The sequence below is a fragment of the Sessilibacter sp. MAH1 genome (genome assembly GCF_054658315.1).
On sequence record NZ_BAAGIC010000020.1, the window covers coordinates 1 to 57671 of the forward strand.

Annotated in this window: 52 protein-coding genes and 1 tRNA gene (1 of these 53 running past the window's edge); 15 read left to right on the forward strand and 38 right to left on the reverse strand. The window is 40.9% G+C overall.

Annotation, left to right across the window (positions count from 1 at the left end):
- The 7 genes from ACYQ28_RS16725 to ACYQ28_RS16755 all read right to left on the reverse strand — a co-directional run.
- Window positions 1-3893 (reverse strand): beta strand repeat-containing protein (locus ACYQ28_RS16725; RefSeq protein ID WP_460052041.1); only part of this gene is annotated, 3893 nt, incomplete at its 3' end.
- Window positions 3894-4098: 205 nt separating this feature from the next.
- Window positions 4099-6039 (reverse strand): ShlB/FhaC/HecB family hemolysin secretion/activation protein, encoded by a 1941-nt coding sequence (locus ACYQ28_RS16730; RefSeq protein WP_460052043.1) that lies wholly within the window; start codon window positions 6037-6039, stop codon window positions 4099-4101.
- Window positions 6040-6062: 23 nt separating this feature from the next.
- The gene (locus ACYQ28_RS16735) at window positions 6063-8684 is read right to left on the reverse strand and encodes a protein kinase domain-containing protein (RefSeq protein WP_460052044.1); all 2622 of its coding nucleotides are present in this window, start codon (window positions 8682-8684) and stop codon (window positions 6063-6065) included.
- Window positions 8685-9206: 522 nt separating this feature from the next.
- Window positions 9207-9782: a DUF6931 family protein gene (locus ACYQ28_RS16740; protein WP_460052045.1), complete on the reverse strand. Its 576-nt coding sequence runs from the start codon at window positions 9780-9782 to the stop codon at window positions 9207-9209.
- Between the two features lie 57 nt (window positions 9783-9839).
- A complete protein-coding gene (locus ACYQ28_RS16745) occupies window positions 9840-11720 on the reverse strand; it encodes a type VI secretion system Vgr family protein (protein WP_460052047.1) in 1881 nt (626 codons plus the stop codon).
- A 316-nt stretch (window positions 11721-12036) separates the two neighbouring features.
- Window positions 12037-12525, reverse strand: coding sequence for an Hcp family type VI secretion system effector (locus tag ACYQ28_RS16750; protein WP_460052048.1), 489 nt, complete (start codon window positions 12523-12525; stop codon window positions 12037-12039).
- A 512-nt stretch (window positions 12526-13037) separates the two neighbouring features.
- Window positions 13038-13727, reverse strand: a complete 690-nt coding sequence (locus ACYQ28_RS16755; RefSeq protein WP_460052050.1) for a transposase — start codon at window positions 13725-13727, stop codon at window positions 13038-13040.
- Between the two features lie 936 nt (window positions 13728-14663).
- Between ACYQ28_RS16755 and tagH the strand changes: the two genes are divergently transcribed.
- The 9 genes from tagH to tssC (ACYQ28_RS16800) all read left to right on the forward strand — a co-directional run bounded on the left by tagH (window position 14664) and on the right by tssC (ACYQ28_RS16800) (window position 27194).
- On the forward strand, window positions 14664-16667 hold the full coding sequence (tagH, locus tag ACYQ28_RS16760) for a type VI secretion system-associated FHA domain protein TagH (RefSeq protein WP_460052052.1): 2004 nt from the start codon (window positions 14664-14666) through the stop codon (window positions 16665-16667).
- Window positions 16668-16675: 8 nt separating this feature from the next.
- Entirely contained in the window at window positions 16676-17140 is a 465-nt protein-coding gene (gene tssJ, locus ACYQ28_RS16765) for a type VI secretion system lipoprotein TssJ (protein WP_460052053.1), read from the forward strand.
- Between the two features lie 39 nt (window positions 17141-17179).
- Window positions 17180-18517 carry a type VI secretion system baseplate subunit TssK gene (gene tssK / locus ACYQ28_RS16770; protein ID WP_460052054.1) on the forward strand — a complete coding sequence of 446 codons (1338 nt, stop codon included), beginning with the start codon at window positions 17180-17182 and terminating at the stop codon, window positions 18515-18517.
- Window positions 18518-19354, forward strand: a complete 837-nt coding sequence (icmH, locus tag ACYQ28_RS16775; protein ID WP_460052056.1) for a type IVB secretion system protein IcmH/DotU — start codon at window positions 18518-18520, stop codon at window positions 19352-19354.
- A gap of 47 nt (window positions 19355-19401) precedes the next feature.
- Entirely contained in the window at window positions 19402-22944 is a 3543-nt protein-coding gene (tssM, locus tag ACYQ28_RS16780; protein WP_460052057.1) for a type VI secretion system membrane subunit TssM, read from the forward strand.
- A gap of 24 nt (window positions 22945-22968) precedes the next feature.
- Window positions 22969-23643 (forward strand): type VI secretion system-associated protein TagF, encoded by a 675-nt coding sequence (gene tagF / locus ACYQ28_RS16785; RefSeq protein WP_460052059.1) that lies wholly within the window; start codon window positions 22969-22971, stop codon window positions 23641-23643.
- A gap of 202 nt (window positions 23644-23845) precedes the next feature.
- Window positions 23846-25138: a type VI secretion system protein TssA gene (gene tssA, locus ACYQ28_RS16790; RefSeq protein ID WP_460052061.1), complete on the forward strand. Its 1293-nt coding sequence runs from the start codon at window positions 23846-23848 to the stop codon at window positions 25136-25138.
- Between the two features lie 53 nt (window positions 25139-25191).
- Window positions 25192-25704 (forward strand): type VI secretion system contractile sheath small subunit, encoded by a 513-nt coding sequence (gene tssB, locus ACYQ28_RS16795; protein WP_460052062.1) that lies wholly within the window; start codon window positions 25192-25194, stop codon window positions 25702-25704.
- A 2-nt stretch (window positions 25705-25706) separates the two neighbouring features.
- Entirely contained in the window at window positions 25707-27194 is a 1488-nt protein-coding gene (gene tssC, locus ACYQ28_RS16800; protein ID WP_460052064.1) for a type VI secretion system contractile sheath large subunit, read from the forward strand.
- A 300-nt stretch (window positions 27195-27494) separates the two neighbouring features.
- On the opposite strand, the gene ACYQ28_RS16805 is transcribed toward tssC (ACYQ28_RS16800), so the two are convergent.
- The 9 genes from ACYQ28_RS16805 to tssC (ACYQ28_RS16845) all read right to left on the reverse strand — a co-directional run bounded on the left by ACYQ28_RS16805 (window position 27495) and on the right by tssC (ACYQ28_RS16845) (window position 38662).
- The gene (locus tag ACYQ28_RS16805; protein ID WP_460052065.1) at window positions 27495-27791 is read right to left on the reverse strand and encodes a PAAR domain-containing protein; all 297 of its coding nucleotides are present in this window, start codon (window positions 27789-27791) and stop codon (window positions 27495-27497) included.
- A 186-nt stretch (window positions 27792-27977) separates the two neighbouring features.
- Complete coding sequence (locus ACYQ28_RS16810; RefSeq protein WP_460052066.1) at window positions 27978-28721, reverse strand: PepSY domain-containing protein; 744 nt, start codon at window positions 28719-28721, stop codon at window positions 27978-27980.
- A 40-nt stretch (window positions 28722-28761) separates the two neighbouring features.
- On the reverse strand, window positions 28762-29319 hold the full coding sequence (locus tag ACYQ28_RS16815) for an FMN-binding protein (protein WP_460052068.1): 558 nt from the start codon (window positions 29317-29319) through the stop codon (window positions 28762-28764).
- Between the two features lie 93 nt (window positions 29320-29412).
- Window positions 29413-30624 carry a porin gene (locus ACYQ28_RS16820; protein WP_460052069.1) on the reverse strand — a complete coding sequence of 404 codons (1212 nt, stop codon included), beginning with the start codon at window positions 30622-30624 and terminating at the stop codon, window positions 29413-29415.
- 341 nt (window positions 30625-30965) lie between these two features.
- A complete protein-coding gene (tssH, locus tag ACYQ28_RS16825; RefSeq protein ID WP_460052070.1) occupies window positions 30966-33674 on the reverse strand; it encodes a type VI secretion system ATPase TssH in 2709 nt (902 codons plus the stop codon).
- Between the two features lie 37 nt (window positions 33675-33711).
- Complete coding sequence (tssG, locus tag ACYQ28_RS16830) at window positions 33712-34815, reverse strand: type VI secretion system baseplate subunit TssG (RefSeq protein ID WP_460052071.1); 1104 nt, start codon at window positions 34813-34815, stop codon at window positions 33712-33714.
- Entirely contained in the window at window positions 34812-36683 is a 1872-nt protein-coding gene (tssF, locus tag ACYQ28_RS16835; RefSeq protein ID WP_460052073.1) for a type VI secretion system baseplate subunit TssF, read from the reverse strand. Before tssF ends, tssG begins: the two co-directional genes overlap by 4 nt.
- Window positions 36683-37147 carry a type VI secretion system baseplate subunit TssE gene (gene tssE, locus ACYQ28_RS16840; protein WP_460052074.1) on the reverse strand — a complete coding sequence of 155 codons (465 nt, stop codon included), beginning with the start codon at window positions 37145-37147 and terminating at the stop codon, window positions 36683-36685. Before tssE ends, tssF begins: the two co-directional genes overlap by 1 nt.
- Before the next feature lie 30 nt (window positions 37148-37177).
- Window positions 37178-38662 carry a type VI secretion system contractile sheath large subunit gene (tssC, locus tag ACYQ28_RS16845; RefSeq protein ID WP_460052076.1) on the reverse strand — a complete coding sequence of 495 codons (1485 nt, stop codon included), beginning with the start codon at window positions 38660-38662 and terminating at the stop codon, window positions 37178-37180.
- A gap of 547 nt (window positions 38663-39209) precedes the next feature.
- On the opposite strand from tssC (ACYQ28_RS16845), the gene ACYQ28_RS16850 reads away from it, so the two are divergent.
- Window positions 39210-40094 (forward strand): Stp1/IreP family PP2C-type Ser/Thr phosphatase, encoded by an 885-nt coding sequence (locus ACYQ28_RS16850; RefSeq protein ID WP_460052078.1) that lies wholly within the window; start codon window positions 39210-39212, stop codon window positions 40092-40094.
- Between the two features lie 387 nt (window positions 40095-40481).
- Here ACYQ28_RS16850 and ACYQ28_RS16855 read toward each other — a convergent pair whose 3' ends face one another.
- From ACYQ28_RS16855 to ACYQ28_RS16905, 11 genes are all read right to left on the reverse strand, one after another.
- The gene (locus ACYQ28_RS16855; protein ID WP_460052079.1) at window positions 40482-41993 is read right to left on the reverse strand and encodes an HNH endonuclease; all 1512 of its coding nucleotides are present in this window, start codon (window positions 41991-41993) and stop codon (window positions 40482-40484) included.
- Window positions 41994-42499: 506 nt separating this feature from the next.
- Complete coding sequence (locus ACYQ28_RS16860; protein ID WP_460052081.1) at window positions 42500-43150, reverse strand: hypothetical protein; 651 nt, start codon at window positions 43148-43150, stop codon at window positions 42500-42502.
- 127 nt (window positions 43151-43277) lie between these two features.
- Window positions 43278-44363, reverse strand: coding sequence for a hypothetical protein (locus tag ACYQ28_RS16865; RefSeq protein WP_460052083.1), 1086 nt, complete (start codon window positions 44361-44363; stop codon window positions 43278-43280).
- Window positions 44364-44387: 24 nt separating this feature from the next.
- Entirely contained in the window at window positions 44388-44735 is a 348-nt protein-coding gene (locus tag ACYQ28_RS16870; RefSeq protein ID WP_460052084.1) for a hypothetical protein, read from the reverse strand.
- Window positions 44736-45006: 271 nt separating this feature from the next.
- The gene (locus ACYQ28_RS16875; protein ID WP_460052085.1) at window positions 45007-45561 is read right to left on the reverse strand and encodes a RebB family R body protein; all 555 of its coding nucleotides are present in this window, start codon (window positions 45559-45561) and stop codon (window positions 45007-45009) included.
- 40 nt (window positions 45562-45601) lie between these two features.
- Window positions 45602-45811, reverse strand: coding sequence for a RebB family R body protein (locus ACYQ28_RS16880; protein WP_460052087.1), 210 nt, complete (start codon window positions 45809-45811; stop codon window positions 45602-45604).
- Window positions 45812-45864: 53 nt separating this feature from the next.
- Complete coding sequence (locus ACYQ28_RS16885) at window positions 45865-46134, reverse strand: RebB family R body protein (RefSeq protein ID WP_460052088.1); 270 nt, start codon at window positions 46132-46134, stop codon at window positions 45865-45867.
- Between the two features lie 59 nt (window positions 46135-46193).
- Complete coding sequence (locus tag ACYQ28_RS16890) at window positions 46194-46460, reverse strand: RebB family R body protein (RefSeq protein ID WP_460052089.1); 267 nt, start codon at window positions 46458-46460, stop codon at window positions 46194-46196.
- A 25-nt stretch (window positions 46461-46485) separates the two neighbouring features.
- Window positions 46486-46752, reverse strand: coding sequence for a RebB family R body protein (locus ACYQ28_RS16895; protein ID WP_460052091.1), 267 nt, complete (start codon window positions 46750-46752; stop codon window positions 46486-46488).
- A gap of 20 nt (window positions 46753-46772) precedes the next feature.
- Window positions 46773-47060: a RebB family R body protein gene (locus ACYQ28_RS16900; RefSeq protein ID WP_460052092.1), complete on the reverse strand. Its 288-nt coding sequence runs from the start codon at window positions 47058-47060 to the stop codon at window positions 46773-46775.
- Window positions 47061-47201: 141 nt separating this feature from the next.
- On the reverse strand, window positions 47202-48851 hold the full coding sequence (locus tag ACYQ28_RS16905) for a helix-turn-helix domain-containing protein (RefSeq protein ID WP_460052093.1): 1650 nt from the start codon (window positions 48849-48851) through the stop codon (window positions 47202-47204).
- Window positions 48852-48945: 94 nt separating this feature from the next.
- Between ACYQ28_RS16905 and ACYQ28_RS16910 the strand changes: the two genes are divergently transcribed.
- The 3 genes from ACYQ28_RS16910 (at window position 48946) to ACYQ28_RS16920 (ending at window position 51019) form a co-directional block, all read left to right on the forward strand.
- Window positions 48946-49734 (forward strand): glycoside hydrolase family 25 protein, encoded by a 789-nt coding sequence (locus ACYQ28_RS16910; RefSeq protein ID WP_460052095.1) that lies wholly within the window; start codon window positions 48946-48948, stop codon window positions 49732-49734.
- A gap of 13 nt (window positions 49735-49747) precedes the next feature.
- Window positions 49748-50752, forward strand: coding sequence for a hypothetical protein (locus tag ACYQ28_RS16915; protein ID WP_460052096.1), 1005 nt, complete (start codon window positions 49748-49750; stop codon window positions 50750-50752).
- A gap of 191 nt (window positions 50753-50943) precedes the next feature.
- A tRNA-Ala gene (locus ACYQ28_RS16920) sits at window positions 50944-51019 on the forward strand.
- Window positions 51020-51041: 22 nt separating this feature from the next.
- Here ACYQ28_RS16920 and ACYQ28_RS16925 read toward each other — a convergent pair.
- From ACYQ28_RS16925 to ACYQ28_RS16975, 11 genes are all read right to left on the reverse strand, one after another.
- The gene (locus ACYQ28_RS16925) at window positions 51042-51920 is read right to left on the reverse strand and encodes a tyrosine-type recombinase/integrase (RefSeq protein ID WP_460052097.1); all 879 of its coding nucleotides are present in this window, start codon (window positions 51918-51920) and stop codon (window positions 51042-51044) included.
- 131 nt (window positions 51921-52051) lie between these two features.
- Entirely contained in the window at window positions 52052-52396 is a 345-nt protein-coding gene (locus ACYQ28_RS16930) for a hypothetical protein (RefSeq protein WP_460052099.1), read from the reverse strand.
- Between the two features lie 89 nt (window positions 52397-52485).
- Entirely contained in the window at window positions 52486-52950 is a 465-nt protein-coding gene (locus tag ACYQ28_RS16935) for a hypothetical protein (protein ID WP_460052100.1), read from the reverse strand.
- Window positions 52951-52952: 2 nt separating this feature from the next.
- Complete coding sequence (locus tag ACYQ28_RS16940) at window positions 52953-53513, reverse strand: deoxynucleotide monophosphate kinase family protein (protein ID WP_460052101.1); 561 nt, start codon at window positions 53511-53513, stop codon at window positions 52953-52955.
- Window positions 53510-53785: a hypothetical protein gene (locus ACYQ28_RS16945; protein ID WP_460052103.1), complete on the reverse strand. Its 276-nt coding sequence runs from the start codon at window positions 53783-53785 to the stop codon at window positions 53510-53512. The genes ACYQ28_RS16940 and ACYQ28_RS16945 overlap by 4 nt, the downstream gene beginning before the upstream one ends.
- Window positions 53782-54165, reverse strand: a complete 384-nt coding sequence (locus tag ACYQ28_RS16950) for a helix-turn-helix transcriptional regulator (RefSeq protein ID WP_460052104.1) — start codon at window positions 54163-54165, stop codon at window positions 53782-53784. The genes ACYQ28_RS16945 and ACYQ28_RS16950 overlap by 4 nt, the downstream gene beginning before the upstream one ends.
- A complete protein-coding gene (locus ACYQ28_RS16955; protein ID WP_460052105.1) occupies window positions 54137-54439 on the reverse strand; it encodes a helix-turn-helix transcriptional regulator in 303 nt (100 codons plus the stop codon). The genes ACYQ28_RS16950 and ACYQ28_RS16955 overlap by 29 nt, the downstream gene beginning before the upstream one ends.
- Window positions 54440-54448: 9 nt before the next feature.
- Window positions 54449-54769 (reverse strand): hypothetical protein, encoded by a 321-nt coding sequence (locus ACYQ28_RS16960; RefSeq protein WP_460052107.1) that lies wholly within the window; start codon window positions 54767-54769, stop codon window positions 54449-54451.
- A gap of 18 nt (window positions 54770-54787) precedes the next feature.
- Window positions 54788-55171 carry a helix-turn-helix domain-containing protein gene (locus ACYQ28_RS16965; protein ID WP_460052108.1) on the reverse strand — a complete coding sequence of 128 codons (384 nt, stop codon included), beginning with the start codon at window positions 55169-55171 and terminating at the stop codon, window positions 54788-54790.
- Between the two features lie 263 nt (window positions 55172-55434).
- On the reverse strand, window positions 55435-55560 hold the full coding sequence (locus ACYQ28_RS16970) for a hypothetical protein (RefSeq protein ID WP_460052109.1): 126 nt from the start codon (window positions 55558-55560) through the stop codon (window positions 55435-55437).
- 525 nt (window positions 55561-56085) lie between these two features.
- Entirely contained in the window at window positions 56086-56742 is a 657-nt protein-coding gene (locus tag ACYQ28_RS16975) for a helix-turn-helix domain-containing protein (RefSeq protein WP_460052111.1), read from the reverse strand.
- Between the two features lie 119 nt (window positions 56743-56861).
- On the opposite strand from ACYQ28_RS16975, the gene ACYQ28_RS16980 reads away from it, so the two are divergent.
- Together ACYQ28_RS16980 and ACYQ28_RS16985 are read left to right on the forward strand one after the other, a co-directional pair.
- Window positions 56862-57149, forward strand: coding sequence for a YdaS family helix-turn-helix protein (locus ACYQ28_RS16980; RefSeq protein WP_460052112.1), 288 nt, complete (start codon window positions 56862-56864; stop codon window positions 57147-57149).
- 320 nt (window positions 57150-57469) lie between these two features.
- Window positions 57470-57671, forward strand: the 5' portion of a protein-coding gene (locus ACYQ28_RS16985; protein ID WP_460052113.1) for a hypothetical protein. Its footprint extends 2 nt past the window's final position; only the first 202 of its 204 coding nucleotides appear in the window; the start codon lies at window positions 57470-57472; its stop codon straddles the right edge of the window (only 1 of its three bases is visible, at window position 57671).

Consider the following 57671-nt stretch of genomic DNA (forward strand, 5'->3'; position numbering starts at 1 on the left):
ACGCCAGAATCGGTTGTAAAACCGGAAACGCCCAAAGAAGCATTATCGGTATTAATATCAACGGTATCGGTGCCATTGCCAGCATCTATAACAGAAACGTTGGTAAAGCTAGTATCGAGAACGGTATCTACCGTAACCGTTGTGCCCGTTAACACAAAACTCTCATCGGTATCGCTGCCCAAAAGGGTTCCGATATTGTCAAAGGCCTCTACACCCAGAAGGGTTACAGTTCCAGAGCCCGTAGACACTAAAGAAACCTCCCCAACCGCGCTTATATTTAGATCATTACTGGAAGCATCTAAAGCATCATCACCAACACCTAAGTCGATGGTGGTAGTAGCACCCGAGAAACTAAATAAGTCTCCGCCTACTGTTACCAAATCATCCAACGAGCTAGTTTCAATAGATATTAAATCGCCCGTTCTCTCATTGAGAATTACGCCAAAGGCAACTACAGATGCAATGTCATCCATCGTTGACATAAGGTCGTCACCACGGCCCACACTGGCATTAATGATGTCGGAGTCTAGGGTAACCGAAGAGTCAATATCCAGACCGGAAGAAACAAGATCTCCGGTAACATTAAAATTAATGTCATTGTTACTTGCCAGCGGAGTAGAGTCTGTACCAACGGCATCAGAACGCGAGGTAATTCTTGAGTTACGTACAACGATACTATTGCGAGAATTAAAGGTAATGGAGCCACCGCTACCTGAGCCACCAAAGGCGGAGGAGGTAATATCAAGAGGTACCAACTCCGTACCTAAGGTTATCGAAGAGGTACCAGATGTGATGCTGACATCACCACCATTCACATTATTTACAAGAGCACTGGAATTAATATTACCCTGAATATCAACAGCACCTACCGCGGTAATATTGACATTACCACTTTCTGTTACAATCGACCCGCTGCTTGTAAAACTGGAATTAGAATTGATTGTGAAGGCGCCACCGCCAGTTTCTAAAGAGAAAGACCCACCGTTAGATGCCCCCCTTAGCTCCACCGTATCGGCAATATTAAAAGTAACACCACCGCCAACTGAGTTAATACCACCTGCGGCTATTAAAGAATTCGTAGTGTCATTTAATGAGTTTATGGTGAAAGTACCGCCGCCGGTATTTACCATAGAGCCGTCTTCAAGAGTAATTACTCCGTCAGATGAAATCTGTATATTACCACCTGAGCCGAAATCACCTAAAACTCCCACCTCAACACCATCATCATTTCCAACATCTGCATCCCTATCACCAGGAGTGCCAGGAGTTCCAAAACTGGTGTTGAGCTCTTGAGATATAGAAAGTTCTCCAGAAGCAATAATACTTATAGCACCACCATTACCACCATTACCGGAGGCACCGGCTACAGCTCCACTCCCCGCACCCACAGTGGCATTCCCACCATCTCCGCCACGACCACCTGCTGCCACTATATTCACGTTAACAACTAGGCCACCTGAGGCTTGTATATCAACAACACCTCCGTCGCCACCGACACCTCCCGACGCCCCATCATCAACCGCACCATTGCTATCACGTGCGTCGCCACCGTTGCCACCGCTACCACCTGTAGCGCTAATAAGAGCTGTAGAATCAACAAAGATATTGTTGCCTAACAAAGTGATATTGCCACCAGTTCCGCCCACCCCACCAGCAGTTGGAGGCCTCCGGTTTGAGCCATTACCAATTACTCCGTTGGCTCCTAGACCTCCAGCGCCACCATTAGCCATGAGACTACCTGTAACATTGACATCACCGGTATTGGAGGTTAGTGATATATCGCCAGCATTCTGGCCAACGCCACCAGTTATCCGAGCCTCAGCATTACCGACATCACCAACTACACCTGATGTATTGATGGTTCCAATGATACCAATATCACCACTAGCAATAATCTCTACAGATCCTGCCACTGGAACAAATTCGCCATTTATATCTACGACATTATCCCCGCCTTCTGTAATGATTTCAGAGCCCGCAAATAGAGTTACGCTTCCGTCGGTAAACCCACCCATGCCGTCATCGGAGCCAGCATTAACGGTAACATTACCGCCTCGAGTTACGATGGACGTTGTAGTTGAGTCACTGCCTAAGTTTACGACACCACTGTTTACCTCACTGAGCCCTGCTGTTAGCGTGACATTAAGCGAGCCGGTGTTACTGCCTGTAGCTTGAATGTCTGCATTAACATTAATGTTGTTATCAGCAGTTAAGGTAAGGGTCACATCATTTGTGGGATCTACGAGTAGATCAGTAGAAACCGTAATATCACCATTATCTGGCCCATTACTACTATTATTCGTAGTTATCTCAACAGAGGATCCGCCATTTAAGGCATCGGTAATATTAGAAGCCACAACAATGGAATTCGAGTCCGTAACGCCGGGGGTAAAAACTACGCTCCCCATACCATCGTCAGTAGATGGAACTGGATCTCTGCCATCATCAAACGCAACAATTTCGATATTAGTCGGATCAATTAACCATTGACCTGCTGTACCATTTTCAGCTCGTGCGGAAACCTGCCCTCTCAGATCCACATAACGCTTACCCGAAGTTTCTACAAAGCCACCGTCGCCAATTTCATTACCACCTTCGGCTTTAATATCGCCATAAAATCTTGTGGTATCGTTGGCCCAGACAATTACACGGCCACCGTCACCGCTTTCAATAGCGCTCGCATTGATTTCGGTATCGCTACCAATGTAGGTAACCTCCGCATTTCTAATATTAGGATTAGCACCTTGGTAATCCCCACCAACTAATACTTCTCCGCCGCCAGTTGCGCCGCTGGCATTGATATTTGCGTTCCCAACAAGACCAACAGCATCACCCAAAATTCGAACTTGGCCACCAGATGCCTCTACCGAGCTAACATCAATAATGCCATCTACAATTGCTCGATTACCTTCGACATGAATCGAACCGCCTTCATGAGCCAAAGAAGAAGCATCTAGTGTTCCGGTATTAATAACATCGCTACCAATACCGGTTAAACGAATTTTTCCGCCACTGGTGTCGATACCACCGGCTTTAATAATTCCTTCGTTATTTACTGCTCTTGCAAAAAGATCAGCACTGACTCGTCCATCTAAAACAACAGAGCCCGCTTCAATTTTACCGGTGTTAAGAACAGCCGCATCTACGCCTAAATCGTTGGTTAAAAGCTCTTCTTTAACCTTTAAACCGATAACACCTCCCTCGTCAAAGGTAAGAAGAACCTCATCTGCAGCAGTGAGATTTACAACACCGGCACTGATTAATGTACCGGTATTTTCTACAGATTCGCCCAGTAAAACGATGCCACTAGCGGCATTAATTACCCCACTGGTAACAACAAATCCATCACCATTTTCGACCGCTTTAAAATCAAACTCACCATTAAGAAAAGCATCGGTATTTATTGCTAAACCACTGACAACTAACCCACCGACATCAACGGTCGATGATTCCGTAAAAATAACACCCGATGAATTGACTAAAACAACATAACCATTTGCTTGAATGGATCCAGAAATAGTACTGGCTTGATTGTTAAGTACGTTATTTACTGCAATAGATTGGGAGGTAGGCTGATTGAAGATTACGCTTTCGTTGGTATTTACATCGAAACTGGTCCAATCGATTACCAAATTATTACTATTTTGATTAATTTGTGTGGTGTTAACACCATAATTAATATTACCTTGACCACCAACGACAGTCCCGCCAGTGGGCCCAGCCATTGCGATAGGAACAATTGAATTCGCAAGAAAAATTCCGGCAGCTAGACGGGAGGGAAAGCGCTTACGCCATACCCCGTTTGCTAACTTCAACGTTAAGGAACCTTTAGGGCCTTTTATAAAGCTTTTTTTATTTACAGAATTTTTTATTAACGAATCCATTTGTTTCATCAGTTCAAATCTCTAAATTTGAATTTCTCACAGTAATAAACTTGATATAAGGGGAGTTTTTACTATGCTAAAAATACTTACTTAATTAACTATTTAATGACTCAATGCCGCTACTGAATATCGAGAGACTTTTTGAATCGATCCAATGATTTCAAAGCTCGCTCAGTAATTTAAATTCACTGAGCAAACAAAAATTGCGTCTTAATTATTTAAAGAAATAAGTAAAGTCGGCAAAAATCTGAATATCATCTGGGTTTTCTAAAGTATCGTTTATCTTTTCTGACTGCCCAACGGGCTTAGCAATACTTAATTGCGAACTAAATTGATTGAGATAATTAAATTTAAATAAAAGGCCAGCCGAGGTTAACGTTACGCTACTTTCTGTATCTTCTTCACGAGCATTTTCTGGCAGCTCCTGTAGACCATATGCATAATCGTAGAATAAAGCCGTTTGCAGATAGTCGCCTAACCGACCACCGGCAGGAAACTTAAAATTAATGGCTTTGGGTAAGTTTAAATACCATTCGGATCCAAGATAGAAAGCAGTATCAGCGGTAAAATCTCGAACAGTGTAGCCCCTAACCCCTTGGGCACCACCAAGAGTTTGTTGATCAAATGATGGCAACGGCCGGTCGGAGTATTGCCAATTACTTTTAACTAAAAGACGAGTATTTCCTTGAGAAAAAGGAATTGGTAAGAAGAAGAAGTTAGTCGTGGTCCCCTCAAACTTATAATAGTCATTAGGTTCTCCCTCTTCTACGTCACTAATCAGATTTCCGTACGACAAATTAACATTAAAAGCATTTAACGCACGGATTTTTGAAGAAAGCCGATCACCAACCAACCCAAGGGTTAAACCAATAGCGTGATCATTGGCCAGTGGTACACTGGTATTTGCAGTAAACTCTGTCTCTTTACTGGTGATGGATACAGAACCCAGTAAATTTGTAGTACGGCTACGGATAAATTTGTGATCTAAACCGGTAGAAATAATCGTGTTTTTACCTGAAAGACCAAGATTGTTAAGCCCTTCGTCATCACTCACAACGCTAAAGTCAGTGTAATCAAGTCCAAAGCGAGCCCGTGTTCTTACTCCCCAGACTGGGAGGTCATAGGCAAATTGCAATAACTCTGATTCATCCGGCTCAAATGATTTTTGCACACCAAGACTAATATGATCGCCTAAACCAAAAGGGTTGTTCCAATCTGCAAAACCAAAGAGTCTATTCTCGCCCGTAAAAGTCGAGCCATGGTTATCGACTCGTACCGCATAGCTCGCGCTTTTTTCGTCAAGAACATCAATATTTAACGTGGTTTCACCAACATTTTTACCGCTTGAAAAAGAGCCTGCTACACGCAAACCTGGAAGGTCATTTAATAAATAAATTCCTTCTTCGATAAATTTTTCATCGACTTTTTGACCGTTATTTTTCTCAAACGGTTTTTCTAAAAGAGCAGTAGAATATTTTTTCGCTCCTTCAGTAACAATATCACCCTGTACACCTTCTAAAATCGCAAGCTTTACCACACCGTTATTGACATCTTGAGCAGGTAAATATACCTGCGCTAAAAATAAGCCGTGAGATTGATAATAGTTTTGTAATCTACGAGCAATTTCATTTAAGCCTGTTAAGCTAATTCCACGGTTAGAACGCTGCTCCCTAAGCAATTCAATCAAGCCATCTAAATTCTCTCCACGCAGATTTCCGGGACGAGATAGGGCTTCTACAGACGCTAAATAATTACCCAGGCTATTTAATTCATCGGCCGTAAATCCATGATCGCCTTGCTGCTCTTCACGCATCAACTCAGATCGCCATTCCTCCACCTTAGATAGAATTTCTTCTTCGGTAATACCGAGTTCTGGAAAAGATGGGATTCGATCAAACTGAATTTGTTTTACATTAATACGCAACTCTTCATCGCGCTCGCGCACACTCGCAATATTAGTGTCGTTCTTAGGTCCGGCAGTTTCTAGTGCCCTATTTCGATATTCTTCTTCTAAATCACGGTCGTTAATAATATGAAGTCGACCGTCACTGGTGGTACCAAAATTAGGGCCGAAATCAGGCTGCGCTAACACCGAGCCTGATACAGTTGTAATAAAAGCACACGAAAGATGAATAAAAGATTTCATCGGTTTCATGAAAAGTCCTTTTCAAAAATCTATTAATTTACGTTTCTAACAACGCGAAAACCAGTAATGGCATCTGCTGAACCATCATGATCATGAACTGTTTCTACAGTGCAGCGCGACATTGGATCTTCGATACTGCCGCCAACTGCGGAATAACCTGAGCCATTTTTGACCAATTCTTGAGCGTTACCAGAGTAATTAATCAAGCCATAATCATTCTCTAAACCAGAGTCAGCAGTCACCAAAGAATCGCCTTTGGTTATGCCGTTAAATCTAAGGAAACAATTACGGTTGGGATCTTCTCGACGGCTTCTACCATTAGCTGCTGCTGACCATTCACTGAGAGTTGGCAGACGGTAGGTATTACCTGTTAACTCCGAAAGCCATTTCGCATAACCCTCCATTTGCGCAGCTGTCAAATTCGTGGCAGGTAACTCATCAGAAGGCACAGAGCACTTGCCAGTCGATTTACAATAGGAAATCACATCGCTGTTGCTGATTTCAGAGCGTGAAATGGCTAGTTTGATATCGATATTCTCAGCAGAAGGCACCACCACCATAACCGGAGGCCTTTTACCATCAACAATAGGATCACGGCACAATCGACCAGAACCGGTTCGAATATGCCCGCAATAGTCAATGCTGACATCAGCAAATGCAGCTGCACTCCCAGAAAACAATGCTAAAGAAGACTGCAAAATACGATTCGCTTTCACTGGATTTCTTTTTGCTACTTGTGTAACACAGTTAGCCATTTCTTTTGCGAGACCAGACTCTAAAGCCGCAGATTCTTTAGGATAGCGTGACCGAAAATTTAATACCGCGTCACCAGGTACACCGGCGACATCTAAATCTTGACTGCACTGAAAATGACTTTTGACATTGCTTTCTGCAGCTTGCAATTCACGCTGATATTTTTGCTTTTGAGACGCTTGCAAAGCTGCTTGTTCACGTCTTTGTTGAGCAATTAAACGAGCCTGCTCCGCATCCGCAAGCGCTTGGATTTGTGTATCTAAAGTTAATTGCGCGAGCGCTTTCTCACCGACAACTTCATCAATATGAGGGTTTGTAATTGTCCAATACCGAGCTTCAGAGATATAGGCATCAGCAACCGTAATATTTGCAGCTACCTGTTCCAAATCCGCCGATGAAATATCATCAATGACAAGCTTTTCTCTCGCTAAATCCAAAAATTTATTTGATGCAGAATAACGGTAATCACTAATAAGTTGTTCGCTAGATTCAGGAAAATTTTTATAAGCTTCCAGATAAGCCTCAGTTTCTTGCTTCCAATCTTCCCTCAAAATATTTCGATCCAGCTCAACATCTGAGAAATGTCTCTCCAATTGCGATTTAATATTATCGAAGCGCTGTTCTTGTTTAGCTGCTTCCTCTCGAGCAGCAGCCTCCTGCTCTGCGACCGCTAAAAGTTCGGCCTCTCGCTTTTGCACTTGAAAATAAACACCTCCGCCAATAGCAAGTGCCAGCACAGCTGCAACAACATATATAAGTGGATTAGTTCTCTTCTTAAAGAACTGATGCACAAACTCTTCAACAGATGGTGTGCGTTCCTCGCGCCGTATTTTTAAGGCTTTTTCTAGAGCCTGCCATTGCCATCGGGTAAGAAATTGAATTCTCTGAAGTTCAGGTAAATCTTTACTGTTGGCTGGTTTTCTGTCGTAGGGATGACGCCCACTTAGCATTTCATAAGCCACGCAGGCTAGCGCATAAACATCATCACTTGGATCAGGGTCGCGACGCTCAAACATCTCAAAGCTTGCGTACGCGGGAGTCAGCGCAGAAAAAATGCCAGCGTCAAAAGTATCTTGCTTTTTACTGGAGCTACTTTCAGAACTTTCAGCTGCAACCCTTGCGATACCAAAGTCGAGAACTTTTGCAGTTCCGGACTCAGTGACAAAAATATTCCCCGGTTTAAAGTCCGAGTGGATAATGCCATGTGAATGCGCGTAGATCAGAGCACTGGATATATCACGAATAATACTCATCGCCTGATCTTGATCTAAACCATGTCCAGACGCATCTTTTAGGATTTTATCGAGCGGATGCCCTTTGAGATATTCCATCGTCATGAAGACCGTGTTGTCTCCATCACGGTCAAAATCATAAACAGTAACAATATTAGGATGCGCTAGAGTCTGAGACTTTTGAGTCTCGCGCTGCAAAGAGACGAACGCCTCTTTATGTGATTTAAAATCCTCGTTTAGTAACTTAACAGCCACATAAGGATATGGATCCTTGGCCTCTATTTTTCGCTGATCAAGCGCGAGCCATACTGAACCCATACCGCCAGAGCCGAGTAGAGAGTCTAGCTGAAAACGATTTCTAATAACCCGTGACTGTGACGCTCCAACCTGCTGAGGACTGGCAGCCCCACCTATTGGTTTTCTCTCGTAGGGCTTTGATGAAATGTGGGTTTTATCCGAAGACGCAGAAGATTCAACTATAACGGTCCGATCGTCAGGAGTTGAAGATGATGAACTGCGAGATTGAGCATTTACCGATTCTTGTGCAACAAAAACAGTTTTATCGTCCGGGATCGAATCAGATTTAGAGTTTTGATTAGGTACGATGACTGTCTTGTCATTTGCCGCCGTATTATCAGCACTGGCACCTTGCTCGGGCTTTTTCAACATCCTATATTACCTAGCCGTAAATTCATTGTTTTTACGTGATCAAATCCTATAAACATGATGAAGCACGTAAAGATTTACACAGTGTCCCTTTTAAAAAGTGACCTTAAACCACAAAAATGAAATTAATAAAAAATATTAAAATTGCATTTAAATTTCATCTTTACACGAGTAATTAACAATCTAGTTTTGCTAAAAACTACAGGTTAATTGTGGCCGAAAGACTCGAATAATCTCGGGAAACTGTCAGTAATACTAACATGAGCGACTAATTACAGAAAAGTTATAACAATTAATATTTATGGGAAGTGATAACTTGAACTTTATACTTAAATTTAGTAACAACTAATGCATAACAAAGGTGGTTAGCGAGGTTACAATGTTTCCATCTAGTAGGATCAACCAGTAATTAGCAGAATCAACCGGTAAAAATTCGGACAAGGAACAGAAGAGTTTTGTACGTAAGTTTTGTTCATATAAAACTCTCCTATCCTAATTAAGACGTTCAAAAGAAGAGGGTATCGTCTAGTTGATAATACCATTACCTCCAGATGCAAGATTTGCCCCTTGAAGCAAGGAATACTTCATATGCTCATTTGGATTATCAGGATTAATAAACGACGCAGCTAAGGTAACAGAACCAGCAACCGCATGAGCATACAAATATGCAGGTGGAGCAACCTCTGGCTCACCAGGGTTTGCAATACTACCGGCACACCAACTTGCAGCAGTTGCAGCCCAGCTAGCCGGTGTTTTCGATTTAGTAAGCTGGCCTAGAGCTTTACAACGCTGCCTATTTTCTTCCGTTGGTTTATGTGCCCACGCCTCGGCGGCAACAAGAGCATCAATATTGTGTTGGTCGGTATCTGGTGTCTGCGCCTGCCGCGAAGCAAGACACGCCCACCAAACAGCCTCCCGCTTAGGCAAGGCGTGCGCCAGTAATTTAATAGCATCAAAGTAGAATCCCGCATCAGCTAGAGCTTCAACATTCGCACGCGTGGTAGCGTTTGGTGACAGCAGGGACTCGGCATCTTCACTAACTTCAAACTGACTCAATAACGGAGCAGCTACAATTTCGTTAATACGAACCCATTCAGACATATAACACTCTTTTCTAAACTTTATCTTGTCAAACCCAACAAACAGGTGTTTTAAGCATTAGTTAATTAAGGTGACTCCGCCTTTCAACGTTAGAGTACCACCACCTTTCACGGTAGCCGTTGCACTGCCTTCGGCTTTCAAGGTTGTACCCTTAATTTCGATACCCGCTGGGGTCAACTTAATGGTACTACCACCTACTTTCAACTCGATGGATGTTTTCGATTCAATTTTAATGGCACCTTTAACCGTGGTCGTTTGAGTACCCTTGTCCACCGTGAGAGTGTAGTTACCTGATTTGACGGCGTATGACTGATTGCCCTTGTTAATGGATGTCGCCTCGTTACCTTCAGTCACAATGATTGTACGGTTGTTTTTAACAGTTAATTCTTGATCATGATCTACTTTGGATTTCTCATCGTTATGAACCCAAACCGTGTGATCTTTACCTGCCTCGAAATAAACTTCTTCTTCGCCTGGCTTATCGTCAAAGCGGAGCTCATTGAAAGCACTACCTTCATATTGAGACTTCCAGCCGCTCTGTGTTGCTGTGTAATTCGGCCCCAGATTGGTACCGTTGTATAGCGCGCCAGTAACAATAGGCCTGTCGATATCTCCATTTAGATAACTAATAATGACCTCTTGACCAATCCGAGGAACGAAATTTGCGCCCCAATTTTTCCCGGCATAAGCCTGGGCCACCCTTACCCAACAGGAGTTTTGCTCAGAATTCCAAGGGAATTTGACTTTGACCTGCGTGTACTCATCTTTAGAGGAATCAGCAGTAGTAGCACGCACCTCAAGTACAGTTGCCGTCTGAATATGATAAACCTTAGATTTATACGCAGGAGCCATTGGCCGAGGCATGACTTTTTCTGGAACACAAATAAACTCATTTGTGTAGGTAGAATCAGCTTTATTGGAATCAGAAATTGATAACGTGATCGCGACTAACAAATACTTACCGTTCTCAGAAGACAAGGTATGCTCAAAAGGAAATTTACCGCCCGTTGAAAAAACCGCACAATCACTGGTTCCGTTAGCCGTGTCAAAGACTTGCTGATTTGCTTCTAACAAGTTTTTTACTAAATTTTTGTTGTACGCATCGTCCAACTTATGTTCGGTGTCTTTCGACTTCTGAAATTTGTATAAGCCATGATGCTTCATAACAAACTTACTGACATCATTAAGTTTTGAAGACGTTTTTTCTGAAACCTTGTTAATGGATGTGGTTGTGTATTCGTTGTAGTCAGTAAAATCAACGCCACCAATATGATATTCAGTGTTTCTGCGCCACGTAACGATACTATTTTGCTCTGGATCAGAGCCACCACCACTGTAGCTTACCTTTTTAGTTTCACAATCGTAAAAACCACTAACGTCATCCACTAGAACCAGCTCATGAGCACCACTGGAGTGCTTAAAGTAATAAGCAATGCCTTCTTCTGCCAGTAAACGCGAAATAAAGGCAAAATCGGTTTCCTCGTACTGCACGCAATATTCTTTCGTCAAATAGGTACTGGTTAATTTTTTTGTTAACTTGACAAACCCAGAGTAACTCTGCAAAACCTCTTCAATAATTTTAATAGAGTCTTTTTCGTGAAAAACTCGATTATTGGACGCCAGCGAGGTAAACCAAAGTCCCGGCACCATGGTCAAGCTGTATGCACGCATACCAGAAGGGTCAACATCCGACTGACTAAACGTGTTTACATATCCGTGAACGTATCGATCACCGGAGGCACCTTCGTAGGTAATTTTTAGCGTGATAGCCTTCCCTACAAGATCACTTTGCTGAATTTCGTGATTATCAGAAAGAATTGATAAAGAAAATTGGAAAAGATCAGAAATTCGCTCGCTACCGGATAGATGAGTAACTATAAATGCATCTGCACCAAGAGGACTGTCTGCATGAATTAAACGACGTTCCTGACTTAACATTTTTTATCCCTATTAACTTGTGGAGTTACGATTTCACGTAACTGTTTAAAACACAGATTTAAACACTAAATTATTCTCAGCTGATTGTAACGTGGGAAAAAATCATTAAAAAGCCGCCAATACGTTACATACTAGACAAAATTTACATTTCTAAGAAAATCACAAACCAAATTTATGATATCTCAATCTCATCGAAACCATAGGTTTAACCTTTAGCTTGCTTGTCTAGACTAACCCAGAAAAAAATGTGACTTTAAAATCAACAAAAAAGGCGGCATAAAGCCGCCTTTTCAACGCATACCAGCTGCAGAGTTCCTTATAAAGGAGTTGCAGTAGTAAGATCGTAACCAACGCGCATGTTGGTAGTATTTTTGTGAGTTTTATCTGCGTGAGTAAGGTCAGCTTCAACACGAGAGAACGCAAGTTCAATAGTTTCTGCTGGAGCACCACCAGCCGCAGCTGAGATGTTGTATGAAGAAATAATTACGTCTTGCAAAGTGTAAACAGCGTATTTTTCTACAGAATTCGCACCAGTTTGCACAACATGAATCTCAACAGTAACGCCTTCGTCACCAGTTACTGATTGCTTGAAAAGGCCACCTGATGCAGCGTCTAAAGATTTGGTTACAACAACTTCACTGATGCTCGGACGAGTTGCTTCACGGTTAGACATAGCGCCTGGCTCCATGTTGATACCACGACCAACGCCAAAGCTAAAGCTATCAACTTCGATCCAATCCTCATAACCTTTTGCAGTTACGTTACCTTTAGGAGAGTTAGAGTTGAAGTTCATGTAAATAGCCATAAAAAAATCCTTTAAATTATATGAATTAACTGATCTGAGAATAATTCAGAATCAGAATAAAAACCTAAAAACTCACACCAATTACCGTGCAATAACTGTTGTAAATCTCTCAGCTCTTACTTTGAAAATCGACTAGAAGAGCCGTATGAGCGATTGCTTTCTCGCTGCGACAACTAAATTAAATCACTCAAAGATGAGAAAGAAAACCTTGAAAGAGTATTTTTAAATCCACTCTGACACTATTTTTAAACATCTCAATAAACGTATTTTCGGTAGATTAGAACGTTATCAAGCATGAAAATAAAAAGGCTAGTTAATTAGAAATTTCTTTCTAATAAAAAATCCCACACTTTTCATACGAAAGTCTTTTACAGGGGAGCTTTACAACCCATGAGCGGACAAAAATTGCTCACCACAAAGAAATATTTTAAATGCTTAAACTCAAGAACTGATAAATATTTTTATTTGACTCTGACACTTTTTTTACGTCTAAAAACTAAAAAAATTTGAACTTAGTCACCTTTTTTAGGGCGCCCTCTTCGTAGTGGACGAACTCGCTGATTAGTAATACGCTCGATTCTGTCTTTAAATTGATCACCACCAAGAACTTGCCCTAGCTTGATAGTCTCGGCGATGTATTCAAAAAGCTTTTTGTCAAATTCATACTTAAATAGTGCTCGATAATTGTCCGCCCTATCCGACTTGTTATCGCCCAATTCCTGATACAAACGATGATCGACGATAAGATGGCTTTCAGTTTCATTAATATGAAAACCAAAGCTCGACCAAATGTATTCTTCAGGAGAATGAACCAGTCCAGCAAACATGGGCTTAAGCTCCACATACTGATAACAACTCAGTAAATATGCTTGCGAGTCAATCAGGCTCGATTTGTACCGCCCGCCCCACAAAGTCCCAGATCGTTTGTAGCGGTGATTCGCGTACTGAACATAGCGACGCCCTAAGGACTGCATCATTGCAGATATGCCGTTAGCGCTTTTGGGCGTAGCAATAATCTGAATCATGTTCGGCAGCAACACATAAGCGTGCACCATAACCTGATATTGGTCGGCAGAAATTTTTAAGCTTTGTAGATAAAATTCATAATCTTCGTCGTCGAAAAAACAAGGGAGATTATTGTGCCCAACTTGAACAACATGTTGAGGAATATCGGGGAGATTTAACCGTTGTGGTCTCGGCATATTTTTATTTAACAATCCATATCAATTAAAAAATTCGACTTCATATCGAATTGAAATAGATCAAATAGCTAACACAATAAAACAACCAAATAAAATACGTATTTTGGTAAAAGCAAAACAATAAAGAACGATACCTGCTTAGATTAAATACTTTTGTATTAAAGATGACCGTCTTACAGTATAAACCACTCAAATGGGCGGCGATTATCAGACTCGTACGCGAGCAGTTTGCCAACATAGTTCGAAATACTATTGAAAAACAACCGCAAAGGCAAAAAATAGCGTGAGTATCACAATTTGTATCTTTCAGGTACACAACCTAATTTTTAGTAAACTTAAGTAAAAACTCTAGGTATACAAACCGGCTACCGAAATTTGCGATTGAATAAAGATACCTATCAATTTAGAACAAAATACATCGAAACCAACTTCAAGCAGTGAAATATTTCTCAATACTAGAACCAACCCACTGCTGCTTATTTCAACGCGCGATAAAGCAACTCTAAGTAAAGTAGAATTTCAAATATATTAAATCAACAATTACTCGAACTTATAACGGAATCATGTCATTTTAAGAGCTTGTATTCTTGAAGTAGAACATTTAGATCCTCACAACTGAAAACAAAAATTAATTTGGTTTAAGTCCTTGGTATCTATATACGAAAACACCCCTCATCAGCGCCCTGCAAATATATCCAGAAAGCTGTTGTTACTTTCTTGATTTTCATTGAATTTATTTGTTTCAATAAGCTTCGGTAACAAAAAAGAGAGTTTTGCTCAAAAAACTTTCACTCGGCAATTGCTGTTAACACAAAAGTTTTAGAATAGCGCCACATACTTTTCAAATACATCACGTGTTACTTTTTCAGCAACACGTCTGGAGAACCGGGATAAGTTACGACTTCGTCGCTTCCCGACTAAATAGGCTCATCAGAAATGAAGCTAACGTTGATAGTTGTTGAAGCACCAGAACAATCGAACATGCTGCAACAAACCAAGATTTTTGACAGCACCGGCAGTGTTGGACGGTCAGATAAAAGCGACTGGGTTCTACCAGACCCTAAAAGAGTCCTGTCTTCAAGTCATTTCACGATCAAGATTGAAGGCAATCAGTGCCGTATCATTGATACCAGTACCAATGGCACCTCAATAAATGAACCCTCAAACCTGCTAGCCAAGCAGAATCCGCAAGCGATTCAAAACGGTGATGTCATTATTTTGGGAGAATATAAGCTAAAAGCTGTTATCGAGAGCAGCCAACCCAGCCCCACAGCGTCGCCCAACGAATCATTTTTAGACAGCTCCGACAAAACAACCTTTGCCACTACGGACTCTGCAAACCGTTCTCAGACAGAAAAAAGTGCAGAAGAATTAGACCGCTTTTTAAACACTCCCAGTTCGCCACCGAGCGGTTTCGATATGGGTGGAGATGACTGGTCCAATCAAGGCTTCAAGGACGATTTTGGCTTTGGCTCTAACGCGGGCGCAATGTCCCCTGAATTCGGTAAAGATCCGTTTACAAACTCCAATTCTGGCGGATTTTCTTCCTCCAACCAAGATTTTGGATTTGGAAATCAAAAATCACCCAATTTGCCGCCGCAGCACCAGTGGGAAAATAACAGTGATTGGTGGAGAGAAGATGAGGATGGAGCTCATCATCATTCGTCAACTCTGAACGATGCAGCACCTAAATTTACCGTCCAACAAGATCATCAAAGTACTGCCAACAAAAATTTTTCCATAGACGATTTTGATGCATTCCTAAATCCACAAAGTGAACGTCCATCACAAGACTTCCCAACAGGCATAGATGACAAGGCTCCGAATTTTGGGGACTCCTTTTCAGGGTTTGACGAGCAGACAAGTGATCGTTTCGATTCTCCACCGGCTTTCACCGGAGGAGCACTAGCTAATGATTCATGGGCAACACCGAACACCGATCAATCGGCGCATTCGGATGCCCCATCAAACCTTGCGCCGCCTATACCTCAATCCAAAGTTAATCAACCGCCAAATCCGCCCAGAGATCCTTGGGACGATTTTAACCAGCAACAGCCACAACAGCAGTCGAATTGGTCTAACCCCAACGGCGGTTGGGAACCTATAAATAACCCAGCCCAACCTAGTTCAGAACCCTCAAGCGGCTGGGGACAACCAATCAATCCACACGAAATGGTTAAAAACGCTTCGTGGCAACAGCCTGTGCAAACCCCACGTGCCGAGGAAGAGTGGAATACCGGAGCTGGTCGAATTTCGAATAGCTCAGGCCGTGGTAATGAAGCTAATCAACACCATCCTCAACCAACACATTCGAACGCTTCTAATACCACCTCGGTTAACACGGGCACAGCGCAAGAACTCGCGAAGCTATTATCTTTGAATTGGAACAACGTTTCTCGCAAAGAAGAATTTGTAGAAGATAACGCGGAAATGATAAAAGAAACGATCCAAAATTTAATGGATCTTTTGCACGCGCGCGATAAGGTTAAGAACGAATTAAGAGTCCAGAGAACAATACTAGAAACGGTAAATAACAACCCACTTAAGTTTACCACTGATCCAAATATGGCATTGAGCATATTGTTTGAAAAGCAGAGCGGTTCCTATCTTTCTCCTCGCGAAACGGTAGAAGATAGCTTTAGTGACCTGGCTGACCATCAAGTTGCCGTGCTCGCAGGTGTAAGAAGTGCTTGCGATGCCATGCTAAAGTACTTTCAACCCGAAAATTTAGAACGAATATTTAAAAACAAGGGTGGTATTTTTGCCAAGAAAAGTTCACAAAACTGGGAATCGTTCGAAGCTCATTACAGCGACCTCATGCAAGATACCGAAAGAACCAAAAACAACTTGTTCTACAACCACTTTGCTGATGCATATGAACAGCAGCTTTCAGAACTAAAAAACGCTAGAACTTTCAACAACAAAAACAGAAATTCCTGAGGTTAAAAATGCAATTCTTGCGAACACTATTCGTTGTTATCACCATTGCTGTTTTGGCAGGCTGTCAAACCACTCGTGAAGTGTTGAATTTGGATACAGAGGCGAAACTAAAATTCTCGGCTGCGCCCAACATAAACCCGGACAGAGACGCACGCCCCTCTCCTGTGGTGTTACGAGTGTTCTTGCTCTCTGATCGACGTCAGTTCGACCGCGAAGACTTTCTAAGTTTGTTCGAAAACGCCGAAACTCGTCTCGGCAGTGATCTAATCCGAGAAATTACACTCAGAGAGTTTGCTCCTGGAGAAGAACGTATAGAAACCTTAGAGCTTAGTGAAGACGTTAAGTATCTGGGCATTATTGCCGAATTTGTAAACTATCAAGATGCAGATCCTATCGATATTGTGGAAGTCAAAGAGCACAACAAAAACACCTACGATATACAAATCAATCGCTTATCTATTACTCATCGTTGATTCGCACATCTATCAAAGGGCCAAAGGATTATCCCTACCATGGCAGCTTCTAATAAAGTAATTTGGACCGAGGGCATGTTTTTGCGCCCTCAACATTTTCAGCAACAGAACCGTTACACAGAGAGATTCATACATCAAAAAACCGGCTCCATTGAAAACTTTCCTTGGGGCTTTACCGAACTGTCTTTAGAAAGCGACGCTTTAGCGCAGGGTAAGCTCGCGATCAGCAGTATGAGTGGCATATTTCCAGATGGCACGCCATTCAACGCTCCAGACAATGATCCTCTTCCGCCGACTATTGATATTCCTGAAAATATTTCAGATGTCATTGTGTATCTGTGCATTCCGCTAGAACGAGACGGATTTTTAGAGTCGGAATGGAATGACCAAGAATCGAGTCTGGCACGCTTCGCTTCGTACAATTTTGACGCTCGAAACAACACGACAGAGTCAGGAGAAGCGGCACGGATTCAAGTCGGCCGATTAAAAACCCAAGTGAAATTAAGCAGCGAAGACTTGAGTGGTTATAGCACGCTACCTCTCGCTTATATCCAGGAATCAACACCTGAGTCACCAATCAAGCTCGACCGTGGCTTCATTCCTCCGCTTTTGGCCTGTTCAGCGTCATCCGTAGTGGTCTCGTATTTAGAGGAAGTCAAAGGACTTCTCAATAAAAGAGGCGAAGCACTTGGACACCGTTTAGCGGACAGTGGACGCTCAGGATCGGCAGAGATCGCCGATTATCTTTTGCTGCAGGTGGTGAATAGAGTGGAGCCGTTAATTGACTGCCTCCATAACCTGCCCAGACTTCATCCGTTCGAGTTGTATCAAAACTTAGTGCAATTAAACGGTGAGCTGTCGACTTTCACTGCATCAAGCAAACGACCGGCGCCGTTACCCAGATACAAACATGGTGATTTAAAAACCACGTTTCTAAACGTCATTACCCCGTTACGCCAATGCCTTAGCATGGTTCTCGAACAGAATGCCATTTCACTGGAGTTGGTTGAACGTAAGTTCGGAATGCACGTTGCTCCTCTTACCGATCGCAGCCTTATTTCAACGGCGTTCTTTGTTGTGGCGGTGAAGGCAGATATGCCCACGGAAGAACTTCGTGTCCGCTTCCCATCGCAGGCAAAAATCGGCCCCGTAGAAGTTATTAGAAGCTTAGTATCCACTCAGCTTCCCGGAATTGCCCTCTCTCCGCTTCCTGTGGCTCCAAGACAAATTCCCTTCCACACCGGATTTGTCTACTTCGAATTACAACGCGGAACGGACCTATGGAAATCCATGGCGAAGTCAGGGGGTTTTGCGATTCATATCGGCGCTAACTTCCCGGGCTTAATTATGGAACTTTGGGCTGTAAGGAATTCTTAAATGTCAGATCAAACGGTTATTGTACCCACGCCCGGTGGTTCACGAGGGCCAAGCTCGAATCGCAGCACCAGTGCTGAAATGCCCTCTTTTGAGAGCGCTAAAGTCTCTTTTTCGACAGCGCTCAACCCGATCATTTTTGCTGCAACCAAGTTATTAAATGTCATCGTTAAACTTAGAACCGAAATCAGTCATCAAGACGTGAAAGGTTTGCATCAAAAGCTTGGCCAAGAGTTAAATCAATTTCATCAATCTTTAAAGCAGCAAGGTATTGATGACAATAAAATATTCCAAGCTACCTACTTAATGTGCACGGTTATTGACGAAACTGTACTTAACACACCTTGGGGTGCAAATAGCCCTTGGAGCTCACACTCGTTGCTCAGCATCTTCCATAAAGAAACGTTTGGCGGTGAACGATGCTTTGTTATGTTACAGCAACTTCTCCAAGCGCCGGGTTCAAATCTAGATTTATTAGAGCTTAACTACATATGTTTAAGCTTAGGATTTAAAGGTAAATTTGCGTTAAACAATCGCGGCCACGAACAACTTGAGCAGATTCGCGACAACCTTTATTACACCATCGAAAAACACAAACCTGAGTTTCACTCCGACCTATCCAGTCACTGGCAAGGCTTAAACACCAAGGGAAAAAGTCTCACGCAATACATCCCAATTTGGGTGATATTAACCTGCGCATTATTAGTACTAGTGCTTATTTACACTGGATTTAGAGTTTGGATATACAACGACACTCAACCTACAACAGAAATCATCAATAAAGAATTATCGGAGATTGTTGTTACCGATGAAACCCGCAGTACTATCGAGTCACGATAGTTTCTGTTCTTTATTAAAGACCGCATTAAAACAAGGAAGCGCGTGAAATGAATCGCCTGCGTTCGCTTATTCTCAATCGATGGTTTATCAGTGCCATCGGAGTTATCGCTTTATCATTTTTAGTCTGGTTTGGGCTCGGCTTCGTAAAATTTGGTGAAAACAATACCGAAGCCAGTAGCTCCACTCGCCTAATTATTATTGCCATTATTTGGATTATTTGGTTAGTGATCAATTTAACGATTACCATCGTTAATTTGAAAAAAAATCAGGGTTTGGTTTCCGATATGGAGCAAGAAGCCAAGTCAGAAAAACCCGGTTCGCCCGACGATGATAGAGCCAGCGAAGAAGTCGCAGCCATATCGCAACGTTTCAATAAAGCATTAGAGACTCTAAAGAAATCCAAGTTTAAAGGTAAACATGGTACTCGCTCGCTGTACCAGCTCCCTTGGTACATCATTATCGGCCCACCGGGTTCCGGCAAAACAACAGCACTAATCAATTCAGGATTACACTTCCCGCTTGAGCAAGAATACGGAAAAGACTCCATTGGCGGCGTAGGTGGTACCCGAAATTGCGACTGGTGGTTCACAAACGAAGCTGTATTAATCGATACAGCAGGACGCTACACAACCCAAGACAGCCACCGAGTAATTGATAACACGGCTTGGAACAAATTTTTGAGCATGCTCAAGCGTTACCGTAAACGCCGGCCAATTAATGGTGTTGTGCTTGTCGTCAGCATGCTGGAGTTAATGTCAACGTCTCCAGAACAGCAACGGCAACAGGCTAAAACAATTCGTACGCGTATCGACGAGTTGCAACAAGAGCTGGGCATTCGATTTCCTATTTACATGACTTTCACCAAAGCAGATTTGGTCGCAGGCTTTAACGAATTCTTTAATACCCTATCTCAAGCCGAACGTGAGCAGGTTTGGGGAGTGAGTTTCGAATCGGAATTAGCACAAACAGCCTCGCAAAATTTGGATACGTTCAAAAAACGTTACCAAGAACTCGTTGAGCGCCTAAACGAACGCGTTTTAATTAAGGTTCATCAGGAGCGAAATCCCGAGCGTAGAAACCTAATTCTTAACTTTCCACAGCAGATGGAAAGTATGTCTGGAATAATCCATGAGTTTTTAGACCAGATTTTCTCACCTCACAACTACGCTACAACCCCCATGCTACGTGGTGTTTACTTTACCAGTGCAACTCAAGAAGGCTCGCCGATCGATCGTATGATGAGTTCGGTCTCAGCGTCATTTAATCTGGATCGCAAGCAATCTGTCGCACAAGCAAACACCGGTAAAAGCTTTTTCCTTACCCGCTTATTAAACGACGTTATTTTTCCCGAGTCTGAACTGGTTGGGGTGAACAGAAAGGTCGAAAAAATGACTCTTTGGTTCCGTAGAGGAACCTATATCACCATGTTAATTGCCTTAGTAGGCAGCGTTGTTACTTGGGTCGGTACCGCAACATCCAGTCGCTCTGCAATGGCAAATGTACGAGAAGACGTTAACGAATACCGTCAGGCTTCTAGCGCCAACCCAAATCCCAGTACATCTACCCAAGCGGCAGATATTATCGAGCCCTTGTACCAAGCTTCTTTGGTTTACGACAGCAGCGAGCATGATTGGCTGAATAACCTTGGAATGTATGACACCAATGTTGATAGAGCTGCCAATAATTTATACGTAGACAAAGTCCATAACTTGTTTATGCCAGCTCTCGCCAGAGAGTTCGAAACCACATTAGATAGCCTCCCGGCTTCAGACGGTAATCTTGCGAAATACTTAGAAGTATATTTGATGTTCTTTGATGAACAGCATCAGGATAAGGCCCATATCAAAGAGTTCTTAACCAATCATTGGCAAAAGCTCTATCCAGAGGACGAGTCCAAACGCCAGCAGTTGCAGCGTAATTTGCAAATCGCGTTCGAGCAAGATCCACTTATTGAAGAAAATATTTACAACAAACGAATCGTAGAAAATAGTCAAAATAAACTGCGTAACATTCCATTGGCGGAGCGGCTTTACGCAGCATTAAAAGTACGTCCAGATATGGCGCAAACTTTTGATATTTATCGTGATATCGGCGCTGATTCCGCGAAAAGCTTTGGCCTTTCTGATCAAGATTCCGTATTTTTTGTACCGAAACTGTTCACTGCGCAAGGTTACAAAGACATAGATGTCAGCGCTAATTCCAAACTCATCAAACAACTTAAAGAAGACTTGTGGGTGTATGGCGCTGTTGAAGATGATCCATCCGTTGATTTAGAGCGCGTCAGTGAAGATTTACAACGTCTTTATAACAATGAATATTTGCTTTACTGGCAGAATTATTTAAAACGCTTCAATTTGCAAAAATTCAATTCAATTCGTGACGCTGTAACTGTATTAGGCAAATTATCAGACCCTATTTATTCGCCATTACTTACCGTTTCGGATATTGCTGCGGAAAATACGGATTTGGTCGCCGATCAACGTCGAAGAATTCCATCAGTAAGTGGAATCCGAGCACCGGTTAACAACCAGGTTCGCGCTGTTGGAGAATTAGCAGCCGATGAGCTGAACAAAGCCATTGAGAAAAATAATCCACCAACGCCCATGGATATTTATTTCTCAGATTTACACAAGGCATCCTTCTCAGGAAACGACGCACCGCCGTTGACTCGCAGCTATCTCGACTCAATAGCGCAAGTTCATCAATTCTTTGTTGGTTTGGACGGATCACCGAATACGACTCAAGCAGCTTTTGATTACGCAAAACAACGCTTTCAAAGCGGCTCGAACGATTCCATCCAAAACCTGTATTACGAAGCAGAAAAAGCTCCAGAACCCTACAAAAGCTGGATGAAAAATATCGCCGACAACAGCTGGAGCATTGTCGTGGCCAATGCGCAGAACCAGCTAAACGAGTCTTGGCGCTTGCGTGTATACAGTGTCTACGAAAGAGCATTAAAAGACAGATATCCTCTATCAAAAAATGCTTCACGAGATGTAGCGCTGCAAGACTTTAATGACTTTTTTGGGCCTTCAGGTCAGCTTGAGGCATTTATCAATGAATTTGTTGCCCCATTTGCAAACACCTCCAACTGGAGGCAAAAAAGCGTTAACAATCGCTCTATTGGATTAAGTCAAGAAGCGATAAGAACCTTTCAGAATGCGCAAAACATTCGCAAAGCATTTTATTCGCAAGGCGAAAATGCCGCTTTTAAATTTAAAGTCAGAGCAGATCAACTCGACAGAGGCGTAAGGCTGTTCACACTGGAAATCGGCGACTTTACCTATGAATACTCACATGGGCCGCAGGTTCGCCGCTCGGCAGAATGGACAGGCGGTGAAGACACGCGGGCGCGAATTATTTTTGAAGACCTAAACCAAAGCAGCCATGAGGAACAATACGAAGGCGATTGGTCTATATTCAAACTTTTGGACAAATCGGAAATTGTCGACCGACCTAATTCTGCAGAAAAATTATTGCGATTTAACGCATCGGGTCGAACCGCTGAATTTGTAGTGATTCCAGAAGATCGAACAAATCCTTTCGACTTAACGTTGTTGCGAAGCTTTAAAGCTCCAGCATCTCTTTAATTTAAATGACAAAGAGACAAAGTTATGCAGCAGCACAATAATTACGTCGGAGTATTTGGCAAACTACCTTCCCACGGTGATTTTATTGACCGTGGGTTGGCGTCAAATTTTATAACACTGTGGGATGAATGGTTACAACGTAGTATCTCGGCAAGCCAGTCGCGCTTAGGTAACCAATGGTTAGAGCATTATCTGGTTGCGCCTATTTGGCGATTTGTTCTAACAAGCGGTGTTATAGACTCAAATTCGTATGTCGGTGTTTTAGCATCGAGTGTAGATAGCGTCGGCCGATATTTCCCTTTAACCATAGTTCATAAAATTCCAGGCCAAGAGAATCCATTTCGCGCATTATCAGAACCTTCTTGGTTTCAACACGCCGAAAATACCGCCATAAATGCGCTGACAAATCGAGATTCTATCGATGAAACCTATCGCAATCTCATCTCGGTGAAACCCAATATTCGTCCGGCGCCAAAAAGCCAATATCAAAACCAACGCGGACAATATGCTTTTTTAGAAATTGAAGCCTATACCTTTAGCGATCTCTATTCCGAATTACTATTAAAATCTCGGCTCAATGATATGTCGGCTTTTTCTCTGTGGCACCAACCGGGTCAAAACGGTCAGTCTCATCGATATTTTGAAAGTGCAGGATTACCAAGTCCCGACACCTATACCATGATGATCAGTAACAGTTAACCCATTATTGTGAAATTAAAAGATATAAAAAATAGTAGAGTATTAGAAAAGATAATAATTTAGTTGACTTGAAGAATTAAGTGTGAATTTTTTCAATATTGATGCGGTATTTATTTGCTTCATTTGAAAAAAATCCCTTAAACTGGCTTTTTGCCGGAACGCTTGGGCAACGATTAAAACATGCATAAGGATTGCTTAGTTAATGTCACAAACTCGATTTAATTTGGAAGAATTTATCGCACCAATACCTGGTGATCTTGCTCAAGGCGTCGATATTAGAGTGGACGCGTCAGCACAGGCTGAGTACTACGCAGCTAAAGACGCCAGAAACAATGCTAGCGCCCTCGAAAGAACCCACCAATTTGATGACGATATAGACCTTATTTCTCCGTGGTATGAGGTCCAAGAAAAATCAGAAGTTATCTTAAAGACGCTGTCTAAAGATCTTCAAGCTTGCACATGGTATTGCGAAGCATCTGTTCGAATCGATGGTGCCTTCGGACTTAAAAACTCGTTCCAGCTAATTGAAGCCATCATCAATGAATATTGGGATGTCGTTTATCCAGAGCCTGACGAGTACGGATTAGAAACCAAAATTGCGCCACTTGAAGGTCTTGGCAGTGGACCTTTACTCGCACCAATGCGATCTATAACGATCACCGAAGGTAATACAGGTGAATCTTATTCCTACGCACAATATTTACAGGCTCGCGATGCCTCAAAAATCCAAGACGACAAAGAGCGTAAAGAGCGTTTTGAAACCATTGGGTTTTCATTTGAAAATGTAGAAAACGAAATTAAAAGTTCTACACCTATCTACTTTATTGAATTAACAACAGCGCTTGAAGCTGCGCTGTCGTCCTTTAAAGAATATAACAATACTTTACGCAAACATTGCGGCGGTGAAGCTCCACCGAGTTCTGACATTAGCAATCTACTTGAAGAGCTGATCCGGACTGTTCGTTTTATCAGTAAAGATATTGTTGATGCGCACAATGCTGCTCAAAATGCACAACAGGCTTTGCAAGAAACAATCGACGATCAAACCAATTCATCGGAGGCTGGCGCAGTAGTGACCACCGGCAACTTGCAAAATGTTCAATTTGTGCAACAGGTTCCGGCGGGCGCTATTACTAATCGAGAAGACGCGCTAAAACAGCTTTCGTTAATTTCAGATTATTTCCGAATGTATGAACCTCATACTCCCCTTGCAGCCAGTTTAGATCGTATTATTAAATGGGGAAGAATGACGTTACCGGAATTAATTCTAGAATTAATTCCAGACCAGAATGCAAAAGCGCTCTACTCACAACTTACAGGTGTAGTTACCGACGGTACCGCTACAGATAAATACGTACCGCCACCACAACCTGTGGCTGTACCCACACAGACGAATACTGCAGCTGATACAAGCCATTCTTCTGAAGTGGAAACAAAGACACCTGAGACGCCTAAGCAACCTGAAACACAATCATCATCAGGAATGGGCTGGTAACGTATAATTATTGAGTCTAACTCTTACCGATTTTTTAAAGGAAGGAATAAATCATGTCTGAAAGTATCCACAACAAACTCAAACGAGTTCGCAAACCTCGTGTTCACATTACTTACGACGTCGAAACCAACGGAGCGGAAGTAAAAAAAGAACTCCCGTTTGTGATGGGTGTAATGGGTGATTATTCTGGTGACAATGCAGAAGCGCGTCGTCCACTCAAAGAGCGTAAATTCGTTCAAATCGATCGCGACAACTTCAACGAAGTTATGGGTAAAGTGAATCCCAAGCTTGAGTTACAAGTGGAAAATACCCTGTCCGGTGACGGCACCAAGATGAGTGTCGATTTAGAATTCAAAAAAATGGACGACTTCACTCCAGAAGCTATTGTCGACCAGGTTGAACCACTTAAGCGATTACTAGAAGCGCGCCATAAACTAAAAGATTTGCTGAGCAAAGCAGACCGCTCTGAAGAGCTTGAAACTGTTCTTGAGCAAATTCTGCAAAACGCAGATCAAATTTCGCAAATTTCTGGTCAGTTAAACCCTGGCGAAGATAAAGGAGAATAATCATGGCTACAGAAAGTAGTGAAAATAGTGCCTTAGAAGCCGAAGAAGGATCGTTTAGCCTTCTTGATCAGGCGATCGGCGCCACTAAACAAACCGACCCGAATGAAGTAAAAGATCTAATCGCCAACCTAACCTCAAAGGCAATGGATGGTACTTTAACTTGGGACAAAAACCTTACGAACACCATTAACAAAGCGGTTGCTGCAATCGATGCGGCCATGTCTCGTCAACTTGCTGCAATCATGCATCAAGACAAGTTTCAAAAACTTGAAGGTTCTTGGCGCGGTCTAAACCACTTGGTTATGAACAGCGAAACCGGTTCGACTCTTAAGATTCGTATGCTAAACCTAAGCAAGCGTGAGTTGTATCGTGACCTAGACAAGGCGGTTGAATTCGATCAAAGCCAAACCTTCAAAAAAATCTACGAAGAAGAATTTGGTATTGCCGGTGGTGAACCCTACGGTGCAATTATTGGTGACTATGAATTTAGTAACCATCCAGAAGATATCGACCTTCTATCAAAGATGTCGAACGTTGCAGCTGCGGGCTTCTGTCCATTTATTTCAGCAGCTGGCGCGCAAATGTTTGGCTTTGATGATTTCACAGAATTATCTAAGCCTCGCGACCTAGGTGGTATTTTTGAGACCCAAGAATACATCAAGTGGCGCAGCTTCCGTGACTCGGAAGATTCTCGCTTCGTCACCTTGGTTATGCCAAGAACCTTATCTCGCGTTCCATACGGTTCCAAAACCAAGCCCGTTGAGACCTTCAATTACGAAGAGTTTGAAATTGATGATTCTGGCTACTCGCGCGACACCGACCACAACAAATACTGTTGGATGAATGCCGCTTATGTTATGGGCACTACCCTAACTAAAGCTTTCTCGGAATATTCTTGGTGTACAGCTATTCGCGGCGCGGAAGGCGGCGGTAAAGTTGAAGGCCTACCAAGCCATTTGTTCAAAAGTGATGACGGTGACGTTGACCAAAAATGTCCTACCGAGATTGGTATCACAGATCGTCGTGAAGCAGAATTAAGTCGACAAGGCTTTTTGCCATTGTGCCACTACAAAAACACTGATTACTCCGTCTTCTTTGGTGCACAAACCGCTCAAAAACCAAAATCCTACGACAATCCTGACGCCACTGCTAACTCTGAAATCTCTGCTCGCTTACCTTACTTGATGGCGACGTCACGTATTGCTCATTACTTAAAAGTTATGGCGCGTGACAAAGTTGGTTCATTTATGGAAGCGAACGATTGTGAGCGTTGGTTAAATCAGTGGATTAAGCAATACACCAACTCAAACCCAGACGCCAGTGCAGAAATGAAAGCTAAATATCCATTAGCTGAAGCACGTGTTGAGGTAAAAGAGATTCCAGGACAACCTGGCTCGTACAGCGCTGTTGCTTATCTTAAACCTTGGCTACAAATGGAAGAATTAACGACCTCTCTACGAATGGTTGCTAACATTCCTAGCCCAGGCTGATCTTACCTAAGGTCAAACCACTCAAATACCACCTTATGGGTGGTATTTTTTTGTCTATCGATCGTGGTAAATCAAATGCGAAGGGAAAAAATAGGAAGAAATTTGTACTCAGACATAAAGCAGATTTATAGGCTACTTCAAAGATACTAATGAATATATTCAGGTGATAAGTTTACAAATCGTAGCCACACTATAGGGTTTACACACTCAAAATAACCCCAAAACGTACAAGCTCTGCAAATTTAGAAGATACGATCGATGAATTTCGCTCATCGGCCATAGGTGATTCACTAAAAAGAATCACCCGCCAATTAAGACCGTAGGGAAACCAACAACAATTTTACCACCGTGAGCAGTACTATCGCCCATTCGAGCAGCAGGTTTTCCGCAGATCATGACCGTACTACTGCCCTTAGAAACACTGTCTGGTGGTCCAATACAGACACATACACTACCAACGGTTGCCGATGGTAAACCACCAATAATAACGGTCGGGCCACCAGGAGTAACAATGGGACCACCAACATGTGGCACTGGGCCAGGATTTGTTTTCGGACAAACATGCATGTCGGTAATTCTAGAAGCAGGCTTACCCATATACTTAATTCCAATGTTTAGTTATTAACACACGTTAAATGAGCGATGAGAAAACACTTTTGAACAACCGCATAAGGCACAGTCTATACATCGCCAATTGTTGAACACTATAACAAATTATTACCCAATCGCGACCCCAAAAAAGTAGGTAATTCGCAAACCGGAAGTTCATTAAGATACTGAGTATTATTTTTTTGACGCCGAATTCTTACTCCAGAGCCAAACGCCAGAAACGACTAAAACAATTAAAAGTATGGCAGATAAATCCACTATCAGAACGCCAAGCGAGCCGAATATTCTGCCCGAATGTATATCCAAAAAGAACCTTTCCCAATTGATCGCCGAACCTTGATAATTGGTAAGCCAAATTTCTCGTTGATACGTTGGGATTTCATCAGAAACCCTAATTTCAGAAAACAGCTGTCGGTCTATGTTCGACCACTGTAGTTTTTCCAAATCTGCCAAGTAAACTTGATCATTAGAAATAAAACACACGTCTTCGCCGCAGACTCCTAGTTGCTCAACAGGGGTCGGCAGCTGAAAAATACTGCCTATTCTCTCTTGAATGCTGAAATCAGAACTGACGATCAACAATTCAGATTCGCAAGCGATAAGCAAGCTGCCGTAAGCGCGTAAAGTTACAGCGCCTTTAAATACGCCATCGCATACACCTAGCGAGTGATCGCCTATATACAACATTTTAGCGTCGAGCTGACCAGCCCATCCAACATCTGTGGATTGAGCAATAACAGCGGGAGGTTGGATTCCATACAGACTAAGAATAATACTATTGCGCACGGGAATATCTTGTAATTTAAAGAATTCCGTATGGTTTAGGAGCACACCGGTAAGGCAAAGATTGAGAACAACAACAGACACAACCAACCCAACGCGGCGATGCCAACGCCAAATCACTCTTTTGACATTCATCTTTTTACGGGAACGAACCGATACGGTCTTAGGAAGAGAGCTATTCACTTGCTAGCTGAGAGAACTCAGTTTGTTGATGACAGTATAAAGCCATTGCGGTAATTTTTTTCAATGCTCGAACCGATAATGTCGCCCCGGTAATGCCATCAATATTTTGATTAAGGCGCCAATTTCCTTTTTCAGAAGATAATTGAGCATTTATAAATTGAGAAGTAAAAAATGGATAGCGAATTTCTCCACCTCTACTTTCGCGGTATTCCATAATTTGAACTTGTTCGATTTTGCCCGCGTTTACAATCACGCCTACTGTAATTGGCAGCTCTTTACCAATTTCTTCCAAAATCCAAGCTGTACGCTCTCCATCGCCCCAATATCTGAGCCGAAGACTGGAGAGTTTACGGTCAATTATCGCTTCGATATCGGCGCGCATCTCTTGGTTAACCCACAAAGTCTGCCATTCGATAGGCTGGCCCGGAAAAGCAAGCTCATGAAACTCTTCGATGGATAAAAAACTTCCTTTTTGTGCAAATACGCTTGTCGAGCCGATAGATAGGACTATAACGACAAAAATATTCAATAAATTCAAACGTATTTGCATAAAAACTCAGCCAAAAACTTTGCAAGAAAAAAGGCGCAAGGCGCCTTTTCTCGATAATACTAAATTACACGCATTCTCATCAACAGATGATTATTAGAATGACCAACCTACACCCAAGTTAAAGGCATCGGCTTCATCACCTTCACCAACTGTGTCGGTATAGTCCGCTTTCAACACAACTTGCGGATGTATCCAGTAATTAATACCGTAATCGTACGCTTCAAAGTCGCTATTAACTCGGTTGCCACGATCCCACTCGCTGTATCGAGCAAAGAAACCAAGTTTCTCGGTCAACTTGTACGATGGCTCAATGTACCAACCGCCCAAAGAATCCGCATTGGCGTCTTCAAAGTCATCGCCATCGATATCCCATTCGGCCCATAACGCTTTAAATCCGAATCCAGAAGATTGATACGCAATATGAGCTTCGGTTAAGAATGCACTCGCGTCATCCGAAGCCAAGCCTTGGGTAATTTCTTGCTGGTATTGGAAGGTGGTAGCCAGTTCTAAGCCACGAATTCCGGTGTATTTTAAGCGACCAGTAAACGCGAAATCTTCAGCGGTTGCTTCAGCACTTTTTTGGCGACCACTGCGAATTCGAAATGCATTACCGCCTTCAACCGGAACCTCTAAACCGCTATGAACTGCGGCGTTGTAGGTTAAACCTGGCGACAATTCACCGGTAAACATAACACCCGTTTCCCACCAAGTTGCAGGAATAACTTCTGACTCTACACGGTTGCGTTCGGTACCGTAAAAAGTATCTGGCTCATGTGTTTCGTTGATGATACCAACAGGAATCAAGAATTGACCAAATTGAACGCTGTGGTTTTCAAGAAAATCCCACTGTACGTATGCTTGTTCTAGCTCAACTTCGCCAGGCTCGCCGTCGGCGGCAACACCGTGTTCAAGTTCAAACTCAGAGAAGAAACGCAAGGTATCGCTAAATTGATGTGCTACATACAAAACATAACGGTGAGCGTCGATTTCGTTATCAGAATCTTCAAAATCGTTAAAGTGATGTTCTGTATAACCACCCAAAGTGGTTTTTTCAGCCCACGCTGCTAATGAATTTGATGCACCAGCACTTACAACGCTGTTTTCTATTGCATCAGCAGTTGCTTCGACTTTTACATCAATTTCTTCCACTTTAACTTTTGCAGTGTTTACCTGATTTTTTAACTCATTAATTTGCTCTTGTTGCTGCTGAATTATTTTCCACAACTCTTCAACGGTTGGTTGTTGCTGAGCAAACGCCACAGCCGGAATTGTTCCCACAAGCAAACTTAATAAAGTTCTTTTCATTGCTCACATATCTCCCATGTTCGTGTTTTTGCGCATTATAATACTAACCATTCTCATTTTGCATTTAATTTTTATTTGAGATTGGTTTTCAAGAACATAGATCAAATAATGTTTATTTTTCCAAAAAAAATGAACCTTCAATCTGGAAAATAGATGTGCAAAATCCCGACAAATCAAGAATTTAAGGGCTTTGGATATAAAAACACGGAATTGAAAATTATGTACGTGAAAGTCTATACATACACGGACATAACTAGAGACAAGAAAGCTGTGATAAAAAATTGACAATTTAGCATCAATAAAGAGGAGCCAAACTGGTTCCTCTTTATTGATGAAATCAATTAAATAATCTCGTATTGAAAATCGCCCTCGTCATCGACGTTAATTTGAATATGGTTTATCTCTAACTCATTTGCCATACGATCCAAACAAAGCGCTGCCATTTCCGGCAATAACGTTTTATTCAAAATATTTTCAATGTTACGAGCACCAATATCCGATTCCTGACAACGAGCGACAATGTGCAGCAACACATCTTCGTGGTAATCCAGTTTCGCGCCATAGTGATTTTGTACGCGTTTGCGAATTTTATTGAGATTAATCTCAGCGATTTTCATTAAATTATCGTCATCTAATGGATAATAAGCGATGACATTTGCTCGACCTAAAAACGCGGGCTTAAAACTCTGCAACAAATACGGACGGATATTATCAAGCAAAACATCGGGGTCTGGCTTTTCTTCAACCTGCTGCATGATTGCACGAATAGCGTCTTCACCCGCGTTAGAAGTCATGATAATTACAGTATTTTTAAAATCGATGTCACGGCCTTCGCCGTCTTTAATTGTGCCCTTATCGAACAAGTTATAGAAAATATCTTGCACACCGGGATGAGCTTTTTCCATTTCATCCAACAAAATAACGGAATAGGGTTTTCTACGCGCAGCTTCGGTTAACACCCCGCCTTCACCGTAACCAACATAGCCCGGAGGAGAGCCAAGTAACATAGATACTTTATGCTCTTCTTTGAATTCGGACATATTAATAACGGTGATATTTTGCTCGCCGCCATAGAGCTGATCAGCCAACGCTAAAGCCGTTTCGGTTTTACCAACACCACTGGTACCGCACAACAAAAACACACCAACCGGTTTTCGGGGATCGGTTAATCCAGCGCGCGACGTTTTAATAGCCTGAGCAATTGCATCTAAGGCATGAGGCTGACCAATAACACGCTCTTGAAGTTTTTCAGAAAGATGCTGAATCGCTGAGATTTCATCTGAAACCATCTTGCCAACAGGAATACCGGTCCAGTTGGCAATCACTTCTGCAATGGATTGCTCATCAACGCAAGGATGAACCAGCGGTGCCTTACCTTGAGTAGTTTTTAAGTCGGCTTGTAAACTCGTAAGCTTAGCTAAAAGCTCGTCTAAACCTAATTGTGGTTGTGCATTTTCCGCATCACTCTCTGTGGCCTCTGCACTTTTCACTGCTTCAGCATTCGCGTCGCTCACGTCCGCATCATTGCTCTGACATTTTTCGATGGCTGCACGAGTTTCGTTAATTTCAGTAATAATCTGATTTTCTTTTTCTCGCTGAGCTTGCAAATCATTCAAAAGTGCTTGGTCTTTTTCGATTTCCAATTGCAGTGTGTGCAAGGTGTCTGTGTGTTGCTGAGTCTCAAACTGCTCTTTTTCTAGCGCTGTAATCGCACGCTGTGCCGACTCGATTCTGCGAGTTGCTTGTTCAATAGCAGAAGGTGTCGAAGATTGGCTCAGCGCAACACGTGCACAAGCGGTATCTAAAAGGCTGACCGATTTATCGGGAAGTTGACGACCGGTAATATAGCGCTGGGATAATTTAACAGATGCGACAATGGCTTCGTTTAAAATACGCACCTTGTGATGAGAAGCTAGGGCATCAGAAATACCACGCATCATGTCGATAGCGGTATCAATATTAGGTTCTTCAACCTTAACAACCTGAAAGCGTCGCGTTAAAGCCGGGTCACGCTCGAAATACTTTTTATATTCCGCCCAAGTGGTTGCCGCAATGGTTCGCAACTCGCCGCGGGCAAGAGCTGGCTTTAATAGATTTGCGGCATCACCCTGCCCTTCTTTGCCGCCTGCACCAATCAGGGTATGAGCTTCGTCAATAAACATAATAATGGGCACAACCGAGCCCTTAACTTCTTCAATTACCGATTTTAATCGGTTTTCAAATTCACCCTTAACGCTAGCACCAGCTTGCAATAAACCTAAATCAAGTGTTCTTACCACAACGCCTTGCAATGCACTTGGTACGTCTTTATTCGCAATACGCAAAGCAAAACCTTCTACAACCGCTGTCTTACCAACGCCAGCTTCACCGGTAAGAATCGGGTTATTTTGGCGACGACGAGTAAGAATATCGATACATTGACGAATTTCCTCGTCTCGACCCAAAACAGCGTCAATTTCACCTTTCTCTGCCTTCTCGGTAAGATTAATGGTGTATTTATCCAGTGATGGCGTTTTGGAAATCTTAATTGGTTCGCCGTTATTTGATTGGCTCGCCGGAATTGCTCTTGCAGATTCACCGGTCATACCAACAACAACTCTGGCCGTTTCACGTAAAGATTCAGGAGCAATTTCTTTTAAAACTGGGCAGCTGTTTAATATTTGTTGGCGAGAAATTTCATCTAAAAATAATGCCGCCAAAATATGAGAAGATGTCATTACAGGCTGACCAAACTCAACCGACGCCAACATCCAAGCGTTTTTACAGCAATCAACTAAATTAGGTGAAAGCGCAGCCGGGCGACTATTTCCGCTCTTAAATTTCTCAATTGATGACATTAATTGTTTAGCAAAGGTAGAGGGATTAATGTCATATTTTTCCAGTAAAAACGCGAGATCTGAATCTCCCATTTCTAAAATCTTAATTAACCAGTGTTCAACTTCAATATTATATTGCGTTAAATTAATACAAAGGCCGGCTGCGCCCTCTAAGGACTCACGTAACCCTTGTGACATTTTATCAACGAGTGATTTTAAATTAACGTTAATCATTGTTCTTTTCCCGAGGGTCAAATAAAAATAATAAGATCTAGTCTACAAGCTCTAAGCTTTCTACCATTGGATAAATATCTTGAGATAAGACAATACTTTCTCGCTCATTGACAACAAAATCCTGAGATCGTAAGCGAGTATTCCAACCCAACAAAGGCTCTGTGTCTAAACTAAGCTGGGTTTCAAAATGAGCATTGCTCGGCAAAGCAATTTCAATGGCAAACTCAAATTCATCACCACACACAAATTTCATCATTGATTGTAGCTCACTTAAAACTCTTGAGCCCGGAGCCAGCTGCTCATAATTTGGATTTTTATCACCATCAATAACTACAATAAATTTGCCTTGCGTGTTGTAGCCGTATTGTCCCAACATCGCATTTTGGCCCAATACGTTATTCTGCCCATTAGGCGCATCTGGACCAGGTAAGCGCGTTAATAAATCCTTGGGTAATTCTTCCCATTGACATACAAATTGTTTAACTTCGGCATCAAACCCAAACTGATGTTTAACAATTTTCACAATCGCTTCAGCGCTAATCGTCGGCCTTGCTAAAAAACTGGCACAACCAACAAGAGTTTCATCAGAAAAGGCCTGTTTGTACATCAAACCTTCGGTGCCGATTCCCATTAACGCCAAAAAACTATGGGTAAACAAATCCCATTGCGCGCGTCGTGAAGAACGGCTAGCCAAAGCTTTTTCGTAATTTAATGGTAAACGATATTTCCGCCATGCCTGATAAAACAACGAAATGGATCGATGCTCGATAAAATTCACAAAATCGACCAAATCCGTATTTTTCTTACGAAGTTCAAGTAAAACTCGCTCAGAAAAATATCGCGGCATTACACCTTGACTACCCAACAAACCCAATACCGAAACGGTCATTTCCCAATACTGTTGATTTTTTGGTGAATGACTGTCTTTAACAATTTTTAAATTTTGAATATCACTGGCATTAAAGGTCAGTTTTGGATTATTTTTAAAAAATACAACTTCATCATCGTACTTAGCTTTAGATCCAGGTGCAGTTTCCGATGCCGTTGTTTCAAGTTTCTGCGTGGCGTTTTTTTCTAATAGGCGTACCGCTTGAAAAAACTCAAACAAATAAGGTTCTTTTTCTAAGCGCGGATTAATCATAGTAATACTCGATCTCCAGCCCGCGGCGGCCATTGTTTATAAATATCATCATGGCCGCTCATTCGCACAACAACACGCGTGAAAGAATTAATAGAGCAGTAAAGTCCACAAAAACGTTCTAAAACACTGGCAAACATTAATGCACTGGTGCCAGATAATAAAATGGGATCAAAAACCAACTCAACCTCGGTACCACGCGACATTACGATCATGCCCTGCACCTGAATCGGAGCGGTAATACCTTTGGTTTTTACATCCAACAATGATTCGATCATTTTTCGCGTGCTAGCAGAGTCTTTAAAATCATAAAGGCGCATAATTTCACGCAGCGGCGGCTCATCAAGACCCGGACCAGAAGCCTTTCCAAACAAGGTGTGTGAAGCTGGCTGATTGGCGCCACCTAGTGAAAGATGATTTAAATTAAGATGCGAAATAATTCGCCAATACGAGCGCTCTTTTTGCGGCGATCGCAAGGTCGATGTGGGAGGTACTGTGCAAGAAATTCGACTGACCGGAAGCCCGCCTTCGCTGTCCATTAAATACGGCTGATTATTACCCGTTGGTAACTTTCTAGGTAAATTTCGATTGGTACACGTCAGCGAAATCTTTAAGGTTTGCTCACTATTTTTGATGTTTTGATAATCTAAATCAACCAAAGAAAGCTGTACTTCTGACGCGACTTCATTTAAGTGCTCACCTTCTAATAAATTTTCTCGCTTACTAAACCAGAAAGCATCACCTTGTGAACGAGAATGTCGCACACCGTAAAATGGTAAATAGTGCGTTTTTTTATTTTCAGAGGTTAATCCTACCACGTCATCTATGCTGTAAACCTCAAAACCATTTTTATAACGTGCATCTGGCACGACCTGGTATTCGTATTTGGTTTCAGTTAACGCAATTGGGTCAGCTTCGTGCTTAAATAAATTTACAGCCGGCGCACAATGCAGCGAAAACGATTGCGCATCGACTTGATATTCCAGCTCAGAGTTTGATTCACTTAAATAAATATAAACATCTAATTGGTTAGAGTATCGCGCATCAATATGCTTACCAATTTGGTGCAAATCAATAAAGCCAAATTTTTCTGGAAAACAGAAAAACTCGGTTAACAACCGATATGCCGAAGATACATTATTTGGATATTCAAGAAGACCTTGGTTCTCATCAAAACCAACTTGCTGAATTAATTTTGGATCAAGAAATTGAGGCTTTGGATCATCATCGCCGCTAGCAAGTACTACCTTTACGGCTTTTTGCAAGATTAAATCGTACAGCGGATAAGAAAACTGCGGCAGACCTTTTAGATACATTCTTAACGATTTAATACCTAAATCGCTGATATTTAATTTCTCTGACAACGGATTAAATCGTAACCTTAATACCGCCGATGCGTTACTCACCGAGTTCGAGCCAGGGGCGATAAAAGGTCTTGCCATTAATTCGGCAGAGGACAGTTTTATTGGGTATAAATCTGTGTCATAACAATTGGTAAATTTGCAGCTATTACCGTTAAATTTTTCACTTTCGAAAATACGACCACGCTTAATAAATGCGGCTTTATCTAAGCTTTCATTAGGTTCAAAATTAACAATACAAAACGACGGAATGGGTCTTAGATAATGTGGGTACAAGGTATCCAACATAGCATCCGTCAATTCAGGAAAATCATCACTCAATTTTTGCTGAATACGCGCGTTTAAAAACGCAACACCCGATAAAAGACGCTCTACTAAAGGATCTTCTACGGTATCTTCATTTAACTGTAAGCGCGACGCAGCAGCCGGATGTTTGCGAGCAAAATCGGCAGCGGCTTGCTGTAAAAAAGCAAGTTCGGATTCATAATGAGAAAGTAAACTGTCAGACATTATCCGACCTCAGCAACGTTAACTAATTGAGTAATTGGATTTAAAGAAGAATCAAAAATGATTATTTCTGGCGCCGGACTAGAATGAATTTCTGCTTCTATTTGAAAGCGAATATTAGGCTCTTCCGGATCTAATTTATCCGCAGTTGTCACCTTAACGGACTTGATTCTTTTTTCGTAGGTCAATATACACTCGGCGATATTCGCACAAAATTCTTTGCGGCTATTCTTCGACATAAGATTAACCGAAGAAATATCGGGCAAACCAAAATTCAAAAGTGACTTTTGTAATTCTTTGTGTGAAGCCGGCGGAGACAAGCATCGGTAGCGTGTATTCAACAAGTCCTCAAGATCACGCCGGACACTCTCGCGCATTTGCGCATTCAGCAAATAGTTTTTTTGAGGGTCATCACTGTCGCCCATCAAGCGATCAAATAATGGTGTTAGCAATTTTTTTTCTGACAAAACTTAGCATCCTTTCATTTTATTATTCAATTATAGCGCTTCTCGCATAGTGCCCAGATTCAGCGTCGTGGTAAGTCTTAATTCCGACACCAAATGATCAACTGTATAATGGGTTTTTAAATGAATAATACTTTGATAGTTTCCAGGGGTTCTCGGATCTTCAAAAACCTGAACGCGCGCCTGTCTTAGCGGGTATCGAGCCAGTGATTCCCAAGGTAAATCTTCGCGACCTGTGGCATATTGGTTTAACCAATCTTGTAAAAAACGCTCACACTCTTTTGCACTTTTGTAAGAACCAATTTTGTCGCGAATAATGATTTTAATGTACTGCGCAAAACGCGAAGCACACAGCATTTGCTGAAGCAAACCACTGATTCTGGCATTAGCTGTCGCCGATTTCTTAGCGTAGACCTTTGGCCGCTGAATAGACGGCACACTGTGAAAGCAATTAAAGTCGGTATGAACACAATGACTTAATGGAATTAAACCTAACTCGCTGAGATCGTGCTCCAGCGTATCGGTGATTAGTATGGGCGTAGTAATTTGCGACGCGTGCGGGTTTGAATCGGTAGATTGGTATTTTTTCGGGAAATCAATCACAAGACCACCCGACAAACTGTCGCGAGGCGCGCCGCGAATGTGAGAAAACCAACCCACATCAATAAATTCGCGAATTAAAATAACGCCCAAGGCAAATGCTGCATTGCCCCACAAGTACTTTTTAGCATCAGGACCGGCGACGGTTTCGTTGTAAACCAGTGACGACTTCGGAAATTCTCGGGCCAAATGAGGCGTTCGCATAAGTACCCGAGGAAGGGTAATTCCGATGAATCGAGAGTCGTCCATATCTCTTAGAGACTGCCAACGAATATACTCTTTATTGGCAAAAATCTCCTGAAAAGGGATGTGTATGCCTAGATCTTCGAATTCATCGATACCAAAAAACTCAGGTCGAACACCACAAATAAAGGGACAAAACGCCGCCGCTGCAACTTGCGAAATACCTTTTAGTGTATCGATATCATCGTAAGGGTGGCCTGGTATGGGTTTGTGGCAGATTTCGTAATCACCAATAAGAACGCCTATCGGCTCACCACCAGCAATACCAAACTCGCGGTTATACACCAACTCAAATAAAGAAGACTGATCGAACTCAGGCGCCCGCTCGATATCTTTAGAAACGTCACGCCAACTGGCATTTAAAACCTTAATCTTGACCTTTTTACTGCTGGTCGCGGCGTGGGTAAGCCGCTCCAAGCCACACCAAGCCGCTTCTAAGCGCTGAAATTTAGGATGATGAAGAATGTGATCAATAAGATTGCTGATTTTACGATCAAGTTCGGCAATACTCTTAACAAGTTCGAGTTTTACTTGCTCTAACGAGTTAGCTCCGGTCAAATCGACGACATCTGCGTAATCTAGCAGGCCATCAAAGCCACGGTTAGCACATACAGTCGCCGTAATACCAGACTGGGTTTGATTGTATGACTGTATAGCATCATCAAGATAGCTCACTGTCGCTTTCCTTAATTCACAGCGCTAAAAACAATACGCAAACTTAACGCGAACCTTAAACAAAAACCAGTCCTTGGAATAACTGTTTCTAACGGTTCCAACTTTTTTATGAAATTTCGACATAAAACTATATCCCAGTTTATGAATAAGAGCACAAATAAAATTCCGCGCAAAACATATGGCAGTTAATATTTTCAATTCCTATTGTGCGTCGCGTGAAAAATTATCTCAATTATTGCGTAAAATAGGTTAAGCAAACTAATGCTTAAGCATTAAGTTAAGAAAAGATATTCATAATTCTTCCGATCTCATTTAAGAATAGAATTTTCTGGATTTAAATCACTTTAAAGAAACCCAAAAAATAATCGTTAAAATTCTAAACTTGATCAAAAAATGAATATAAAAGGGGGGATTTTTCGCGACTAGGAATAAGGATTATGATAAATTCGCGAACATTAATTTGGTCGAAACCCTGCGACTGTCTGATTTTTCGGCATATATTGGCAAAGACGCGCCAACAACAAATGCCTTGCATAAGTTAAATGTCATGGATACGAACACGATTGGTATAAAAATTAATGGAAAAACCGATGTCGGAAGAGTGCGCCAAGCCAATGAAGACGACATTCGCTGGTATCAATCCAATCAAACCCCCTTTGCTTACCTAGTCATCTGTGACGGTATGGGTGGTTATCGCGGCGGAGCCATGGCCAGTAGACTCGCCGTCGCTGCCATCGGTAATCGTCTAGAGCAACTTGAAAATCCCATATTTCTTTCCTGCACTCCCATTCAACAAGAAGCCATGCTGCAATCAACCATTGTGGAGTGCTTAAAAGATGCAAATCGCGCGATTCTTTTAGAAAAGCAGCGCTCCCCAGAGCTCGAAGGAATGGGTACCACCGTGATACTCGCGGTAATATGGCGCAACCAATGCTTTGTCGCCCACCTGGGTGATTCAAGAGCGTATCTGTGGGATGACCAACACTTTATACAACTCACCAAAGATCATTCACTCGTTCAAGAAATGATCGACTCAGGTCAAATTTCTGAAGAAGACGCCAGGCAAAGCAACATTCGTAATCAAATCACCCGTGCTCTGGGTGTTAGTGATCAGATAAAGCCTACGCTCAACAGTTATTATTTGAATCAAAACTCACTGATAGTTTTGTGCTCAGACGGACTCACCGAATACTTTGACAACAACCAACTCGACGAGGTGCTTTCAACGCACCGCCCCGCTCTCGATTGTTGTTATCGACTTATTGCCGATGCCAATAATAAAGGCGGTAAAGATAATATTAGTGTCGGCATAATGGAATTTACCTTACAAGCCAACTTTAACTACGGTTATCAAGAAGAAGATAAAACAGAAGAATTCGGTCAAGAAAAAGACGCCAGACCTCAAGACGATATTACCCAAAAAATTAATTAATCTTCGCAAGCACCGAATTTTTGAAGGTTACTCATTAAAAGTTCGGTACTTCATTAAGAAATCAGATCAATAAAAATCAGCTACAGAAACTATCAAGAAACTCCCGATTAACTTCCCTAGAATTTAATCAGAGTTTCATTAACAACAATCTACAATAGCTACATCAACAAAAAAATAAAGGAAACTCTGATTAACTAGAGGAAACTCTGATTAACCTAGAGTTTCTCGCGACACAAGGATATGTCGCCAATTTCAAGAACGGTAAGTGATTGAAATTGTGAAGAAATTGGAAATCGTATTTTCAATTTCTGTCCTCTGATTAAATCATGGATCAGTTAATCAGAGGTTCCTAAATAAAAATTCAGAAATATTAATGGACTTTAGGCTCTATTGAGACTTTAACAGAGGTAGATAATTACCCTCGGCCCAAACTTCATTCCCAGAAAAAAGCTGTAAAATTTCTAAAGTGCTCGACAATGCCAGCTCCTTAAACGAAGTTTCCCACACATGTTTATCGTCGCGCACCTTAATCACATTATTAATATCTTCCGACCAATCAATAGCCAAAAATACGCACTTATGATCACCCTGCGCGCCGTACAAATAGTCGCTGGCGGTTAAGCTTACGATACGCCTTTTGCCTTTCACATCCAGCTCCGTTTCGATAACCATATACACCAACAAAGATTGTAACCAAAAAGGAATTTCAAACTGATAAGAATGAACAAAATAAGGTATTTTTATAGGAAACGCAGTTGATGATTTCTCCTCAACCTCGGGATTTATTACTGTCGAAGTACCATCTTCAGAGCCAGCACTTGAACTTATGGGATTCAAATTAAGCAACGATTTACGCGCATCAAAACCCTGAACAAGGTTGATTAAATCGATTGTAATACTGCGAAACTGATGAATCACACCAAGCTTACTTTGGTAGTGCTCAAGTAATGCTTCATCTGAGTTCTCATAAGATGTATTTTGATCAGCGCCGTAACTACCCATCAGCGACCATAAATGATTCCCATAAATAAGCCGAGCCACAACCAGTGATGGACAATTTAAATCTAAAGCGTTAATTGTTCGATAGCCTCGATAGCTATTCAAGTTTTTATCCAGAGCCCACCTTAAATAATCAATATCATCTAGTTGATTTACATTATTATTGAAATCGTATCCAGGATACAAAGGCGTAGGAATTACACCCAAATCCATCAATTCAGGATCAATGGCTTTACCAAACTGAGATTGAGAAAAATCAATATAGGCATCCCACGCATAAGCAAGGCCATTCAACGGATTAAAACGAATATAATCACGTGGATTATCATGATATGGATTTATTAATAAATTATCGGCAACACCGCCATCATCAACGGAATATTTAGATACGTTCTTATACAAATATTTCCTATTTAAATGCGCGCAACGATTACACAATAGAATTAAATTCTCATAATCGTATACTTGATCGGCATATTGTCCATTAGCAAAAAACTCGGTGTCAGGGCATAAGGCTACAGGCTTAACATGAGCGACAACAGCGTCCTGTTCGTCGTCAAAATATTTCTCGCAATAAGCACAACAATTTTTATTCATCGAAAAAAAACCTGTGCGCACCGCTTCGCTTGCGTACAGCGACTTATCGAATGCTAAATCGTTAAAACCAACTACAATTTTATCGTGCAAACCGATTCGCTGCGTTATAAACACCAAATTATCGACTAATACTTGAACGTTTCCTTCTTTCGTTAATAGAGATCGATCAGAAGGTGATAAAGTTCTGTATAGAGTATTTACTTTGACTCTATCAAGCAGTTTCTTAAGTTGCTCGGTCGCAATTTTTACCTTATAACGCTCATCGGCATTAGGAACAGGAGCAGAAAAAGAAATGGGCATCATCTGAATCACCCTATAAACCCGCGATTAGTTATTATTAATCATTAAAAATCCGTTTAAAGTACCGTTTAATTTACTGATGAAAACCAACTTCAAAGCGCCGCCCTTTAAACCAACACACAAATAGCAAAAGAAAATATGCCGATAAGAAATATCCGCTATACTCACTACCGGAAAAACACTCTCAGAACCTGCAAGTACAACATCAAGTAATAACCGATTAAAGCACAATCGAATAAGCAAGAATTTACTAAGTAACTATTCATTAATTAATCATCTATTAATTAACTATCCATTAATTAACTATCCATTAATTAAGCGACTACCGATTAATTAACTTCGATTAAATACTTTATGATTTAATAAGAAAGTACATACATCATTGAAATTTCTTGTTCACTTTATTCGTCTTAATGATGTATTTTCACAACCCGTTTACACTATGTATTGCTAGCATTTGGATCTACGGATTCAGCAGAAGGACTCTCCGTGTTAGAATTTACCTCGGTTTAAGGTTGTGTCTGATTCAAAATACCCTGTAAAACCTGTTGTTTTTTTGAAATTTCTTGATGTTGTTCTTGTAACTGCGAATCTATTGCTGAATTCATATTATAAACAGAATTGCTAACATTATTTTCAGCATCTTGTATATGTTCATTAATATTCATCATTAAGTGAGCATTTGCAACAAGGTTGCCATCGGGGGCTAAATTGGCTAAATCGACCTGGTTAAGATGCTCATTGGCTTTTACAAGACTTTCGGTGATTTGCTGTTGACTGCTAGCAATAGACTGAAAAGCTGATTGCATGGTTTCATTCTGTGTTGTGTTGGCACCAGTAGATGTGGCGGAAAAATTATCCAACTTAGCAGCATTTAAAGTATTCTTTGCATCATTCATTAGCTGAGCCGACTTCATTAAGTTTTCGGCCATAACCTTTTCTGAGTTTTGAATGCCCTGCTCAATTTGCTTTAAAATTTGATCATATTGATTTGGGATACTTAAGCTCGACATTTCTTGCATTAATTGCTCTTTAGAGAAAGAAACTGGCTGGTCTGCATCGGTAGACTCAGAATTTAATTGTGATGCGACAGACTTATCAACAGGTTCTTTATTCGAAAGATCAGGTGAATCTATTTTCTTTGAGTCTTCATCTGCCATAACAATCACCTTAAAATTATAATTTAAGAATTAATCTATAAAAATCAGTAATCCACACTACAAAAACAAAATATTGCGAATAACACGTATGCTTTAATTAAAGCTAAAACTGGATAAGCAGTAAATTTTATAATGCTGACATCTGCTGCCAAGACTTAACGAACAAACTTTGATTAAAATATCGTACAACCAACTCCTTATTATCAAAATGATAATAATAATCCCATGCATCAACAAATTGTGCTTTGAGCGCTTTAACGGCATCGGTATTCGTCAACAACGTTCTCATTTGTCCCATTTGATCTTTTATGTACAGATCGGCATCATCATCGAGTAACTTATGAACGCCTATTTTATTCAACATTACCAATGCTGCATCATAAATTGTATCAAACCCAATCCATTGTTGATCACGAAACCAAGTCACCAGTATTTGCTGCAACTGTGTTTGGTCAGGAGCAGAAACCACCGCTGGAGATGCAAGCATAGAAAACAGAGAGTTGATGAGGTTTTTATCTAGAGACTTCTTCAGGCTCAACAATGTCTCAGAATTATTATTATTTTCAGCATCCGTATTATTAGGAGTTTTTAAATATGCTTCGTTTAAAAAGTGAATGGAAAGCAAGTTGTAGCAAAACTGCTGCGTACTTCTGCTATTTTTTTGTAGCCAACTCATAATTTTTTCATCAGACAAGCAAGAGAAATTGGTTGTGAAATCAACCCAAAAAATTAATGTCTCTTTATTCTCTACCGACAAATAGCTCAAAAAATCAAGATTATTAAAATTATAACTCTCCAACCAATGAGAAAGTTCATCCAGTTGTGTGAGCGTGATAAGATTGTAATCCAATTCAAAACTGTTTGATTTTAGCTCAGGCCTACTCGCACCATCTTGCTCTGAACCAGAAGAAACGCTTTTAGTTGCAGTGGCTTCACGCTCAAGAGCAATTAAAGCTGCCTCATCAATGTCGTAAAACTTATCAACAGATAATATTACATCGTATTTTTTTTTGTAAACAAATGGCGTAGACAACAAATTATAAAACAGCAATGAAAACATCTGACTTTCTGATTCAAATGAATAATATTCAGAACCGGAGATGTTATTGGTCAACCAGTACTTAATCGACCCATCGTATTCCGTAAGTTTTTGACCATGTAAACTCAAAGAAGGCAACGAATTAATTGAGTTACCGGCAATCAAAATAGTCATTATTATCACTCTAAAGAAAGAACATTAATCCCCTACACTAAAATCCTTTAATATCGCACTCGCTCCTTGACCAATCGCAGTAAAATTAGCTGCACTGTTAGCAATCATCGTATTGGCTTGTTCTATAATTGGCGAAAAGGTTTTCACATCTCCAGTTGCTAGCATTTGTGACATCGCAACACCCATTGCAACGGCGCCCATATTACTGATATTACGCAAGTTATCTGCCGCATCTTGAACCGCTATTGCCGTGGATTGAGATATTGACTGGTACGCTTTACCAGCCCCACTTTGTTTTATTACCGAAGATGTCATAGTTGCCTGTTGCATTGCCTCAACAGAACTCAAAATTTGTGGATTTAAATTACCCATAAGACTAACTCCATCATAAATTAATAAAATTACCCTGAACAACTTCATAAGAAGTTCGAGCCAAAACAAACGCCAATCAACAAAATAAATACAAAAAATTCAGAAAAAAAACCTATAAACAGTTATAAATTCGACAAACAAGCAATCGTGAATACTCAATCAAAATCAATATTACTTACAAAATATCTAAAATTGAAAAAAGACCGCGTTGCAAATGTATTTGCTTAGCTGACATCCAAACGACTAAACAAAGACCGCACCCAATCGCTTGTTACTTTTTTTCAGTAGGCGCCTCTACATTGGCTTCTGGAACCGTAGCATTCGCATTATCGTCGGTAGTATTTGTTGTTTTTTGTTCTGAGTTTTGAGATGTAGTATTATTCGAATTATTCATACTCAAAATATTTTGCAACTCAGCAATCAAGCTATTTACCTTGTGTAAATCATCTGGATTAATACTTTCTGCGTCTTTAACCAGGGTTTCTACCTTATTAACCAAATTACCCGTTGTTGATTTGGTTGGCTCATTATCTAAAGGTAAAAAAGGCGGAATAACTCGATTCTCTGAAGAATCGGGTGCTTTAGGTTTAAAGGGCTCGCTAGGAATTTGTAACATTTTTGCGCAAACCGATGTAATTGCTGCACCCGATGAAATTTGCGCATTATGCTGATTAGAAACAGCATTATGCATCGCCATGCCCATACTTTCAGCACCAGCTACATCTAACAATGCCAATGATTGTGGAGCAGAACTAGAAATTAAGAGTGTATTTAATTGACTAATTGCATCGGTAACTTGATCATTAACAGAGCTAGAATTGTCCATTATTTATCTCAGTATTTGTTGATGGTTTTGGTTAACAGTATTATCCTGAATGAGCGGCAAAAGCAGCGCCTGCGGATATCATTAAAGCACAACACTGTGTTACCGCAGCATTTTGAACAATCTGCGAATCACGTTCGGCACTGACCGCATTTTCCATTAAAATAGAAATTGATTCCGACATTGCCAAGTATGCTAAACCCAAAGATGCTGGCGCAGATAACGATACGTTAATTAAATTATTTATTAGCATATAATCACGCCCTTTTAAAATGCGCCAAATCAATTAGATCTGGCGCGAATGCACTAAGCGCCCAATATTGCGCTAGTTGCCTTACCCGTAGACGCAGTATCAATGGAATACAACGTAGCAACGCCCATAGTGGTTGCCGCTTGTGCTGTAACATTAGTTTGCTGTTGTGCCGTAGTTGCATTATGAGCTGCATTAGCAAGCGCTTGTGCCGTTGCCTGAAACAAATTTCCCATTGCTATTGCGGGAGCGTCGCCCAGAACCTTAACATTAGCCTGTGTTACCGAATCGGTAATTTGACTATTAACCGAAGTTGGAAAAGCCATAACCTATTCCTTTATTTAAAAGATATGAAATTAATTGGAGTATTTAAACACCAAATTAATTATTGAAAGATTTCGCGAGTAGCAACACCGCTAGATGCTGTATCGACGGAATACAACGTTGAAATACCTTGCGTCATCGCAGCTTGCGCAGTAATGGTCGCGTTCTGTTGATTTGTTGTTGCGTTATGAGCGGCGTTAGATAACGCCTGACTCGTGGCCATCATCAAATTACCGGATGCCATCGCCGGCGCATCTCCGAGAACCTTAGTATTTACCTGCGAAACTGAGTCTGTAATTTGGCTGTTTACAGAAGTTGGATATGCCATGATTTAAATCTCCAAATGATATTAATTATGAAAGAATAGCTTGTGTTGCCTTCGCAGTTGAAGCTGTATCTAACGAATACAACAGCGCTACTCCCATGGTAGTTACCGCTTGTGCAGTAATATTCGTTTGTTGCTGAGCAATCGTTGCATTATGAGCAGCATTAGCTAACGCTTGAGCGGTAGCTTGATATAAATTACCCATTGCAACAGCCGGAGCATCACCTAGAACAACGAGATTTTCTTGCGTAACTGCATCGGTAATTTGGCTATTAACAGATGTAGGAAAAGCCATAATTAATTACCTATATAGAGCTAGCCCAACCCTTTTACTTTGGACGAAAGAATTTCTTGAGTAGCCTTACCAGCTGACGCCGTGTCCAGTGAATATAAAGTTGCCACACCCATGGTAGTAGCAGCCTGCGCCGCAACCGCGGTTTGTTGCTGTGCGGTTGTCGCATTGTGTGCCGCGTTACCTAGAGCTTGAGCAGTGGCTTGAAATAGGTTTCCCATAGATAACGCCGGAGCATCACCAAGAACTTTTACGTTTGCCTGTGTGACTGAATCTGTAATTTGATCGTTAACTGAAGTCGGAAAAGCCATCTATTTTTCTCCCGTTGATTGATAGATTACCTAGCCTTGTATCATTTGATAAGCAAGATGAACTATAAAACATTATGCGAAAATTCTAGTGGGCTAACTTATGGATAAATGGTTTTTTTCTAGGAAATTATTGGTGATATCTTAATAGAACTGATTACCTTTTTCTGTCGAAAGCGTTTCTCGAAATAAACTTCTATAAGATCCCGGGCTAATTCCAACCAGTTTTTTAAAAGTTTTTTCGAAATGACTAAGATCCGTATAACCACAGTCTTGAGCGACAACAGTTATTTGACAGCTAGGATTTTCCTCAATTAGATTTTTCGCCATATAAATTCGATACTCATTAAGCAATTGCTTAAAAGAAGAACCTAAATCTTTTTTTAAAATTGCTGAAAGATGAGACGAGCTCACTAAACAGTTTTGTGACAAATCCATCATATTAAAAGAAAGGTTGTAATTTTTAGAAATATATTCGCAAGCCCTTAACAAGGCTGGATGAAATTGTTTAGGCTTTTGTAAGACTAAATTAACGACTGGGATTTCTTCGGAGACATCCAAAGCAGACTCTTCTAAAGCATGATTATGATTAAGACTACGAATAAAATCGGTAATTTGTGGAAAATGCTCCGATAAAAAGACCAAATCAATACTGCCAGATGTACGTAAGTAATCACATTTTACAAGAAATGCTTCAAATTGAGAAAAGTTTCCATCCCACGAGTAGTCCGATAAAACCGGCCAAGCTTCATTGGCAATTGCAAAATCAGAATTTATACGGTTATTTTCTTTGTACGCTTTAATAACATAAGGAACATCCAGCCACCGCTCATTCAAACTTGGCATATTTACTTGATAGCAGTAGAACATAAGATGATTAATTAGAGATCTCATCTCCTCATCCAAACATGAAAACAGTGAATTTATACTCAGAATAATGTTTACGTTTTCATGCCGAGCCGATTCTGCCCGAAACATTTCTCTTACAACATCGATTAAGTAGTTCAATGACTCTTTAGTTAAATCTGATAATTTTTTTAGATATAGACTCCCACCCACTGCTAAACTAATAGACCTAGTAAGAGTTTCTCGAAATATACCAAGATCAACCTTAGAGCAATCCAGAATGATAAAAGGTGAGTAAACACCTACTTTAAAACAGTGAACACTATAAGCAGCCAATACCTTACCACTACCAGAAGCTCCAACAATGGCTGTTGGAGAATGTAATAGCGAGGCCTGCTCACATTGTACCAGTACCTCATTTATCGACAGACTTTGTCCGTACCAAGAAAAATTTAGGGCATTTTTCATTCCAGCTGTAATAGACAATTTTGCAAATTTATCAGTTGCAATTCGAAAAAAAATGGGCAAACTCAAATCATGATAAGCATCATTTTTGATAAGCATTACCTCTACTTCACCAAAAATGTTACCAGCCAACTCAAGAGAACCTGTGTGAATTTGTAACTGTTTTGCATCTACTTGACACAATAATTTACTTGGCACTGACGAGAAAATGATTTTACCCTCCCGCTTCTGACAAGTAACACCTATATTTTTCAAGTTAGCATTCTCAATGGTTAGGGCCTCGTTTAAGTCTGTCTCGGTTAAACATAATTCCTTACCCTGAAGAAGCTTAAGATTTAAAAATGCTATTTTTATACCTTTAAAATAGTTATTAAACTCAAAAAATAGGTCATGCACACAACTAAAAAACACATCGACTTTATTTACAAAACGCTCTACTTCATACAACTGAGAACTTTCAGCTGACTTATTTATTATTTTCATAATAGAAACCCTAAATAAAGAATGACCAAACATTACCACCAAAATAAGACGATAAAAATTACAGCTCATTTCAACATGTAATTAGTTAAATAAAATGAATAATTCGAATAATAGCGAAAAGCCAAAATCTCAAAACGAGACGAAAATTTTAACAATGGTGATTTTTGTTGGCATAATATCGATCTTAAGACCCAACTTGCACACATTGTATTTCAACGACAACACAACCAGCTCAAACTTAATTAACTATAAAAATAAATCCGCACCCATACAAAAAGAACCTGCTTTAAATAACGGGATTGATGTTTCTCATTTTCAAGGAGAAATTAATTGGACCGAAGTTATAGAACAAAAAATAGATTTTGTATTTTTAAAATCTACCCAGGGAAATAATTTTATAGACCCTACTTATCAGCAGCACAAATCTGAACTTGAACAATTGAACATACCGTTTGGCAGTTATCATTTTTTCGAACCCGACATTGACCCTATTCACCAAGCCAACTTCTATTTAGAAAAAACCGGTACAAACCATAAGCTTCCACCAGTGGTAGATATCGAAATCACTGGTGATGTTAGTTCAACAGAAATTCAAACACGACTAAAAGCTTGGCTGGAAAAAATAGAAAAAGAAACTCAATGCAAACCGATAATTTATACAAATCGATATTTTTGGAATGAATATCTTAACGCGGATTTTACTGAATATTATTTATGGATATCTGACTATGCAAAGGAGATCACCCTGCCACAGAATGTGGACGACTGGCTACTCTGGCAAAACTCACAAAGCTTTAAACTTCAGGGTATTCAAAACTCTGTTGATCACGACACTTTTAATGAAAAGAGCATGTTAAAAAATAATATTTTTTGCTCACATTAGAGAATAACAAACCATGAAATCACTCAATAAACTCACCATCAACTTCACCAAAAATTTCACTAACATAAAAAAATTTATCACGATTAAAATATGCATAATAATCGTTTTAACAGCTTTCATTGCTGCATTTAATTTTCTTGACTCCGAAGCCATTTCTGAATTTCTAGTAAATGACACATTATTTAGAGAAAACAACGCCTATTTGTTTACTTCAGAAGAGCGAATTACCAAAACAATATTCTTTCTCTCTGGAATCGAAGGCCTATACAAAGCTTTAGAAAGTGCCGAATTCGGTATAAACTTTTTAGTTGATACACAAATTACTATCGGTAAAGAAATAACTGCACTCGCAGATCAAACATCGCAGGCTAGAAATCACGCAGAGTATTTATTAATTGCGGTTTCGGTCTTACAACTTATCTTGGCAATAACGCATGATTCAACAACATTTATTCTCAACATCTTATTAATGTCATTCTTGTCTTTTTTTATATTATCCTATAGGAAGAAATCTTTTCTTTTTACGTTTTCTAAAAAATTAACCTATTGGCTTTCCATATTATTCATTAACATACATCTAATAATACCCTATTCAATACACATTGCTGCATTTTTTTCTCACACCATTACAACCACTTACACTGATAAGCATTTAAACAACTTAAATAACCTGCATAAGCAAATTACGGCCATCACTCAAAATAATTTTCAAGAGAAAACATCGGAAGATTCTGTTGATAATAAAAAGTCGAAAACCAGTTTAGAGGAGAAGCATACGAATTTTAGAGAGAAACAAGCCAAATCACTGCTTAAAAAATTTGAAATGATACATGTAAACTTTGATAAATATTTGAGGCATTTTTATTCAAACTGGTACAAACACTTACTTTATGAACTGCTCTCAGTGTTCGTAATACCGTTTACATTAATTATTACGATGATTTTGTATTTTCGATCAATATATTCAAAGCTGTTTTTAAATGTCTCATCGAATACTTTACAGCACACCTCATCCTGAGGATGGATCAATTAGAAATCATCCAACATGGGCATTATTTGCTCTGATTTTCGGCAAACATCGACGATATACCGCCGTAGCTGTATTGAATCTTCTAATATCTCGAAAACTTTCACCAATACCATTGACAGCTGAGCACCGAATGATAGAATGCGCGCCTGTTCGAGATACGACTCTTGAATTCCTCTTTTGGGGCCTTAGCTCAGCTGGGAGAGCGCAACACTGGCAGTGTTGAGGTCAGCGGTTCGATCCCGCTAGGCTCCACCAATAAAATCAATGACTTACGGACTCAGCGAATATTATTTTCGTATTTCGCAACGAGATCGCAACGAGCCTCATACGTTCTCAACTGTTCAAGCCTCTGTAACCTAGGCGATATTTTGTACAAAATCGCGAAATAACCTTCTATTGCTTCAAGTGCTGTCGCTAAATACGCTGGGTCATTTGGTGCGTAAATTTCGGTAATTTCACTACCCTGTCGCCGATGGCCAAGTTGCGCCGATACGTGCCAAGGTTCTACGCCGCAAGTACGCAACCATTTTGCAACGGTTTTTCGAAAGGAGCCGGGATTAACCAAGTCGTCGAGCTTGGCGTTTTTGCGCGCTGTATTCCAAGACGACTTGATGCTATCTACCGGTTTGTTGGGATTAAGTTGAATATACCCGCGCGAACATATATTTTCGGTGTGATATATCGCTCTTATAAAAGTGGGTAGGCGTACCGTTGCACGATATTTATTCGATTGCTCATTACCCTCTTTGAGTAATTGAATGGTCCCGGCGTGTAAGTCAATTTGCGAACCTTCCAACTCTAGTGCGGCGGCCGGTCTTGCGCCGGTACCCAGCAAAATCATAATGTATCTTACCAGCCTGTCGGTTCCGGCTTGCTCCAATAATTGCGCGATTTCCAGCAACTCAAGTGGCCGCGACTTAGGTTTTTTTAACGCCTTGAATTTACGCATTTCTTTTCCAAGGTCGATAAAGTTCGGCGCAGAGCTGATCATATCTTCAGAACACGCATAACGAATAGCCGCGCAACCGGTTTTAAAAATACCTTCTATGGTGCTTTTGGCGTATTTTTTTGAATGTAAAAATTGAATAAATTCGCGTTGCCGTGGTGCTTTTATTTCGCGCACCATAGAAACTTCAAAAAAGTCGAGCCACAACATAAGGTTGCGGCGCTCGGCGTCGTGGCGGGTTAAGTGTTTGGCGTGATTTTCGTAATATAAGGCTATGCATTGCGCTAAGGTTAAATTGTTATCTAATACCGGTTGCGCATTTAAAATAAACCATTGGTCTATCAGTTGTTTTGCTTCGATAAAATCACGCGTGCGGAGGCTAACTGACTTTCTTTGCTGGGTCTTTTCGTCATACCAACTACGGCACCAGTTTCCCGCTCGGTTTTTGGTGAGGTAATAATCTCCGACTCGATACGTTTGTTGAGTTTCCATTTAATTAAATCAATTCCTAAAAATGAATAGCGGCTCCCCATAGCAATATAAGCAATCTCTTGATTTGCTCGGGCAGAACGTAACTGCCCCTCGCCCACCTTACACAGTTTAGCCGCTTGATTTACCTTGTATTCCATCCATGGTTCTATGCCCATGGCCGCTGCATAATTTTGAATATCAGATTCGCTAACCATGTTCGTTCCTAATCATTAAAACGGTGGAAGGTTTTCGCTAAAAACGTAAATTTCGTGGGTTACCGCTAAGATGCTGGTCATTTTAACCTCTATAGATTATTCAGTTCGTTTAAAACCGCAAGGCGTGACTGGCTATTCACTTTGGCTTTTACTTGTGGCCGTGGCAGTTCGCTGACGGTTGATTTAGGGGGTTTTGGTATATTAAATTTTAATTCCGGTATTGCGCCGGTGCTAAAGTAATATTCTAAAATTGGCAATGCTTTTGCCGAGATAAGTACTACGTAAAATTCTTTTTGTATTTTTACTTCGCCGCGCAAGGTGTAAGAGCGGTTTTGTTTTGCTAATAAACCGGCTTGCGCAAGTTCGCGCTTTGGTAAGTTATGTTCGCCTTTTTTACCGTTTTTAAAGTCGGTGTGTATCCAGCCAAAATCCCGCAAGGCCGCTAAAATGCGATTTTTATGAATCGCTTTTTTATCGAAAGGTTCTGACACTTTGCGCGCAAGTAGTTCTGCGGCGCTTTCTGCGTCGTGCCAACCTGCGGGAAGTAGGTACATAATTAAGCCGTTACTTTTAACCGATGTTTTAAGACGTCTACCAAGATGTCGAGTTTTTTCTGTAGCTCTCGGGTGTCGCCATTATTGGTAATTAAATAATCGCATTCACGAATGGTTAAATCGTTTTCGGTACGGTGCGCGGGTGTTTGGGCTGTTTCGTCGCGTTGTACGTGTATTAAAAAGCCGCCATTTTGGTAAATGTAGTCGGCTTCGTTTACGGTGCGAACATCGCCAATTACGTAGCCTGCGGTGTTTTGCCAATGGTCACCATAGTCGGTTTCGATGGTGTATTTGGTGCGATTAATTAAAAAGTGCGAGTTTGCGGTAATTAATAAATCGCCCATGTATTGCATAAATTCGCGCGGTGTTAGGTTGAGTTCGGGCAATTTTTTATTGCGATTTAAGGCATCAAATTGCAAAGGTGTAATACTCAAAGCCGCTGCACACGCTTGTTTTACCGGATATGCAATGTGGTATAAATCTAAACTTAAACACGCTGCAATATGTTCGGCGGTGGTGGTTTTTCCAGAACGTGCGCGCCCTGCTATGCCGATTAAAATCATGTGTTTGCCTCCAGTTTTTTGGCCACGGCTTTTGATTTGGCCGCGCGTTTTTCGTGTGCGGCTTGCATGGCTTTTGTGTACGATGTTTTTTTGTGTTTAAACGGTGCGGTGCGCGCGGTTTTAATGGTGCCGCCGTTATTAATAAATTGCTGTATTTGATTGGCAATTTCGCGACGTTCGATTTCTTTTAAGCCAATCGGCGAATGCGTGGCTTCTTTGTAAGCAAAACGAAAGTGTTCTGACAGTTCTGCACGTTCTTCTAGGGGTTTCATGCGTAATCCTCGCGTTTGCGGCTGGCGGTGCGGGTAATACGTGCACTGCGTGCCGAGCGTAATAAAACGGTTTGATCATCAACAATAACGGTGGCGCCGGTGGTGGCCACGCATAACAACAGGCAAATTATTTTTAAATAACCCAACTCAAAACATTTAGCGATTAAGCCCATTTTGGTTCGCGTATGGGTTTTTTCGTGCAGTGCATCTAAATGGTTATACACAGCGCGTGGTGAACAATTTCGGTCTTTGGCAATATCTTGTGGCTCTTGGTCGTTGGCAACTAATAGTAGAGTTTGCGCCTGTTTGGGTGGTAAGTTTTGAGAAGTAAAGTTGCCCAGCTTCCAACCGTTAATCGTCTGTTGGGGTAATGAGTTCATAGCCAGTACCCTCTAGCAATTTTTGGCGTTGTTTAACTTGGTGATCAACCAGTATTTTGATTTCAGCATTACTTTTACCAGCAACCATAAATGCCAAGACTTGATCTAATTCGTGCTCAACAAACCCTTTGGCACGTAGACCTAAATTTATGGGTGGCGGTATTAACCCTGCTTTTACTCGCTCATGAAACCAAGTGCTTTTTGCCCCTAGTCGCGCAGCTGCATCTTTACGTCTAATAATGGTTAATTTGATTTTAGGATTTCGTAATGACATAGCTATTCCTTAATGCAATTTAGTGGCTTTATATTGTTGATCGATATAAACCGACAGCGCCGCCAATGTCATGTATAAATTAATGTCGCTTTCTTGGTATTTACCCGACAGTATTAATAACGTTGCCGCAACATCGCCGTCTTCGGGCGTTTGTTTTTTGGCGTCGTTAATAACGTCTTGCATGACTGGTTCAAACAATTCACCCAGTGCTTCGCGCATTTGCGATTCAGCCATTTTTAAGTTGCTAGACATTTGCCGCGCTTGTTCTTGATACTCGGCCACTGTCATGGGTGGTGTTTTTTTATCATCATTGTTGTGTGGTGCGTTCATGGTGCGCCCTACTTATTTTTAGTGTTTGGTAAATTCAGATTCGGTAATGGTATTTACCGATACGTCTAACCGGTTGCAGATGTAGTACAGTTCATCAACGTAGATTTGATTGGTGCCGTAAATTTTGCGTTCCATTATGGTTGCCGATATTGAGCACGCATTGGCGAGGTCTTTTACGGTTGTGTTTTTTTGAGCAATACGTTTACGCAGATTAAATCGTACGCCCAGCATAATATGTGCTTTAGTAACCAATAACGTTGCGCTGTAGTGGCACGCGGTTTTATTAAGTAGTTTATTAAACTCGTCATAAAACGCTGTTTTATTTTTATGGCGCGGCGTGTTTGCCGCTTGGGTATTGGGTATTACTTTTTTGTTTTTTAGTGTATTGAGTAAAACCTGCATGGTGGTGTCCTTTTTTTAGGGCGAACGAGTACCCGCCGCTTAAAATGGCGTTATTTTTGGGTATGCATTTCTGCTTTTGCTAATTGGCGAAGGGCAGTTTAAGTCCCGCTATCCAATCTGGAGTTACAATAAAACTACTTTAATATTATTTTGTCAAACATTTAATAATATTAAAATAGTATTTATGGTTGTAATGTACAGAAATTTAAGTAAAATAATTTGGTAAGTTTGCAGGGAATTGGGGGCAGATAGCCCCCTGAGAGTTAACGTGATGGTGGGCGGCGGATATAGTTGACTACATCCACCGGTTTTCCGTTGACACTACGAACATGCGCGCGTACCTCAACGGTCTTTTCTTCTTTTTCCTTCTTAAATAGTTCGTACTGCATGAGCACTTCCGTCTAAGAAATGAGCAGCGTGTTAACTCAGCGCAACGAGAAAGCAATTGATTAAGAGTAGTTCTTAACATAGAATTCACGTGTATCGGGTAGATACTACCTCTGAGAAAATCATGTAATGCTCTGTTTTCCATGATTTTTTTGGTTGTAGAGCTGATTGAAGTTCCCGCTTCAATCAGCTCAAATTTCAAACAGATTTAACTCTTCAGTGTTGCGCTCTCCCATTTAAATTCCGCGTATTTTGTACAGTTGAAAGTAACTTTATTCCTAATATTTCGGCTTATTATAAAGCTGGAATTTTTGATGACAAGTAACTGCTCGCTCGGATAAACCCTTGGTATTAATAGATTTTTCGGAAAATTTTCCGAGTTTGATGCGGTTTCCGACACTCAATGAGAAATGAGGCTCTTTGAAAGGAAATATGATGACAAGAACGACAGTAATAATTATTCAAAAATAGCTATTTGATATTGAAAGATTATTATCTATTCTAAAAAAGTCTAAACAGGACAAACTTTAGGAAGCTGGAGAGCCAATTTTGGTGACAATTTCAGTGACCATCCCCAGAATTTTATCTGAGTTCACTGAAAATGTTTTGGAGGGAGTAAGACCAGCAGGGTCTTCTAAAATAATCAACTTTCCAGTTCGAGTAAGCACACGTGGAACTACGCCAGCATCTTGGACATCCACAACGGCAATGCGACGCAGTGGCTCTAGAAATTCTAAGTTTTCGATCTGTTCGGCAATAGCTTTGGGAGAGTAATTTACTACAAGAGTTTCATTGGCCGTCTGACCGAGCGGATTCTTAAAGTTAATAATTCCGGTTGTATTTATGGCGAACAATGATTCGCCTTCCAAATGATAATGGCTTAGGTAAGAAACTGGCTTAACATTATCCCCATTAATAAAGCCTATAACATCCGCCCCTCGGATAACTGGAACTTTCTCATTTCCATATTCGCGCTTTGTCTCTGGTTCACCTTTTCCGGTTGCTAACCATTCAGGGTCAACTGATAACGCTCTAGCTAAATGAAAGGTTGAAACTGAAACGCCATTTCGACCACGTTCAATGTGGGATATGGCCTGTTGAGAAATGCCTGACTTTTCAGACAGCTCATATTGAGTCAGTCCTCGAAGTTTGCGCGCATATTTAAGTCGATCACTATATTCCATGAAGCGGAAGTTACTACTTTTACAGTAAAACTGATAACTACCTTAGTAATTGACAAAAAGAATACGATAATAGTATTCTGGTTACATCAGATGAATCCATAATCAGACTAAGGTGATTAATGACTAAGTGTGCGCTTGGTGATGCCCTAGAACTAGCTGGGGGTCAAACACAACTTGCTAAAAAAATTAACATTGCTATTGATTACTTAGTTGAACAAAGTCTTTCTCCTGAAGAACTAAAACCACGAAAAGTTCGACAAAATGTTATTTGGAAATGGTTGAATAATTACAAGAGTTCGATTCCACCAGCGGAATACGTAATTCCTATTGAAATTGCAACCGGAATACCGCGTGAAAAACTGCGTCCAGACCTATACGTAAAAATCGAAAAAACCCAAGCCGCCTAGACTATTCTAAGCGGTTGGATAAATTTAAAAATTCACTGAGTGAAGTTGGTTATTTTGATTGAAGGCCTTTTAATTTTAATCTCGAACCTAAGGAATAAATATGCAAGTTAATCCAGAACACTTTGCAACCTTTATCAGATGAGTTGGAAGAATTACTTAAAAGTATCTCCACCCGTGCTCTCGTAGCATACCGTTTCGATTTCTAGAGCCGTAAGATTTCTCGTCTGGTTGCAATTGTTAAATCAGTTAATCACTGTGTTTAATTTTTAACCTAAAAAAGGTGTTTTTATGCCCACCTCGCCAACTAAAGGGGTTATCCGATGTTAGCTTCTGCATTACTGTTTTTTATTTTTGGATTAACGTTTTTATTTTTAGCATTTGTACTTGCGATGATTTGCGCAGATGCAGATGAAAATAGACTCTATGACGGTGCAGCAGATGTATTTAATGCTTTGGTTCCAATACCAATATTCATATTAGCTTTCGTGCTTTTTGGGTGTGCCATTTATTGTTTGTTTGCGT

Bases quoted from the DNA above. Each gene is read 5' to 3' on its own strand.
- ACYQ28_RS16970 (WP_460052109.1), bottom strand. From the start codon at position 55,560: ATGCAGTACGAACTATTTAAGAAGGAAAAAGAAGAAAAGACCGTTGAG.
- ACYQ28_RS16820 (WP_460052069.1), bottom strand. From the start codon at position 30,624: ATGAAAAGAACTTTATTAAGTTTGCTTGTGGGAACAATTCCGGCTGTG.
- tssJ (WP_460052053.1), top strand. From the start codon at position 16,676: ATGCAATTCTTGCGAACACTATTCGTTGTTATCACCATTGCTGTTTTG.
- tssF (WP_460052073.1), bottom strand. From the start codon at position 36,683: ATGTCTGACAGTTTACTTTCTCATTATGAATCCGAACTTGCTTTTTTA.
- ACYQ28_RS16945 (WP_460052103.1), bottom strand. From the start codon at position 53,785: ATGAAACCCCTAGAAGAACGTGCAGAACTGTCAGAACACTTTCGTTTT.
- ACYQ28_RS16810 (WP_460052066.1), bottom strand. From the start codon at position 28,721: ATGAATGTCAAAAGAGTGATTTGGCGTTGGCATCGCCGCGTTGGGTTG.
- tssA (WP_460052061.1), top strand. From the start codon at position 23,846: ATGTCACAAACTCGATTTAATTTGGAAGAATTTATCGCACCAATACCT.
- ACYQ28_RS16815 (WP_460052068.1), bottom strand. From the start codon at position 29,319: ATGCAAATACGTTTGAATTTATTGAATATTTTTGTCGTTATAGTCCTA.
- ACYQ28_RS16930 (WP_460052099.1), bottom strand. From the start codon at position 52,396: ATGGTTAGCGAATCTGATATTCAAAATTATGCAGCGGCCATGGGCATA.
- tssC (WP_460052064.1), top strand. From the start codon at position 25,707: ATGGCTACAGAAAGTAGTGAAAATAGTGCCTTAGAAGCCGAAGAAGGA.
- ACYQ28_RS16925 (WP_460052097.1), bottom strand. From the start codon at position 51,920: ATGTTGTGGCTCGACTTTTTTGAAGTTTCTATGGTGCGCGAAATAAAA.
- ACYQ28_RS16870 (WP_460052084.1), bottom strand. From the start codon at position 44,735: ATGGGTAATTTAAATCCACAAATTTTGAGTTCTGTTGAGGCAATGCAA.
- ACYQ28_RS16910 (WP_460052095.1), top strand. From the start codon at position 48,946: ATGAATAATTCGAATAATAGCGAAAAGCCAAAATCTCAAAACGAGACG.
- tagF (WP_460052059.1), top strand. From the start codon at position 22,969: ATGCAGCAGCACAATAATTACGTCGGAGTATTTGGCAAACTACCTTCC.
- ACYQ28_RS16875 (WP_460052085.1), bottom strand. From the start codon at position 45,561: ATGGACAATTCTAGCTCTGTTAATGATCAAGTTACCGATGCAATTAGT.
- ACYQ28_RS16895 (WP_460052091.1), bottom strand. From the start codon at position 46,752: ATGGCTTTTCCTACATCTGTTAATAGCCAAATTACCGATGCAGTTACG.
- ACYQ28_RS16745 (WP_460052047.1), bottom strand. From the start codon at position 11,720: ATGTTAAGTCAGGAACGTCGTTTAATTCATGCAGACAGTCCTCTTGGT.
- tssK (WP_460052054.1), top strand. From the start codon at position 17,180: ATGGCAGCTTCTAATAAAGTAATTTGGACCGAGGGCATGTTTTTGCGC.
- ACYQ28_RS16900 (WP_460052092.1), bottom strand. From the start codon at position 47,060: ATGGCTTTTCCGACTTCAGTTAACGATCAAATTACAGATTCAGTCACA.
- ACYQ28_RS16975 (WP_460052111.1), bottom strand. From the start codon at position 56,742: ATGGAATATAGTGATCGACTTAAATATGCGCGCAAACTTCGAGGACTG.
- ACYQ28_RS16880 (WP_460052087.1), bottom strand. From the start codon at position 45,811: ATGCTAATAAATAATTTAATTAACGTATCGTTATCTGCGCCAGCATCT.
- ACYQ28_RS16915 (WP_460052096.1), top strand. From the start codon at position 49,748: ATGAAATCACTCAATAAACTCACCATCAACTTCACCAAAAATTTCACT.
- ACYQ28_RS16850 (WP_460052078.1), top strand. From the start codon at position 39,210: ATGGATACGAACACGATTGGTATAAAAATTAATGGAAAAACCGATGTC.
- tssG (WP_460052071.1), bottom strand. From the start codon at position 34,815: ATGATTAATCCGCGCTTAGAAAAAGAACCTTATTTGTTTGAGTTTTTT.
- ACYQ28_RS16980 (WP_460052112.1), top strand. From the start codon at position 56,862: ATGACTAAGTGTGCGCTTGGTGATGCCCTAGAACTAGCTGGGGGTCAA.
- ACYQ28_RS16855 (WP_460052079.1), bottom strand. From the start codon at position 41,993: ATGATGCCCATTTCTTTTTCTGCTCCTGTTCCTAATGCCGATGAGCGT.
- ACYQ28_RS16865 (WP_460052083.1), bottom strand. From the start codon at position 44,363: ATGACTATTTTGATTGCCGGTAACTCAATTAATTCGTTGCCTTCTTTG.
- ACYQ28_RS16730 (WP_460052043.1), bottom strand. From the start codon at position 6,039: ATGAAACCGATGAAATCTTTTATTCATCTTTCGTGTGCTTTTATTACA.
- ACYQ28_RS16950 (WP_460052104.1), bottom strand. From the start codon at position 54,165: ATGAACTCATTACCCCAACAGACGATTAACGGTTGGAAGCTGGGCAAC.
- tssM (WP_460052057.1), top strand. From the start codon at position 19,402: ATGAATCGCCTGCGTTCGCTTATTCTCAATCGATGGTTTATCAGTGCC.
- ACYQ28_RS16940 (WP_460052101.1), bottom strand. From the start codon at position 53,513: ATGATTTTAATCGGCATAGCAGGGCGCGCACGTTCTGGAAAAACCACC.
- ACYQ28_RS16905 (WP_460052093.1), bottom strand. From the start codon at position 48,851: ATGAAAATAATAAATAAGTCAGCTGAAAGTTCTCAGTTGTATGAAGTA.
- ACYQ28_RS16860 (WP_460052081.1), bottom strand. From the start codon at position 43,150: ATGGCAGATGAAGACTCAAAGAAAATAGATTCACCTGATCTTTCGAAT.
- ACYQ28_RS16735 (WP_460052044.1), bottom strand. From the start codon at position 8,684: ATGTTGAAAAAGCCCGAGCAAGGTGCCAGTGCTGATAATACGGCGGCA.
- ACYQ28_RS16755 (WP_460052050.1), bottom strand. From the start codon at position 13,727: ATGCCGAGACCACAACGGTTAAATCTCCCCGATATTCCTCAACATGTT.
- ACYQ28_RS16955 (WP_460052105.1), bottom strand. From the start codon at position 54,439: ATGTCATTACGAAATCCTAAAATCAAATTAACCATTATTAGACGTAAA.
- tssH (WP_460052070.1), bottom strand. From the start codon at position 33,674: ATGATTAACGTTAATTTAAAATCACTCGTTGATAAAATGTCACAAGGG.
- icmH (WP_460052056.1), top strand. From the start codon at position 18,518: ATGTCAGATCAAACGGTTATTGTACCCACGCCCGGTGGTTCACGAGGG.
- ACYQ28_RS16890 (WP_460052089.1), bottom strand. From the start codon at position 46,460: ATGGCATATCCAACTTCTGTAAACAGCCAAATTACAGACTCAGTTTCG.
- ACYQ28_RS16935 (WP_460052100.1), bottom strand. From the start codon at position 52,950: ATGTACCTACTTCCCGCAGGTTGGCACGACGCAGAAAGCGCCGCAGAA.
- ACYQ28_RS16885 (WP_460052088.1), bottom strand. From the start codon at position 46,134: ATGGCTTTTCCAACTTCGGTTAATAGTCAAATTACCGATTCGGTAACA.
- ACYQ28_RS16960 (WP_460052107.1), bottom strand. From the start codon at position 54,769: ATGAACGCACCACACAACAATGATGATAAAAAAACACCACCCATGACA.
- ACYQ28_RS16740 (WP_460052045.1), bottom strand. From the start codon at position 9,782: ATGTCTGAATGGGTTCGTATTAACGAAATTGTAGCTGCTCCGTTATTG.
- tssB (WP_460052062.1), top strand. From the start codon at position 25,192: ATGTCTGAAAGTATCCACAACAAACTCAAACGAGTTCGCAAACCTCGT.
- tagH (WP_460052052.1), top strand. From the start codon at position 14,664: ATGAAGCTAACGTTGATAGTTGTTGAAGCACCAGAACAATCGAACATG.
- ACYQ28_RS16965 (WP_460052108.1), bottom strand. From the start codon at position 55,171: ATGCAGGTTTTACTCAATACACTAAAAAACAAAAAAGTAATACCCAAT.
- ACYQ28_RS16750 (WP_460052048.1), bottom strand. From the start codon at position 12,525: ATGGCTATTTACATGAACTTCAACTCTAACTCTCCTAAAGGTAACGTA.
- ACYQ28_RS16805 (WP_460052065.1), bottom strand. From the start codon at position 27,791: ATGGGTAAGCCTGCTTCTAGAATTACCGACATGCATGTTTGTCCGAAA.